The 56,125-nt window shown below is 69.5% G+C and carries 57 protein-coding genes and 1 other RNA gene (1 of these 58 only partly in view); 17 read left to right on the top strand and 41 right to left on the bottom strand.

Translation table 11 applies throughout. The annotated features are described in order from the left end of the window. The 4 genes in view from JCR33_RS07755 to JCR33_RS07740 are tightly spaced (at most 21 nt apart) and all read left to right on the top strand, a layout consistent with a single transcriptional unit that may run on beyond the window. A protein-coding gene (locus JCR33_RS07755) for a carboxymuconolactone decarboxylase family protein (protein WP_198881457.1) crosses the window boundary here: on the top strand, positions 1–347 show its 3' portion. 61 nt of this gene lie to the left of the window's left edge; 347 of the gene's 408 nt are visible here — the last part of the coding sequence; the start codon falls outside the window, past its left edge; its stop codon occupies positions 345–347. A 21-nt stretch (positions 348–368) separates the two neighbouring features. Continuing rightward, complete coding sequence (locus JCR33_RS07750; RefSeq protein ID WP_198881456.1) at positions 369–1,997, top strand: GMC family oxidoreductase; 1,629 nt, start codon at positions 369–371, stop codon at positions 1,995–1,997. Beyond that, entirely contained in the window at positions 1,994–2,425 is a 432-nt protein-coding gene (locus JCR33_RS07745; RefSeq protein WP_198881455.1) for a hypothetical protein, read from the top strand. Before JCR33_RS07750 ends, JCR33_RS07745 begins: the two co-directional genes overlap by 4 nt. Further along, on the top strand, positions 2,422–3,354 hold the full coding sequence (locus JCR33_RS07740; RefSeq protein WP_198881454.1) for a DMT family transporter: 933 nt from the start codon (positions 2,422–2,424) through the stop codon (positions 3,352–3,354). Before JCR33_RS07745 ends, JCR33_RS07740 begins: the two co-directional genes overlap by 4 nt. On the opposite strand, the gene JCR33_RS07735 is transcribed toward JCR33_RS07740, so the two are convergent. Next, positions 3,311–4,168, bottom strand: coding sequence for an alpha/beta hydrolase (locus tag JCR33_RS07735; protein WP_198881453.1), 858 nt, complete (start codon positions 4,166–4,168; stop codon positions 3,311–3,313). The two genes, JCR33_RS07740 and JCR33_RS07735, sit on opposite strands and share 44 nt — an antisense overlap. A gap of 32 nt (positions 4,169–4,200) precedes the next feature. Between JCR33_RS07735 and JCR33_RS07730 the strand changes: the two genes are divergently transcribed. Beyond that, complete coding sequence (locus tag JCR33_RS07730) at positions 4,201–4,977, top strand: acetoacetate decarboxylase family protein (protein WP_198881452.1); 777 nt, start codon at positions 4,201–4,203, stop codon at positions 4,975–4,977. 42 nt (positions 4,978–5,019) lie between these two features. On the opposite strand, the gene JCR33_RS07725 is transcribed toward JCR33_RS07730, so the two are convergent. The 6 genes from JCR33_RS07725 to JCR33_RS07700 all read right to left on the bottom strand — a co-directional run bounded on the left by JCR33_RS07725 (position 5,020) and on the right by JCR33_RS07700 (position 12,665). Then, complete coding sequence (locus JCR33_RS07725) at positions 5,020–6,594, bottom strand: GMC family oxidoreductase (RefSeq protein WP_198881451.1); 1,575 nt, start codon at positions 6,592–6,594, stop codon at positions 5,020–5,022. Between the two features lie 170 nt (positions 6,595–6,764). Next, positions 6,765–7,364 carry a hypothetical protein gene (locus JCR33_RS07720; RefSeq protein ID WP_198881450.1) on the bottom strand — a complete coding sequence of 200 codons (600 nt, stop codon included), beginning with the start codon at positions 7,362–7,364 and terminating at the stop codon, positions 6,765–6,767. Positions 7,365–7,373: 9 nt separating this feature from the next. Beyond that, entirely contained in the window at positions 7,374–7,961 is a 588-nt protein-coding gene (locus tag JCR33_RS07715) for a cysteine hydrolase (protein WP_198881449.1), read from the bottom strand. Continuing rightward, positions 7,961–10,033 (bottom strand): hydantoinase/oxoprolinase family protein, encoded by a 2,073-nt coding sequence (locus JCR33_RS07710; RefSeq protein WP_198881448.1) that lies wholly within the window; start codon positions 10,031–10,033, stop codon positions 7,961–7,963. The genes JCR33_RS07715 and JCR33_RS07710 overlap by 1 nt, the downstream gene beginning before the upstream one ends. Then, positions 10,030–11,769, bottom strand: a complete 1,740-nt coding sequence (locus tag JCR33_RS07705; RefSeq protein ID WP_198881447.1) for a hydantoinase B/oxoprolinase family protein — start codon at positions 11,767–11,769, stop codon at positions 10,030–10,032. The genes JCR33_RS07710 and JCR33_RS07705 overlap by 4 nt, the downstream gene beginning before the upstream one ends. Continuing rightward, positions 11,766–12,665 (bottom strand): isocitrate lyase/PEP mutase family protein, encoded by a 900-nt coding sequence (locus JCR33_RS07700; RefSeq protein WP_198881446.1) that lies wholly within the window; start codon positions 12,663–12,665, stop codon positions 11,766–11,768. The genes JCR33_RS07705 and JCR33_RS07700 overlap by 4 nt, the downstream gene beginning before the upstream one ends. Before the next feature lie 664 nt (positions 12,666–13,329). On the opposite strand from JCR33_RS07700, the gene JCR33_RS07695 reads away from it, so the two are divergent. The 4 genes from JCR33_RS07695 (at position 13,330) to leuD (ending at position 16,862) form a co-directional block, all read left to right on the top strand. After that, on the top strand, positions 13,330–14,325 hold the full coding sequence (locus JCR33_RS07695) for an NAD-dependent epimerase/dehydratase family protein (RefSeq protein WP_198881445.1): 996 nt from the start codon (positions 13,330–13,332) through the stop codon (positions 14,323–14,325). Then, the gene (locus tag JCR33_RS07690; protein WP_408628753.1) at positions 14,325–14,753 is read left to right on the top strand and encodes an organic hydroperoxide resistance protein; all 429 of its coding nucleotides are present in this window, start codon (positions 14,325–14,327) and stop codon (positions 14,751–14,753) included. Before JCR33_RS07695 ends, JCR33_RS07690 begins: the two co-directional genes overlap by 1 nt. Positions 14,754–14,838: 85 nt before the next feature. Further along, positions 14,839–16,251 carry a 3-isopropylmalate dehydratase large subunit gene (leuC, locus tag JCR33_RS07685; RefSeq protein ID WP_198881532.1) on the top strand — a complete coding sequence of 471 codons (1,413 nt, stop codon included), beginning with the start codon at positions 14,839–14,841 and terminating at the stop codon, positions 16,249–16,251. Next, positions 16,251–16,862, top strand: a complete 612-nt coding sequence (gene leuD, locus JCR33_RS07680; RefSeq protein ID WP_198881444.1) for a 3-isopropylmalate dehydratase small subunit — start codon at positions 16,251–16,253, stop codon at positions 16,860–16,862. Before leuC ends, leuD begins: the two co-directional genes overlap by 1 nt. 12 nt (positions 16,863–16,874) lie before the next feature. On the opposite strand, the gene JCR33_RS07675 is transcribed toward leuD, so the two are convergent. The 24 genes from JCR33_RS07675 to can form a co-directional block, all read right to left on the bottom strand. Beyond that, positions 16,875–18,212 carry an amidase gene (locus JCR33_RS07675; protein WP_198881443.1) on the bottom strand — a complete coding sequence of 446 codons (1,338 nt, stop codon included), beginning with the start codon at positions 18,210–18,212 and terminating at the stop codon, positions 16,875–16,877. Next, entirely contained in the window at positions 18,212–19,294 is a 1,083-nt protein-coding gene (gene rutA, locus JCR33_RS07670; RefSeq protein WP_198881442.1) for a pyrimidine utilization protein A, read from the bottom strand. The genes JCR33_RS07675 and rutA overlap by 1 nt, the downstream gene beginning before the upstream one ends. A gap of 26 nt (positions 19,295–19,320) precedes the next feature. Then, positions 19,321–20,076, bottom strand: coding sequence for an ABC transporter permease (locus tag JCR33_RS07665; protein ID WP_198881441.1), 756 nt, complete (start codon positions 20,074–20,076; stop codon positions 19,321–19,323). Beyond that, a complete protein-coding gene (locus JCR33_RS07660; protein WP_198881440.1) occupies positions 20,073–20,864 on the bottom strand; it encodes an ABC transporter permease in 792 nt (263 codons plus the stop codon). The genes JCR33_RS07665 and JCR33_RS07660 overlap by 4 nt, the downstream gene beginning before the upstream one ends. Continuing rightward, positions 20,861–21,625, bottom strand: a complete 765-nt coding sequence (locus JCR33_RS07655) for an ABC transporter ATP-binding protein (protein WP_198881439.1) — start codon at positions 21,623–21,625, stop codon at positions 20,861–20,863. Before JCR33_RS07655 ends, JCR33_RS07660 begins: the two co-directional genes overlap by 4 nt. A gap of 54 nt (positions 21,626–21,679) precedes the next feature. Next, entirely contained in the window at positions 21,680–22,654 is a 975-nt protein-coding gene (locus JCR33_RS07650; protein ID WP_198881438.1) for an ABC transporter substrate-binding protein, read from the bottom strand. Further along, positions 22,651–24,174 carry an amidohydrolase family protein gene (locus JCR33_RS07645; RefSeq protein ID WP_198881437.1) on the bottom strand — a complete coding sequence of 508 codons (1,524 nt, stop codon included), beginning with the start codon at positions 24,172–24,174 and terminating at the stop codon, positions 22,651–22,653. Before JCR33_RS07645 ends, JCR33_RS07650 begins: the two co-directional genes overlap by 4 nt. Before the next feature lie 146 nt (positions 24,175–24,320). Continuing rightward, positions 24,321–25,247 (bottom strand): LysR family transcriptional regulator, encoded by a 927-nt coding sequence (locus JCR33_RS07640; RefSeq protein WP_198881436.1) that lies wholly within the window; start codon positions 25,245–25,247, stop codon positions 24,321–24,323. Positions 25,248–25,473: 226 nt separating this feature from the next. Continuing rightward, positions 25,474–26,637 (bottom strand): lipid-A-disaccharide synthase, encoded by a 1,164-nt coding sequence (locus JCR33_RS07635; protein WP_198881435.1) that lies wholly within the window; start codon positions 26,635–26,637, stop codon positions 25,474–25,476. Continuing rightward, positions 26,634–27,461 (bottom strand): LpxI family protein, encoded by an 828-nt coding sequence (locus tag JCR33_RS25485; protein WP_198881434.1) that lies wholly within the window; start codon positions 27,459–27,461, stop codon positions 26,634–26,636. Before JCR33_RS25485 ends, JCR33_RS07635 begins: the two co-directional genes overlap by 4 nt. Beyond that, positions 27,458–28,297, bottom strand: coding sequence for an acyl-ACP--UDP-N-acetylglucosamine O-acyltransferase (gene lpxA / locus JCR33_RS07625; protein WP_332461139.1), 840 nt, complete (start codon positions 28,295–28,297; stop codon positions 27,458–27,460). Before lpxA ends, JCR33_RS25485 begins: the two co-directional genes overlap by 4 nt. A gap of 71 nt (positions 28,298–28,368) precedes the next feature. Further along, positions 28,369–28,845 carry a 3-hydroxyacyl-ACP dehydratase FabZ gene (gene fabZ, locus JCR33_RS07620; RefSeq protein WP_198881432.1) on the bottom strand — a complete coding sequence of 159 codons (477 nt, stop codon included), beginning with the start codon at positions 28,843–28,845 and terminating at the stop codon, positions 28,369–28,371. Between the two features lie 56 nt (positions 28,846–28,901). After that, a complete protein-coding gene (lpxD, locus tag JCR33_RS07615) occupies positions 28,902–29,954 on the bottom strand; it encodes a UDP-3-O-(3-hydroxymyristoyl)glucosamine N-acyltransferase (RefSeq protein ID WP_198881431.1) in 1,053 nt (350 codons plus the stop codon). Positions 29,955–30,091: 137 nt separating this feature from the next. Next, the gene (bamA, locus tag JCR33_RS07610) at positions 30,092–32,410 is read right to left on the bottom strand and encodes an outer membrane protein assembly factor BamA (protein ID WP_198881430.1); all 2,319 of its coding nucleotides are present in this window, start codon (positions 32,408–32,410) and stop codon (positions 30,092–30,094) included. A 169-nt stretch (positions 32,411–32,579) separates the two neighbouring features. Further along, entirely contained in the window at positions 32,580–33,713 is a 1,134-nt protein-coding gene (rseP, locus tag JCR33_RS07605; RefSeq protein ID WP_198881429.1) for an RIP metalloprotease RseP, read from the bottom strand. A 113-nt stretch (positions 33,714–33,826) separates the two neighbouring features. Then, the gene (gene dxr / locus JCR33_RS07600; RefSeq protein WP_198881428.1) at positions 33,827–34,999 is read right to left on the bottom strand and encodes a 1-deoxy-D-xylulose-5-phosphate reductoisomerase; all 1,173 of its coding nucleotides are present in this window, start codon (positions 34,997–34,999) and stop codon (positions 33,827–33,829) included. Next, positions 34,996–35,934 (bottom strand): phosphatidate cytidylyltransferase, encoded by a 939-nt coding sequence (locus tag JCR33_RS07595; RefSeq protein ID WP_198881427.1) that lies wholly within the window; start codon positions 35,932–35,934, stop codon positions 34,996–34,998. The genes dxr and JCR33_RS07595 overlap by 4 nt, the downstream gene beginning before the upstream one ends. After that, the gene (locus tag JCR33_RS07590) at positions 35,931–36,677 is read right to left on the bottom strand and encodes an isoprenyl transferase (protein WP_332461138.1); all 747 of its coding nucleotides are present in this window, start codon (positions 36,675–36,677) and stop codon (positions 35,931–35,933) included. Before JCR33_RS07590 ends, JCR33_RS07595 begins: the two co-directional genes overlap by 4 nt. 35 nt (positions 36,678–36,712) lie before the next feature. Then, the gene (gene frr, locus JCR33_RS07585; RefSeq protein WP_198881426.1) at positions 36,713–37,267 is read right to left on the bottom strand and encodes a ribosome recycling factor; all 555 of its coding nucleotides are present in this window, start codon (positions 37,265–37,267) and stop codon (positions 36,713–36,715) included. A gap of 149 nt (positions 37,268–37,416) precedes the next feature. After that, a complete protein-coding gene (pyrH, locus tag JCR33_RS07580; protein ID WP_198881425.1) occupies positions 37,417–38,151 on the bottom strand; it encodes a UMP kinase in 735 nt (244 codons plus the stop codon). 5 nt (positions 38,152–38,156) lie between these two features. Continuing rightward, a complete protein-coding gene (tsf, locus tag JCR33_RS07575; protein WP_198881424.1) occupies positions 38,157–39,080 on the bottom strand; it encodes a translation elongation factor Ts in 924 nt (307 codons plus the stop codon). 239 nt (positions 39,081–39,319) lie between these two features. After that, positions 39,320–39,955 (bottom strand): carbonic anhydrase, encoded by a 636-nt coding sequence (locus JCR33_RS07570; RefSeq protein ID WP_198881423.1) that lies wholly within the window; start codon positions 39,953–39,955, stop codon positions 39,320–39,322. Between the two features lie 148 nt (positions 39,956–40,103). Continuing rightward, entirely contained in the window at positions 40,104–41,132 is a 1,029-nt protein-coding gene (locus JCR33_RS07565) for a bestrophin family protein (protein WP_198881422.1), read from the bottom strand. A 6-nt stretch (positions 41,133–41,138) separates the two neighbouring features. Then, complete coding sequence (gene can / locus JCR33_RS07560; RefSeq protein ID WP_198881421.1) at positions 41,139–41,744, bottom strand: carbonate dehydratase; 606 nt, start codon at positions 41,742–41,744, stop codon at positions 41,139–41,141. A 261-nt stretch (positions 41,745–42,005) separates the two neighbouring features. Here can and rpsB point away from each other — a divergent pair, with 261 nt between their 5' ends. From rpsB to radC, 4 genes are all read left to right on the top strand, one after another. Beyond that, entirely contained in the window at positions 42,006–42,863 is an 858-nt protein-coding gene (rpsB, locus tag JCR33_RS07555; RefSeq protein ID WP_198881420.1) for a 30S ribosomal protein S2, read from the top strand. Positions 42,864–43,054: 191 nt separating this feature from the next. Then, positions 43,055–43,786: a DNA/RNA nuclease SfsA gene (sfsA, locus tag JCR33_RS07550; RefSeq protein WP_198881419.1), complete on the top strand. Its 732-nt coding sequence runs from the start codon at positions 43,055–43,057 to the stop codon at positions 43,784–43,786. Between the two features lie 198 nt (positions 43,787–43,984). Further along, entirely contained in the window at positions 43,985–44,800 is an 816-nt protein-coding gene (gene map / locus JCR33_RS07545; RefSeq protein WP_198881418.1) for a type I methionyl aminopeptidase, read from the top strand. Positions 44,801–45,423: 623 nt separating this feature from the next. After that, positions 45,424–46,206, top strand: a complete 783-nt coding sequence (gene radC, locus JCR33_RS24870; protein WP_332461137.1) for a RadC family protein — start codon at positions 45,424–45,426, stop codon at positions 46,204–46,206. A gap of 44 nt (positions 46,207–46,250) precedes the next feature. On the opposite strand, the gene JCR33_RS07535 is transcribed toward radC, so the two are convergent. The 9 genes from JCR33_RS07535 to JCR33_RS07495 all read right to left on the bottom strand — a co-directional run bounded on the left by JCR33_RS07535 (position 46,251) and on the right by JCR33_RS07495 (position 53,268). Then, positions 46,251–46,478, bottom strand: coding sequence for a hypothetical protein (locus JCR33_RS07535; protein ID WP_198881417.1), 228 nt, complete (start codon positions 46,476–46,478; stop codon positions 46,251–46,253). A gap of 140 nt (positions 46,479–46,618) precedes the next feature. Further along, positions 46,619–47,083: a secondary thiamine-phosphate synthase enzyme YjbQ gene (locus tag JCR33_RS07530; protein ID WP_332461136.1), complete on the bottom strand. Its 465-nt coding sequence runs from the start codon at positions 47,081–47,083 to the stop codon at positions 46,619–46,621. Continuing rightward, entirely contained in the window at positions 47,080–47,547 is a 468-nt protein-coding gene (locus tag JCR33_RS07525) for a hypothetical protein (protein WP_198881416.1), read from the bottom strand. Before JCR33_RS07525 ends, JCR33_RS07530 begins: the two co-directional genes overlap by 4 nt. A gap of 63 nt (positions 47,548–47,610) precedes the next feature. Beyond that, complete coding sequence (locus JCR33_RS07520; RefSeq protein ID WP_198881415.1) at positions 47,611–49,095, bottom strand: Do family serine endopeptidase; 1,485 nt, start codon at positions 49,093–49,095, stop codon at positions 47,611–47,613. Positions 49,096–49,118: 23 nt separating this feature from the next. After that, positions 49,119–49,307: a DUF2065 domain-containing protein gene (locus tag JCR33_RS07515; RefSeq protein ID WP_198881414.1), complete on the bottom strand. Its 189-nt coding sequence runs from the start codon at positions 49,305–49,307 to the stop codon at positions 49,119–49,121. Next, positions 49,304–50,653 carry a protease modulator HflC gene (gene hflC / locus JCR33_RS07510; protein ID WP_198881413.1) on the bottom strand — a complete coding sequence of 450 codons (1,350 nt, stop codon included), beginning with the start codon at positions 50,651–50,653 and terminating at the stop codon, positions 49,304–49,306. The genes JCR33_RS07515 and hflC overlap by 4 nt, the downstream gene beginning before the upstream one ends. Further along, entirely contained in the window at positions 50,653–51,846 is a 1,194-nt protein-coding gene (hflK, locus tag JCR33_RS07505) for an FtsH protease activity modulator HflK (protein WP_198881412.1), read from the bottom strand. Before hflK ends, hflC begins: the two co-directional genes overlap by 1 nt. A gap of 137 nt (positions 51,847–51,983) precedes the next feature. Next, positions 51,984–52,469, bottom strand: a complete 486-nt coding sequence (locus JCR33_RS07500; RefSeq protein WP_198881411.1) for a dihydrofolate reductase — start codon at positions 52,467–52,469, stop codon at positions 51,984–51,986. Positions 52,470–52,476: 7 nt separating this feature from the next. Further along, positions 52,477–53,268 (bottom strand): thymidylate synthase, encoded by a 792-nt coding sequence (locus JCR33_RS07495; protein ID WP_198881410.1) that lies wholly within the window; start codon positions 53,266–53,268, stop codon positions 52,477–52,479. A gap of 344 nt (positions 53,269–53,612) precedes the next feature. Between JCR33_RS07495 and ssrA the strand changes: the two genes are divergently transcribed. After that, positions 53,613–53,968, top strand: a transfer-messenger RNA (tmRNA) gene (ssrA, locus tag JCR33_RS07485). Here the strand turns inward: ssrA and JCR33_RS07480 are convergent. After that, the gene (locus JCR33_RS07480) at positions 53,968–54,522 is read right to left on the bottom strand and encodes a MarR family winged helix-turn-helix transcriptional regulator (RefSeq protein WP_198881408.1); all 555 of its coding nucleotides are present in this window, start codon (positions 54,520–54,522) and stop codon (positions 53,968–53,970) included. The genes ssrA and JCR33_RS07480 overlap by 1 nt on opposite strands. Positions 54,523–54,607: 85 nt before the next feature. Here JCR33_RS07480 and JCR33_RS07475 point away from each other — a divergent pair, with 85 nt between their 5' ends. From JCR33_RS07475 to JCR33_RS07465, 3 genes are all read left to right on the top strand, one after another. Next, positions 54,608–54,940 (top strand): antibiotic biosynthesis monooxygenase family protein, encoded by a 333-nt coding sequence (locus JCR33_RS07475; protein WP_198881407.1) that lies wholly within the window; start codon positions 54,608–54,610, stop codon positions 54,938–54,940. 164 nt (positions 54,941–55,104) lie between these two features. After that, a complete protein-coding gene (locus JCR33_RS07470; protein WP_198881406.1) occupies positions 55,105–55,641 on the top strand; it encodes an SspB family protein in 537 nt (178 codons plus the stop codon). Between the two features lies 1 nt (position 55,642). After that, positions 55,643–56,107: a methylglyoxal synthase gene (locus JCR33_RS07465; protein WP_211110137.1), complete on the top strand. Its 465-nt coding sequence runs from the start codon at positions 55,643–55,645 to the stop codon at positions 56,105–56,107. Positions 56,108–56,125 lie beyond the last annotated feature (18 nt).

Here is a 56,125-nt window from a genome sequence, read left to right as displayed (position 1 = left end):
CCCTTCCGGTCCACGACGCCCTCGCCGAAGTGAACCCCGAGTTCCTGAAGCGCTACGGCGCCCTCGCCTCCTACACGATCTTCGGCGAGGCCGAAGGCCGCCATCTCGACCTCAAGACCCGCTTCCTCGTGCTCGTCGGCGTGACCACCGCGGTGAAGGGCGACCGCGAGGGCGTCGAGTGGGCCGCCACCCGCGCCGTCCAGAACGGCGCCACCTGGGACGAGGTCTACGAGGCCGCCTTCATGGCCGCGCTGCCGGCCGGCATCCCCGCCTTCGAGGCCTTCTGCAAGGCGATGCTGGAGATGAAGGCCGGCAAGGGCTGGGTCGACCAAAAAGCCCCCGAGTAGAGGAAGGCGGCGGACGGCACCATGCAGGGCACGCAACGAACCGATGTCATCGTGATCGGCGCCGGCGCATCGGGCGCCGCGGTCGCGTGGCGCTTCGCCGAGGCTGGCGTCGATGTGACGGTGCTGGAGCGGGGCGGCTGGACGCCGCCCGCCGCGAGCCAATCCGCCAACTGGGAGTGGGTGCTGCAGACCGAGCGGCATCCCGATCCGGCGATCCGCAAGGCCGCGGCCGACTATCCCGTCACCACCGACGCCACGCCAATCCGACCCGCCCTCTTCTGCGGCGTCGGCGGCAGCACGCTGCGCTGGGGCGCCCACTTCCCGCGCTTCCACCCCTCCGACTTCCGCACCCGCAGCCTCGACGGCGTGGGGCGCGACTGGCCGGTCGGCTACGACGATCTCGCCCCCTACTACGATCTCAACGACACGATCATGGGCGTGTCGGGGCTCGCCGGCGACCCGGCCAACCCGCCACGCACGGCGCGGGCGATGCCGCCCTTGCCGCTCTGCCCCGCGACCACGCGGCTCGCCGGCGCCTTCGACCGGCTCGGCTGGCACTGGTGGCCGTCGGACTCGGCGATCAACTCCACCGCCCAGCCGCTCGGCAAGCGCGGTGCCTGCAACCATTGCGGACCCTGCGGCCTCGGCTGCCCCACGGGCGCGCGCGCCTCCACCGACCTCACCTACTGGCCGCTCGCCCTCAAGAAGGGTGTTCGGCTCGAGACCGGCGCCCAGGTCGCCGCCATCGAGACCGACCGGGACGGGCGGGCGATCGCCGTCACCTATCTCGACGCCGACATGGCGCTTCAGCACCTCGAAGCCGACCTCATCATCGTCGCCGCCAACGGGATGGGGACGCCGCGCCTCCTGCTCGCCTCCCGCTCGATGGCCCATCCCGAGGGGATCGGCAACGCCCGCGACCAGGTCGGGCGCCACCTGATGCACCATCCGACGGCGATCGTGACGGGCCTCTTCGACGAGCCCATCGGCATGCCCGTCGGTGCCTTCGCCTGCGCCCTCTACAGCCAGGAATTCTACGAGAGCGACGTCGCTGATCGCGACGCCGTGCGCGGCTATCAGCTCCAGGGGCTGCGCGGCCAGGGCCCGCTCGGCACCGCCCTCGGCGGCTACGCCCGCCGCATCCCCTGGGGCAGCCGCCATCACGCCGCCTTCGAGGCGAATTTCGGCCACGGCGCGAGCCTCACGGTGACGGTGGAGGACCTCCCCGACCCCGACAATCGCGTGAGCCTCGACGAGAGGACCGTCGACGCGGCCAGCGTGCCCGCCGCCGCCCTCTCCTACCGCCTCGGCACCAACGAGCGACGCCTGCTCGACCACGGCATCGGCCGCGCGCGCGAGGTGATGGACGAGGCCGGCGCCCGCGACATCGTGGTGACGCCGCTGTCGCGCCAGGCCGGCTTTCACTTCCTCGGCACTTGCGCGATGGGCGAGGATCCGGAGACCTCCGTGACCGACCGCTACGGCCGCGTCCACGGCGTTCCGGGTCTCGCGATCGTCGACGGGTCCACCTTCCCCTCCTCCGGCGGCGTCAACCCGACGCCGACGCTGCAGGCGAACGCCCTGCGCATCGCCGACCACCTTCTGGGCCGCATCGCGCTGAGCCCCACCACCGAAGACGAAACCCTATGAGCCTCGACCTCCTGCCCACCGTCCTCGACCGTCTGCTGCCGGGCGACGACGAGCTCGGCTGGCCCTCGGCCAGCGACATCGAACTGCCGCGCAAGGCGCTGAAGCTCGCCGCCGAGCGCGATGCGACGGGTGCGCTCGAAACCCTCCTCGCCAAGCTGCCGGGGGACTTCGCCACGCTGGAGGAAGCCGGCCAGGTCGCCGCCCTCGAGGCATTGGAGGGCGCGGATCCGGACGGCTTCGCAACGCTCATCCTCTACGCCTATGGGGCCTACTATACCGACGCCGGCGTGCGCTGCGTGGTGGAGGCGCGCACCGGCTACCCGGCGCGGCCACCGCAGCCGAAGGGCTATGCGCTGCCGCCGTTCGACGAGAGCCTCCTCGCCACCGTCCGCCAGCGTGCGCCGTTCTGGCGCAAGGTGGAGGGGTGAGCGCGGCGGTCGAGGCACCGCCCCGAACCGAAGTCACTCGGCGGCCGGCGATCGGCATCGCCGCCATGCTGGGCACCACGCTGGTGGTGCCGCTCACCGGCCTCTCGGTGAAGCTGCTGCACGACGTCGGCCTCGGCGCGATCATGACGATGGCGCTGCGCTCGGGCGGCGTCCTCGTGATCTTCCTGCCGCTGCTCCTCATCGAGCGGAACCGGCACGCGCTCGTCACCGCGCACAAGCGGGCTCACCTGTGGCACGCCTTCTTCGGCCTCTCCTCGATGGCCTGCTTCTACTACGGCCTCGGCTATCTGCCGCTCGTCGTGGTCACCTCCATCAACTTCACCACGCCGATCTTCGTCATGCTGATGGCGATCCCCCTCCTCAAGGAGACGCCGGACCGGTTCTCCTGGATCGCCGCCGGGGTGGGGTTCTGCGGCACCCTCCTGGTGCTGAACCCCACCGCCGCCGACTTCAACGCCGTCGGCCTCGTCATCCTGACCGGCGCCTTGCTGACGGGGTGCATGATCATCGTCATCCGCAAGATGCCGGCGAACAGCACCCACTTCGCGGTGCTCTTCTACTACGCCGCGCTCGGCGCACTGGTGTTCGGCATCATCGCCGTCCTCACCGCGACGCCCGAGGAGTGGGCGGCGCTGCGCCAGCCCGTCGCCTGGCTCTACCTCGCCGGCATCGCCTTCTTCGCCTGCACGCTGCAATTCCTCCTCACCCTCGCCTACCGCCTGTCGATGTCGTCGAGCATCGCCGCGCTCGACTATCTGCGGCTGATCTGGGCGGGCGGGCTCGGCTATCTCGTGTTCGGGGAGCTGCCGGGGCCGCTCGCGGTGGTGGGAATGGTCCTCATCATCGCGAGCGGCATCGCCTTGATCATCCGGCAGCGGGCACAGGCCCGTCGAGGTAGCGCGCGATGATCGCGGCGCTCTCGGCGGTGTCGGCGGGGCTTGCCGTGCCCGGCAGCTCGGCCACCGCCGCCGCCGGCATCAACGCCGACATCTCCGGCAGCATGCGGAAGATCATGTCGGTCTTCTGGGCGCAGATCAGCGCCGGATGGGTGAGCTGCGGCACCTTCTCGCTCATGTCGAAGCGGAACGCGGCGCGGTAGGAGCGATGGTAGGTCGTCACCGCCTTCATCACCTCCACCATCAGGTCGTGGAGGCTTTCCGCCGACGGCAGGTCGAGCGGCACGCGCTTGTCCATCTTCTTCTCGAACCAGGGGAACCAGATCCACTGGTCGCGGGAGAAGTGCCACGCCCACATCAGATACTGGCCGATCTGGTCGGGCTTCATCTCCGGCGCATAGGTGGCGAGGATCTCGGCGCGGCGGTCGGGGGTGTAGACGCCGAAGCCGTCGAGCACCAGGCGACGCACCCGCTCCGGGTAGCGCAGCGCGATCGAGGCGGCGAGCCGCGCGCCGGTGTGCGAGCCGTAGACGTCCACCGGCCCGTCGGGAAGCTGCGCGGTGACGCCGGCGAGGATCGCGTCGGCGAGCTCGTCGATCTCCGGCACCTCCTGCGGCAAGGGCTCGCTGTCGCCGTTGCCGGGGCAGTCGGGCGACACGACGAGGCGGCTCGCGCCGAGCGCGGCCGTCAGCGCCTCCACCTGCTTCGACGAGCCGGGCGAGGCGTGGAGCATCACGAGCGGCGTCGCCTCGCCGGCGACCCCGGCCGTGCGCATGTGGAGCTGCCCGTGCGGAAGATCCGCGAAGCGGCGGCGAACAGGTGTCATCAGATGTCCTCAATCAGCCAGAAGGAACCGTTATGAAGGGATTTTCCGCCCCGCTCTCGCCGGACGGAGGCGCCGCGGCCTACGGGCCGCCGCCGTGGAACTTCGCGGGTCGCTCGTTCACCATCCTCGCCGAGTGCGACCCGGCCGCGATCGCCGCGCTGGTGCCGGACGGGCTCGCCCCCGAAGGCGCGCCCGTGGTGCGCTTCTCGATCCACGATCTCATTTGCGATCTCGGCTTCGGCTGGGAGTTCGCCCAGCGCTACCCCGAGCGCTGCCAGTTCAAGGAGGCGGTGATCGGCCTCGCCGTCAGCGACGGCCAGTCCTTCGGCTTCTGGGACCCGTTCCTGTGGTGCGACGGCGAGGCCGAGATCGCCGTCGGCCGCGAGCTCTACGGCTGGCCGCAGCGCGAGGCGCGGCTCGACATGACGATGCCGCATCCGCAAAAGGGCTGGCAGCCCGGCGACCGGGTGACGGGCAAGGTCACGCGCTGGCACGAGCCGGCCCTCGTGATGGAGATGACCATCGAGCGCGAGGGCGACATCGACGTGCCGCAGCCCGCCTTCGTGACCTTCTACACCGAGCGCGTGATCCCCGATCCGCGCGACGCCTCGGTGGTGCGCGAGCTGTTCGCCTCGAACATGGAGAACTCCAACCCGGCCGACTTCTTCACCGGCACCGCGAGCCTCACGCTGATGGCGCCGGAACTGAAGCCGCTCACCCCCACCCGCATCATCGGCGGCCGGGTGAACACCATCTCGTGGACCAAGAACCGGTCCCGCCTGGTGCGCCGGCTCGAGACGAAGGGCTAGGGCGCGCCCGGGCGTGCGGGGCGCGGCAGGCGAGCCCGGCACCTAGGCGTCCCGCCGGGTGGCGGCGATCCGGTCCGCCGCCCGCAGCGCCAGCGCCTGCAGCGTATGCGTCGGGTTCACCGCCGCCGCGGTCACGAAGAGGCTGCCGTCGACGACATAGAGGTTCGCGACGTCGTGGGTTTCGCCCCACCGATCGGTGACGGAGCGCTCCGGATCGTCACCCATCACCGTGGTGCCCATGAGGTGGAAGCCCGCCTCGGCGATCAGCGGGACCTCGTGGAGCTCCGCCGCCCCCGCCTCGGTGAGGAGCTCGCGCCCCCGCGCCATGCCGAAATCGAGCGCGCGGCGTGAGTTCTCGCCGAGCCGATAATGCATCTTGGCGATCGGCAGGCCGTCCCCGTCGGTGCGATCGGAGAGGGTCACGCGGTTCACCTCCTCCGGCAGATCGTCGGCGCAGACCGAGACGCCGAGGGTGTGGTCGAACACCTCCTCGAAGCGCTGGTGATGGCCTCGCCCCCACGGCGAGCGGGGCATCGTGGAGCCGAGGGCGGCGAACAGCGGCCCGTGCGAGCGCATCAAGAGGAGCTTGACGCCCCGCTTGAAGTCGCGCGCGGGGTCGCTCTCGTAGAATTCGTGGCTCACGATGGCGCCGGCGGCGATGCCGCGATGGGCGTGGATCGGATCGTCGAAGCGACCGGTGACACGGGCGAAGGGGTGCAGCATCAGCCGCTTGCCGACGAGCCCGGAGCGGTTCGCGAGCTCCGACAGGAGGAGGAGACGCGGCGTGTTGATGCCGCTCGCCGCGACGATCACCACGCGGGCGCGGGTGAGGTGATCGGCACCCGAGCGGTCGCGCCACACGATGCCCTCGGCCCTGCCGTCCTTCGCCAGCACGCGCTGGACGCGGGCGCCGGTCACGAGCCGTGCGCCGCGGCCGAGCGCCGGCTCAACGTAGGCGACGTCGGCCGTGCCCTTGGCGCGATGGACGCAGCCGAGCTCGCAGGGCCCGCAGTTGGCGCAGGCGCCGCGACCGAGATAGGGGGCGGTGTTGATCGACATGTCGGCCGGCCACCAGGCCCAGCCGAGCCGGTCGAGCGTCTTCGCCACGTGCGCCTCGGCCGGGCCGATGGGTGGCGGCGGCGTGGGCCGCGCCGGCATCTTCGGATAGGCCGGGTCGCCGGCGAGACCGGCCATTCCCATCATCTCCTCGTTGAGGGCGTAGAACGGCGCAAGCTCGGTGTAGGTGAGCGGCCAGTCGTCGCCCACCCCGTCGAGGGAGCGCATGGCGAAGTCGGAGGGATGGAAGCGCGGCATGTGGCAGGACCACATGATGGTGCTGCCGCCGACGCCGTAGGTGAGGAGCGGCTTGATCGCGCTCTCGCTGGCGTCGATGGCGAGATCGTCCGGATGGCGGCGCAGCACGGGATTGGGGCTGTAGGGGCCGAGGCGCTGCCACTCCCAGTCGTCGCGCTGGGCGGGGCTCTCCTCCGGCGGCCACCAGCCGCCGCGCTCGAACAGCGCCACGTCGATGCCGTGGCCGGCAAGGCGCCAGGCCGTCGCCGCCCCACCCGCTCCGGCGCCGACGATGGCGACGTCGACCTCGGCCGGCGCACTCATCGCGGCCCCCACGAGGACCGATGGGGAGCGAGCGAAACCGTCACGAGGCGCCTCCAGATCCTATCGGTCCCAACGTCGAACCGATCACAGGAAAGAGCCTAACACCTGTATTTTAATTAGTACATCTCAAATGCAGCCCGATCCCGCGAGCCGCCGGGGCCAAGTGTCGCTCAGGGCCGCGCGGTGCAGGTGGTGTGGAGAACGGCACCGTTCGCGACCGGCGCGGGCTCGTTCAGCGAGAAGCCGACCCAGTCGTAACCGAGCGGGTTGCGCTCGGCCTTGGGAAGCAGCCAGTCCGCAGCGCGCGGCGCGCCGGCGAAGTGCTTCGACAGCGACCCCTCCACCGTCCACACCACGTCGATATCGTCGGGCGCCTCGCCATGGCCGAGGGCGAGCCAGCCCTCGTCGGCGGCAAGGCTCGCCCGCGAGCGGCGGCAGGTGGTCCAGTAGGAGTAGCGGATCATCGGGTGCGGCGCCTCGCCGTAGCCCCAGAGCCGCACCCACTCGGTGCGGAAGGCGTCGAGATCCTTGTTGAACCAGACGCTTTCGAGGCTGTCGTGATCGTCGAGGGCCATGAAGTCCAGCCAGCCGAAGATGCCGGGCGCGGTCATCTTCCAGTTGGCGTAGTGACGGATGCCGGGAATGGCGTTGAAGAAGGGATTGTCGGTCTCCCTCAGCCACGGCTCGTAGCCCGCATCGACCGCGTGATCGCCCACGTTGTAGACGATGAAGATCATCGGCGAGCCGACGGGCAGGCGATCACGCTCCATACGTCCTCCTCAACCGAGTTCGGCGATCATCTCCGCGACGGTGGCGACGCGGCCCACCGGGCGCAACGCGTCCACCGCGGTCTCGTGCGTCGTCACCGAGAAGGCGGCGCAGCCGTCCTCCAGAAGGATGGCGTCGAACTCGCGCACGTGCGCATCGCGGAAGGTGGTCGCGACGCCGCCGTTGGTGACGATGCCGGCGACGAGCAGCCGCTCGATGCCGGCCTTGCGCAGCACCCATTCCAGACGGCTCATGTAGAAGGCGGAATAGGCGACCTTCTCGACGCAGAAGTGCGCCGGCCCCAGCTCGTCGACGAGCTGGTTGCCCCAGCTGCCGGGGGCGAAGTCGCCCTTCGCCAGAAAGGGGCGGATCGCCTTGAGATGTGGCGCGATCATCGGCTCGCCGTCACGCCCCGGCACCAGCGTGAACTGGGTGGAGACGATAGTGCCGCCCTTGGCGCGTACCAGATCGGCGAGCGGTTTCAGGCGGGCCGGCAGCGCGGCAATCTCCGGGGCGGACTGGCCGGCCCGGCCATACGCCCCCTCGGGGTGGATGAAGTCGTTCTGGAGGTCGGCGAAGAGCAGCGCCGTCTTGTCCATCACTTGCGCTCCACGATGAGGTTGCCGAACGCGTCGATGCGCGCCTTGAGGTCGAGGTCGACGACGGTGGTGGCGTCGGGCTGCTCCAGGATCGCCGGTCCCTCCACCTCCGCCCCCACCGGCAGCTCCAGGCGGGCGTAGATGGCGGTGTCGTGGAAGGCCCCGCCGAACCAGACCGGGCGGGTGCCGGTGCGCGCCCCCTCCACCGTGCCGCCTTGCGGCGCGAGGGCGGCGAGATCGAACGACGGGCGCACGCCGATCACCGCCGTCCGGAGGTTGACGATGCGCATCGGCACGCCCTTGAGGAGGCGGCTGAAGGAGGCCTGGTAGGCACGCTCGAAGGCGTCGGCGATCATCGCCTCGGTGATCCCGGTGGAGCCTCCGATCCCGGTGGAGCCTTCGGTGACGGTGACGGGCAGCGGCACCGCGAGGGTGTGCGTCTGCCCCACATAGTGCATGTCGAGCTCGAACAGCACGTCGATGCGCTCCACCGCGAGGTGGGCGTTCTCCACCACGGCCTTCGCCTTTTCGGCCTCCTCCACCATGCGCCGGTCGAGGGCGGTGGCATCGATCCCGTCGAGGAAGAGGTTCAGCGTCTGCACCTGGTCGTGGCGGATGTCGGCGATGACGCAGCCGAGCGCGGAGGTGACGCCCGGATAGCGCGGCACCAGCGCCGCCTTCAGGCCGACGTCCTTGATGAGGGCACCGGCGTGCAGCGCCCCGCCGCCGCCGAACGGCACGGCGGCGAAGCGCGAGGGATCGTGGCCGCGCTCGATGGACATCAGGCGGATCGCGCCGGCCATCTTGGAATCGGCGATGCGCACGATCGCCTCGGCCGCCTGCATGGCGTCGAGGCCGAGCGGCTCGCCGACATGCTTCAGGATCGCGGCCTTGGCGGCCTCGACGTCGAGCCGGGCGAGCTTGCCGCCGATCGGCTTGTCGGCGTTGATGCGGCCGAGCACCACGTTGGCGTCGGTCAGCGTCGGGCGGTCGTTGCCGGCGCCGTAGCAGACCGGGCCGGGGCGCGAGCCGGCACTTTCCGGACCCACCTGCAGGAGGCCGCCCGCGTCCACATGGGCGATCGAGCCGCCGCCGGCGCCGATGGTGGTGATCTCGATCATCGGGTTGCGGATGACGAGGCCGAAATCGACCGTGGTCTGCGCCGCGAGCGCGGTCTTGCCGCCGACGATCAGGGAGACGTCGAAGGAGGTGCCGCCGAGGTCGCCGGTGATGACGTCGGGAAAGCCCGCCGCCTCCGAGATCGCGGCCGCGGCGATCACGCCCGCCGCGGGGCCGGACAGCGCGGTGCGGGCGGGAAGCCTGCGCGCCGTCTCGGTCGACATCACGCCGCCGTTCGACTGCACGATGTGGAAGCGGCCGGCGAAGGCCTCGCTGTCGAGCGCCGCCTCGAGCTTGGCGAGGTAGGAGCCCACCACCGGCTGCAGGTAGGCGTTGAGCGCGGTGGTGGAGGTGCGCTCGAACTCGCGGATCTCCGGCAGGATCGCCGAGGAGCAGCCGATATGGTCGTTCGGCCAGACCGTGCTCGCGGCGGCGAGCGCCACCTCCTCGTTGGCGGAGTTGGCGTAGGCGTTGACGAAGACGATCGCGAGCGCCTCGGCGCCCTTGGCGAGCAGCGCTTCGGCGGCCCGCTTCACCGCCTCGACGTCGACCGGGGTCAGGATGTCGCCGGACGCGAGCGTGCGCTCGGGAACCTCCACGCGGAAGTCGCGCTCCACCACCGGCACGAAGTCACCCGAGAGGCCCCAGGTGTGACGCCGGTCGCGGCGGCGCATCTCCAGAACGTCGCGGAACCCCTCGGTGGTGATGAGACCGACCTTCGCACCCTTGCGCTCCAGGAGCGCGTTGGTGCCGACGGTCGTGCCGTGGACGATGGAGTCGAGCGCCGAGAGGGCACCGAAGGTCTTCAAGCCGTCGAGGAAGCCGGCCGCCTCGTCGCCGCGGTTCGACGGCACCTTGGCGGTGCGGAACGCGCGGGCCGCCTCGTCGAAATAGAAGAGATCGGTGAACGTACCGCCGACGTCGACGCCGACGATGGTGCCAAGAGCGCTCACAGAGCCTCCTCGTTGCGCAGTCGTTCCGTCGCCGCCGCGTCGACGCTGCCGTCGGCGGCGAGGGCGACGGCATAGGTGTCACGGGCGACCCCTTCGCTGACGAAGCCGAGCCGCACGTCGCGGGCGACCCGTTGGGGATCGCGCCGGCGCGGATCGCCCCAGCCGCCGCCGCCGGGGGTCTCGAGGCGCACCCGGCCGCCCTTGGCGAGCCGCACGCCGGTGATCTTGGACACCATCGGCGGAGTGCCCTCGCCCGCCGCGCTCTTCCAGGAGAAGCGGTTCATCGCCGCCGCCTCCCCTCCGGCCACGCCGAAGGGGGCGGCCTTGCCGCGCTCGCCGAGCAGCGAAACGTCGGCATCGGTCATCGATTCCACCTCGTAGATGGCGCCGACGCCGCCGCGATAGGTGCCCGCCCCCGCCGAGTCGGGCCGCAGCGCCCACTGGCGGAAGATCACCGGATAGGCGGCCTCCAGGATCTCGATCGGCGGAATGGTCGCGGTCGAGATGGGGTTGTTGGCGTGGTTGAGGCCGTCGCTCTCGGGCGAGCCGCCGAGGCCACCGCCGAAGAAGGAGAACAGCACCCAGCGCGACCCGTCGGTGCGGTGGCCGGCGATGGAGAGCGCGTTGATGGTGCCGAACGGACCGCCGAGGGCGCGGTCGGGATCGGCCTTGGCGAGGGCGCCGAAGACGACGCCGATGAGGCGCAGGATCGTTTCGGTGTAGCCGGCGACGGGCTTCGGCGGCCCGGCGCCGAGAAGCGAGCCGTCGACGATCTCGAAGGAGATCGGCCGCAGGCACCCCGCGTTCGCCGGCACATCGGTGAAGATGTGCTTCAGCGCCACGTAGCAGGCGGCGATGGTGGTCGAGCGCGAGATGTTGATCGGCCCCTGGCACGCCCCGGAGGAGCGCGAGAAGTCGAGCCGCATCGTGTCGCCCGCGATGGTCGCGTCGAGGGCGACCGTCAGCATGTCGTCGGTGATGCCGTCGTTGTCGAGGACGTCCTCGAACGAATAGACCCCGTCGGGGATGGCGCGGATCGCGGCGCGCATCATCGCCTCGGCGCGGTCGGAGAAGGCCTCGAAGGCGGTCGCGATGGTGCCGTCGCCATAGTCTTCGAGCAGCGACACCAGGCGGCGCTCGCCGAGGTCGAGGGCGTTGAGCTGGGCGTTGAGATCACCCCAGTTCGACATCGGCAGCCGCGAGTTGGCGTCGAGGATACCGACGATGTCCTCGTTGAGCTTGCCGGCGGAGAAGAGCTTCACCGGCGGGATACGCACCCCCTCCTGGAAGCTCTCGACGGCCTTCGGGTTGTAGCCGCCCGGCACGTTGCCGCCGATATCGAGCCAGTGGCCGACCGAGGCCATCCAGCAGAACAGCGCGCCGCCCCGAAAGATCGGCCGCACGAGGCGGAAGTCGTTGAGATGGGTGCCACCGTCGTAGGGATCGTTGAAGACGAAGGTGTCGCCCTCCTGCAGCCCACCGTCCTTCGCCACCTTGTCGATCACCGCGCGCACGGCGAAGGCCATGGCGCCGACGAAGATCGGCAGGCCGCCCGAGCCCTGCACCAGCGTATCGCCGGTCTCGGGGTGGTAGATGCCGTGGCAGGCGTCCTTCGCCTCGGCGATCGTCGGGTTGAAGGCGGAGCGGTAGAGCGTCGCGTCCATCTCGTCGACGATCTGTTCGAGCCGCCCCTTGAGGACGGCGAGGGTCACGGGATCGAGGGTCGCCCCGCTCACGCGGCGTCCTCCGCCTTGGGATCGTCGGCGTCCTTCTCGGCGGCCTCGTAGGCCTTGCCGCGGGCGAGCATCTCGGGCGTGCCGATCACCTCGTTGAGGGCGCTGAAGTCGTACATCCGATCGCGGAACGGCGTGGTGGAGCCGTGGGTGAAGAGCGAGGCGTAATATTCGCTGGCGGTGCGGGCGAGCGCGCGGGCGATGCCGCCGGGGAAGATGACGATCTTGAAGCCCAGCTCGCCGAGATCGGCGGCGCTGTGGATCGGCGTCGCGCCGCCCTCCACCATGTTGGCGAGGAGCGGCCGCACGCCGCCGAGCGCCGCCGTGACTTCGGCGAGCTGGCGCTTGGAGGTGGGCGCCTCGACGAACAGCACGTCGGCACCCGCCTCGGCGTAGGAGAGCGCCCGGTCGATGGCCTTCTTCGCCCCTTCGGAGGCGATGGCGTCGGTGCGCGCGACGATCAGCGTCGCCTCCGAGGCGCGCGCGTCCACCGCCGCCTTGATCTTGCCGACCATCTCGCCCGTCGGGATCACCGACTTGTCCTTGAGGTGGCCGCAGCGCTTGGGCAGCGTCTGGTCCTCGATCTGGATGGCGGTGGCGCCCATCCGCTCGAAGAGGCGCACGGTGCGCTCCACGTTGAGGGCGTTGCCGTAGCCGGTGTCGGCGTCGACGATGAGCGGCGTCGGCACGCGGTCGCGCACCATGGCGATCACGTCGGCGACCTCGGCCATCGAGACGAGGCCGATGTCGGGGCGGCCGAGCCGCGTGTAGGCAATGGAGGCGCCGGAGAGGTAGAGCGCCTCGAAACCCGCCTCCGTGGCGATCGAGGCCGTCAGCGCATCGTAGACGCCGGGGGCGACGATCGGGCCGTCCTCGCGCAGGCGATCCCGCAATGTCATTGCTTGTTATCCTTTTGCATCTGGGCGCGGCGCCGCGTGTCGTCTGATCTCATTCGCATCGTGTCTCGCACCGGGTGGCCCGGTCCGCCCTCAGGGGCATGGCGGGCAGGGCCGGGCCCCGCTCGGGGCCGCCTGCGCGAGGCGCCGCGAGGAGGGAGCCGTCGGCGCGGTGGCGCGTCCCGGCCCGGCCGCGATCATAGCGCGGCGAGCCGAGGGCACCACGCCGCCCCGCGCATCCGCCCCACGCGTCCGGCGCGGGCGACCCGGCCGGCGGGCCCGAGCGCCGGCCCGTTGGCCAAAGCGGTCGCCGGAAGCTAGGCTGAACGTGACGCCCCACCCCACGAGACAGCCCGCCGGCCCGGCCGGTTTCCGGCAGCGGCGACGACGGCGTGACAAACTCTGCGCGCAAGACAATAGCCTCATGAATAACGCTGCAACCTGTTTGAAACAGATGACAGGATTGGTCAACGTCCCTATGGTGAATAGGTGCCTCCACCCGTTCTCCACGACACGCCGGAATGTTGGAAAAGCCACGCAATATCATGGATGAAGCCTCTCCCCTCCACCACCCCGCGTTCACGGCGGACGTGAACGCCACCGACGCGACACCGCGTGCACTCGCGCGCATGCGCATCGATTTCGGCGTTCGCTTCGGAGCGGATGCATGATCGTCGTGACCGGCGCCGGCGGCTTCGTGGGTCTCGCTCTCCTCGACCATCTCCTGGGCGAAGGCCATCCCGTCACCGCCTTCAACGACCGACCGCTACCGCGGCCGGCGCTCGATCGCTTCGCCGCCCTGCCCGGCGCACTCACCGTGATCGAGGGCGACGTGCGCGACGCCGCCGCGCTGCGCGCCGCCCTGCGCGGCGCCCGCGCCGTTGTGCACGGTGCGGCGATCACCCTCGGCCCCAAGGGCACCATCGCCCCCGCAGAGACGGTCGTCGACGTGAACAGCCTCTCCACCGCCAACCTCATCGAGGCGGCGCTCGCGGAGGGGGTCGGGCGCATCGTCTATCCGAGCTCCTCCGCCGTCTACGGCGCCGCTCCGTTCGAGGGCGAGCCGGTGGTCGAGGATCGCCCGCCGACGCCGGCCGGCCTCTACGGCTTCACCAAGCTGATGAGCGAGCGCCTCCTCCTCGATGCGCGCCGCCGCCACGGCCTCTCCACCGTGCGCGCCCGCATCACCGCGGTGTTCGGCCCCTACGAACGCGACACCGGCGTGCGCGAGACGCTGTCGCCGCCCTACCAGGTGGCGATGAAGGCGCTCGCCGGCGAGCCCGTGCGCCTTGCCGCCGGCGGAGCGCGCGACTGGACATCGAGCCGCGACGTCGCCCGGGCGCTCGCCCTCCTCGCCCTCGCCGACGAGCCGCCGCACGACCTCTACAACCTCTCGCTCGGCGAGACCTGGCATCCCTCGCGCCTCGCCGAGGCCTTCGCCGCCGACCTCCCCGGCTTCCGCTACGAGGTGGTGGACGGCGAGGAGGACGACGGCATCGCCTTCAACGACGATCTCGGTCGCCAGCGGCAGCCGATCAGCTCGGCACGCTTCGCGGCGGACTTCGGCTTCCGCTTCATGCCGCCGGCGGAGGCCGTGGCCGACTACGCCCGATGGGTGCTCGGCGACGGCCGCACCTATCTCGGATCCCTCAACGGAGCCTGATTGCCTTGAAGACCCTCTATACCGCCGAAGCCCTCGTGAAGGGCGGCCGCACCGGCACCGCCGTGTCCTCCGACGGGGCGCTCGACGTCACCCTCGTGAAGCCCAAGGAGATGGGCGGACCCGGCGTCGGCGGCACCAATCCCGAGCAGCTCTTCGCCGCCGGCTACGCCGCCTGCTTCCTGTCCGCCCTCGCCTTCCTCGCCGCTCAGGCCAAGCAGGAGACCGGCGACGTGGAGATCACCTCGCGCGTCGCGATCGGCCCCAACGAGGACAAGCCCGGCTTCGGCCTCGCCGTGGCGATGGCCGTGAAGGTGCCGGGCCTGCCCGCCGCGGAGGCCGACGCGCTGATCGCCAAGGCGCACGAGATCTGCCCCTACTCCAACGCCACCCGTGGCAACATCCCGGTCGAGATCACCCGCGTCGACTGACGACACCCTATATGCCGAGGGGGCGCCGTCCCCTCGGCCACCAACGACAATCCGAAAAGGGGGAGCCATGTCCTGCGACGCATCGATGTCCGCGAGCGGACCGCGGACGCTGTTCGACAAGGTTTGGGACGCGCACGTGGTGGCGACGCGCGAGGACGGGGCGAGCCTCTTGTGGATCGATCGCCACTTCGTCCACGAAGGCTCCCATCACGCCTACCGCAAGATCGCCGAGCGCGGCGCCAAGGTCGCGCGCCCGCACCTCACCTTCGGCGTCGCCGACCACTACGTGCCCACCCGCACCCGCGATCTCTCTGCCGTCGACGCGGAGATCGCCGGCATGGTGGCGCGGCTCAAGGAGAACTGCGCGGCCAACGACGTCCGCCTCTTCGGCCTCGACGATCCGCGCCAGGGCATCGTGCACGTCGTGGGGCCCGAGCAGGGGCTCACGCTGCCCGGCCTCACCATGGTGTGCGGCGACAGCCACACCTCCACCCATGGCGCCTTCGGGGCGATCGCCTTCGGCATCGGCGCCTCGGAGGTCGCGCACGTGCTGCTGACGCAGACGCTGTGGCAGCGGCGGCCGAAGCGGCTGCGGATCACCGTCGACGGCGAGATGGCGCCGGGCTCCAGCGCCAAGGATCTGGCGCTCACCATCATCGCCACCATCGGCGCCGATGGAGCGGCGGGCCACGCGATCGAGTTCGCCGGCTCCACCGTGCGCGGCCTCTCGATGGAGGGGCGGCTGACGCTGTGCAACCTCTCCATCGAGAGCGGCGGCAAGTGCGGCATGGTTGCGCCCGACGAGACCACCATCGACTATATCCGCGGCCGGCCGCTCGCGCCCTCGGGCGAGGCCTTCGAGCGCGCCGCCGACGCCTGGCGCGCCCTCCCCTCCGACGCGGGCGCCGCGTTCGACCGCGAGATCTCCCTCGAGGGCGGCGACGTGGTGCCCATCGTGACCTGGGGCATCAGCCCCGAAGATGCGCTGCCGGTGACGGAGCGCGTGCCCGATCCCGACCGCATCGACGACGCCGCCCGCGCCGCCCACGCCCGCGAGGCGATCGACTATATGGGGCTGAAGGCCGGCCAGCCGCTCGAGGAGGTGGCGGTGGATCGCGTCTTCATCGGCTCCTGCACCAACAGCCGGATCGAGGACCTGCGGGCCGCCGCGAGCGTGCTCGCCGGCCGCAAGGCGCGCGTGCCGGGTCTCGTCTCGCCCGGCTCCTCCCTCATCAAGAAGCAGGCCGAGGCGGAGGGGCTCGCCGAGATCTTCACCGCCGCCGGGCTCGAGTGGGTGGAAGCGGGCTGCTCCATGTGCGTCGGCATGAACGGCGACCTGGTGCCGCCCGGCGAGCGCTGCGCCTCCACCACCAACCGGAACTTCAAGGGCCGCCAGGGGCCGAAGTCGCGCACCCACCTGATGTCGCCGGCGATGGCCGCGGCCGCCGCCGTCACCGGCCACCTCGCCGACGTCCGCCCGCTCATGAGGCCGCTCTGATGCGCCCCTTCACCCGCCTCACCGCGCTCGCCTGCCCGCTCCCCTTCATGGGCATCGACACCGATCAGCTCATCCCCGCCCGCTTCATGAGCCGGCCGCGCTCGGAGGGCTACGGCGACTTCCTCCTCTACGACCGCCGACGCGGCGCCGACGGTGCGCTCGACGCCTCCTTCCCGCTCAACGATCCCGCCCGCGCCGGCGCCGAGATCCTCGTCGCGCAGCGCAATTTCGGCGGCGGCTCCTCCCGCGAGGCGGCGGTCTACGCCCTCGCCGACGCCGGCTTCCGCGTCGTCATCGCCCCGAGCTTCGGCGACATCTTCGCCTCCAACGCCGTCAACAACGGCGTCCTGCCGGCGAAGGTCGGCGAGGACGACGGAGAGGCGATCCTCGCCGCCCTCGCGAACGGCCTTTCAGAGCTGACCGTGGACCTCGAGCGTCAGGAGATCGTCGCGGGCAATCACACGATCGCATTCACCGTGGACTCCATCTGGCGCAAGAAGCTCCTCAACGGTTGGGACGACCTCGACCTCACCGAGAGCTTCGCCGACGACATCGCCCACTTCGCCGACGCCGACGCCGCGCTTCGCCCCTGGGCCCACTTCGCGCGCTGAGGGCGTCGAGGCTCACAGGGCGCCGAGCAGCCATCCCGCGGTCGACGACAGGGCCCGATCCTGATGGGGAAAGCCGAGGAGCTGCAGGCCGACGGGAAGCCCGTCGACCCGAAGGAGCGGCAGCGAGATCGCCGGAACGCGCAGCGCCGAGGCGGGCACGTTGAAGATCGAGTTGCCCGTCGTCGCAAGTCCGACGGGAGCCGGGCCGGTGTTGGAGAGGGTCAGGAAGCCGTCGACCTCGCCCGACAACGTCAGAAGCGCCGAGCGCATGGCCTCGCGTCTGTCGAGCAGGGCGATGTAGTCGTCCGGCGACATCGCCTCGGCGACGTCGACGCGGTGGCGCATCGATTCGCTCATCAGGCCGCGGTGCCGGAGCGCCATGTCGGAGAACGGCCAAAGGCCCTCGTAGCGGCAGATGTCGAGGGAGATCGTACGCGCGTCGGCGATGGTCTCCTCCAGCCGATCGAGCCGCGCGCAGTCCGCCCGGCGGACGATCTCCACGCCCTGCGCCGCGATCGCCTCGACGGCGCGCTCGAACGCCTCGCGGGCGCCAGGCTCGGCGACGGCCCAGCCCGCGGTCTCGACCACGGCGAGGCGGTCGGGCCGGCGCGCGTCGGCCGGCAGCGCGCCACCGCGGAATGGCGGGAACCCCGGATCGCCGCCGACGAACGACGCCACCGCGTGGCAGACCGCCCAGATGTCGGCGAGGTGGGCGGCGAGCAGGCCGAGCGTATGCTGGCTGTAGGCGTCGCTCGCCCCGCCCTTGTTGAGCGCGCCGTAGGTCGGCTTGAACCCGAGGACGCCGCAGAAGCCGGCCGGGCGCAGCACCGAGCCGATGACCTGTGTGCCGACGGCGATCGGCAGCATCCCCGCCGCGACCGCCGCCGCCGACCCGCTCGACGAGCCGCCGGGCGTGCGGCTCGCATCGTGGGGATTGCGGGTGTCGTGAAAGGGGTGGCTGGAGGCGAACTCGGTGCTCGTCGTCTTGCCGAGAACGACCGCGCCGGCCTTGCGCAGAGCGAACGCGATCGCGCTGTCGCGCTCCGGTCGGTAGCCGGCGAAGATCGGACTGCCGAAAGTCGTCGGCATGTCGAGCGTTTCGAGATTGTCCTTGACCCCGATCACCAGCCCGTCGATCCCCGACAGGGGTCGCCCGGCGCGGTAGCGGGCAGTCGACGCGTCGGCGGCCTGCCGCGCCCCCTCCACGTTGAGCGCGGAGAACGCTCTCACCTCGGTCTCGCGCGCCTCGATCACGCCGAGATAATGCTCGAGCCGATCCCGCGGCGACTGCGTTCCGGCGAGCCAGTCGGGCCGCGCGAGGTCGATCGGGCCGGTCGCCACCGCGCCCATCACGCCGCGCCGACGATCGAGGCGCGGCTCTTCATCCGCGGCTGGATCTCGGTGCCGAACGCCTCCATGCCGTTCGGAAAATCGTCGAAGCTCAGCATGATGCCGGCGATGCCCTCGATCTCGGCGAGCTCGTCGAGGAGGCCCGCCACGCGCTCGTAGGAGCCGATCATGATCCCCTGCCCCGTGTTCGGATGCTCGGCCTGGGAGCGCCGCCAGCGCGCGGCCGTCGCGTTCACGTCCTTGTTCGGGTCGAGGCTGCTCTGGGTCTCGCGGAACTCCATGGCGTCGACATCGGCACCGTCCCTGTAGCTTTGCCAGCGCGCCTCGGCCTCGGCGTCGGTCGCCGCGGCGACCACCATCGTGAGCACCAGCGCCTTGCACGGGCTGCCGATCGCCTCCGCCGCGGCCACCAGCTTCGCCACCTTGGGCGCCACGCTCTGCGGCGCGTTGACGCCGGAGGTGGAGCAGAAGTTGTAGTCGCAGCACTCCGCCGCGAAGGCGGTGCCGGCATCGCTCTGCCCGGCGCCGACGATCGGGATCGAGGCTTGCGGCATCGGCTCCATGCGGCAGTCGTTCATCTCGAAGAACTCGCCTCGGAAATCGGAGCGCCCGGTGGTCCAGAGCTCGCGCAGGATCGACACATACTCGGCGCAATAGGCGTAGCGGCGCTCATAGTGCGACGCGCCGGGCCACAGCCCCATCTGATCGTACTCGGCCTTCTGCCAGCCGGACACGATGTTGATGCCGCACCGGCCGTGCGAGATCGAATCGATGGTGGTCGCCATGCGCGCCGTGATGGCGGGCGGAATGGCGAGGACCGGGACCGAGCCGATCAGCTCGATGCGCTCGGTGACCGACGCGAGGCCCGCCATCAGGGTGAGCGACTCCAGGCTGAAGTCCCAGAAGCGCGTCTGCCCGCCGAAGCCGCGCAGCTTGATCATCGACAGCGCGAAGTCGAAGCCGAACCGCTCGGCCGACTGCACGATGGACTTGTTGAGGTCGAACGTCGGCAGGAACTGGGGAGCGTTCGTGCTGATCATCCAGCCGTTGTTCGCGATGGGAAGAAAGACACCTAGCTGCACGGGGGATCCTCGGATTGAGATGCGTCTCAAGTGCGCCAGCGATCGCTCATGGCGCTGACGGCGGCCATGGCCCGGGTGAGGACCAGACCGCAGACGATGACGAGAAGGATGAAGACCATCATCTTGGTGGTGCGCATATATTGCGCGTTGTAGGCGATGGAGAAGCCGAGCCCGGCGTTGGCGCCGAAGAGCTCGGCCACGAGAACGCCCGCCAGCGCACGGCCGACGCCGAGCTGCATGCCGCCGACGATCAGGGGCACCGAGGCAGGCAACGCGATGCGGACGAAGAGATCCATCGGCCGCGCCCCGAAGGAGTGCGCCATGCGCATCAGCTGAGGGCTGACATTCTTCACCCCCGTCAGCGTGTTGGCGTAGATCGGCGTCAGCGCGAACATGACCGCGGTCGCGACGCTCGTCGGACGGCCGAAGCCCAGCCACGCGACGAACAGCGGATAGAGGGCGATCGCCGGCGTGGAGTAGAGGAACCAGACGAACGGATCGAGCGTGCGCTCGACGGTGCGGAACATCCCGGCGGCCATCCCGAGGGCGACGCCGGCCGAGGTGGCGATCGCGAAGGCGATGAGGAAGGAGATCGCCGAGGCGGTGAAATGGCGCTGGATCGTCCCCTCGCGCAGCATGGCGACGAACGCCTCTCCCACCGCGATCGGCGAGGACACGTAGTAGGCGCCGATCAGTCCGGCCGACACCGCCGCCTGCCAGATGGCGAGCAGTCCGACGAAGGAGACGAGGCCCAACGCCCAGGAGGATCGGCGCAGCGTCATGACACGCTCCGCGCCCCCCAGCGCTCTTCGAGGAGGCCGATCACGCGGCTCATCGTGTAGCCGATGATGCTCACGGTCAGCGCGTAGACGAGCAGCCTGTCGATCCGCAGGCTGTTGCCGAACATCTGGATCCGGTAGCCGATCCCCGCGCTCGAGACGAAGATCTCGGCGGCGATGACGGAGAGCAGCCCCCGCCCCACGGCGAGCCGCAGGCCGACGAGGAGATGCGGCATCGTCGCCGGCAGATGGATCGTCGAGAAGAGCTGAAGCCGGGACGCCCCGAAGACGTGCCCGACGCGCACCAAACGCCCGTCGATCTCGTCCATCCCCGCCAAAAGATTGATGACGATCGGAAAATAGCTGGCGATGAAGACGACGGCGATCTTGGAGGCGAGGCCCACCCCGAGCCACAGGATCAGAAGCGGCAACAGGATCATGCTCGGCGCGATGTAGAGCGCCATCATCGGCGTCATCGCGATGCCGCGGGCGATCGGCGAGGCGCCGATGAGAAGCCCCATCGGGATCGCCACGACGACCGCGAGGCCGAACCCCACCGCGAACTCCTGCATGGTGAGGGCGAGGTCGCTCCAATATTGCGCCGAGGCGAGAACCTCCACCGCCGCGACGGCGAGGAGCGAGGGTCGGCTGGTGAAGAACTCGTTCACCACCCCGAGGCGCGGCAGGATCTCCCAGAGCGCCAGGAAGACGAGGACGGCGATCACGCCGGCCCAGCGTTCGAGGCCGTGCGCGGCGGGGCGGCCCGAGCGCGCGCGGACCGGCGCCCTCATGCGAGGTCCTCGGCGAGGTAGGCGCGCAGGCGGCGCTTGAGGTCGAGGAAGGCGGGCTCCTCCTGCATCTCGACGGTGCGACGGCGCGGCAGGTCGATCCGGATGACGTCCTTGATGCGGCCGGGATTGCGGCCCATCACGACGACGCGGTCGGCGAGGAAGATCGCCTCCTCGATGTCGTGCGTGACGAAGATCGCGGTCTTGCGCTCGGCCTCCCAGATGCGCAGCAGCTCGCCGCCCATGATCTCGCGGGTCTGCGCGTCGAGCGCGCCGAACGGCTCGTCCATCAACAGGACCTGGGGATCGGCGGCGAGCGCGCGGGCGATGTTGACGCGCTGGCGCATGCCGCCGGAGAGCTGCCCCGGATAATAGCGGGCGAAGGCGTTGAGCCCCACCATCTCGATGAAATGCTCGGCCCGCTCGCGGATGAACTTGCGTGGCTTGCGCTGCATTTCGAGGCCGAACCGCACGTTGCCGTGCACCGTCCGCCAGGGCAGCAGCGAGGCGTCCTGAAACACGATCGCCCGGTCGGGACCTGGGCCGGTGACCGCGGCCCCGTTGATCGTCAGGCGCCCATCATAAGGAACGAGGCCGGCGATCGCCGAGAGGAGCGTGCTCTTGCCACAGCCGCTCGGGCCGACGATGGTCACGAACTCTCCGGGCTCGATGGCGAGGTTGGCCCCGACGACGGCCTTGAAGGTCGTCTTCGCGTCGGGCGAGCCGTAGGAGATCGATACGTCCTCGATCTGGATCTGTGGCAAGAGGGACTCCGATGCGAGCGTTGGGGCCGCCGCGGCGGCCCAACCCAGTGTCGATTATTGTGCCGTGGCGTGCTCGTCGATGAAGGTGGGGTCGAGCCACTCCGACGTCGGCAGCACCTCGGCGAACTCGCCGCTCATGATCGTGACGTCCCAGAACGCCTTCATGCCCGCCTCCGTCGGCAGCCGACCGTCGGCGTAGAGCTGCTTGACGATCTCGTCATAGGCGAGCGTCGCATACTTGGTCTCGACGCCGGTGCGCGCCTCGATTTCCTTGATCGCGCGGTCGCCGTCGGACTTCGCGAGCTCGACGCCCTTGGCGATCCCGTCGATCAGCGCGGCGACCGTGTTGGGGTTTTCGGCGATGAAGCTCTCGGAGGCGTAGAGCACCTCGTAGGGATAGTCGGGCGCGATGTCGCTCTGCGACAGGATCTTGTTGTAGCCCTTCTCGGCCGCGACGAACTTCGCCGGCGGGATCAGCAGGTTGACGTCGAGCTGGCCGGCCTCCATCGCCGCGAGGCGCGCCGAGGAGCTGCCGCCCGGGATGATCTGCACGTCGGTCTCGGGGTTGAGGCCGTTCTTCTCGAGCGCGTAGCGCGTCACGAAGTCGGTCAGCGAGCCGTATGAGGAGATCCCGTAGCGCGCGCCCTTGGAATCGGCGATCGAGGAGATCGAGGGGATGGCGTACCAATCCATGACGCTGTTGTTCATGCCGCCCCAGAAGACCTTGTAGGGCTGGCCCTGCTGGATCGGCACGAGCGCCTCAATCAGCGCCCCCGCGGCGACGTCGACGGCACCGGAGACGACGGCACGGGCGAGATCGGAGCCGCTGCGGAAGGCGACGAGCTCGACGTCGAGACCGTCGTAGAGACCCTCGGCATCGGCGAGGTAGAGCCCGAGGAAGGCGGGGGTCTGCGCGGCGAGACCGACCTTGACGGAGGTCTTCTCCGGCGACTGGGCGAACGCGGTCGCCGTCAATCCGGTGACAAGCATCGCCCCTGCGATGAGCGACTTCATTCCCGTTGGGATCATTGGCTTCTTTCCCGTTGCTGGTACGTGGCGTCGAAAGGAAGGCGAGACAGGTCGAAGTGACAGTCGAGGCGCTGGTCGATCCGGCTGAACACGTCGCTCATCGTCGCGGCGCGCGCGCTGAGCGCGGCGAGATCGGTCCGCACGCCGGGCATGAGGCGGGCGAGCTGGTCGGCGATCTCGGCCTCGATCTCGGGGGCGCAGCGGCCGGCCCACACGCGCGGCTGCCCCGCCACCCAGACGTGGCGAATGGCCCGCCCGGTCTCGGCGAAAACGAGCTGACGCGCGACGCTGTTCAGCGGCTGCCAGGCGATGTCGGAGAGATCGTAAGCCACCATGTCGGCGGCCATGCCCGGTGCGAGGGTACCGATCCGCCCCTGAAGTCCCGCGGTGCGGGCGCCGGCCGTGGTGGCGAGGCCGATCGCCTCGGCCGCCTCGGGTCCGCCGGTCTCGCCCGCGACGCCGCTCAGGAGGCAATAGAGCTTCATCACCTGCAGCATGCTCTGCACGTCGCTGCAGCTGCAGTTGTCGCAGCCGAGGGAGAGCGGGATGCCCGCCTCGCGCAGGGCGCGGATCGGCGCGATGCCGCTGCGCAGCTTGAGATTGGAGAGCATGTTGAGGATGACGCCCGCGCCGGCGTCGGCGAGCTGACGCACCTCCTCAGGGCGGATCCAGATGCAGTGGGCGAAGCTCACGCCGCCGTCGAGGAGGCCGGCCTCTTGCATCATCGTGACGGCGGAGCCGCCGAAGCGGGCGAGCTCCTGGTCGGCGAACAGGCGCTGCAGGCGGGTTTCGTAGAGGTGGGTGTAGACGGGCAACCTGCGCTCGCGACGGAAGCGGTCGATCGCCTGGAGAAATTCGAAGCTGCACCGCTGCGGCGCGGACGGGCTGACCGCCCAGCGGATGAGCCCACCCCGGTCCCCGATCCGGTCCATCGCCTCGCCGATGACGGCGAGCTGGGTCGGCCCGTCCGGCGCCGTCCGGCCGACGACGCGGGCCTCCTCGTCCGAGGCGAGCTCGTTGATCCATAAGATGGAGTCGGCCTGCGACAGATCCCGCACGGTGGGCGACAGGATCACCCTCACCCCGGCGCTGGCGTAGGCGTTCGCCACGACGTCGATCAACGGCGTCAGCGGATTGAGCGTGGCGAAGTCCTGGACCGTGGTGATCCCGTTCTTGAGGCACTCGACGGCGCCGAGGAGCGTGCGCAGACGCACCTCCGCCTCCGATCGGCCGGCGCCGATCGCCCCCGACACCAGCGCCCAGCGCTCCAGGGTGAGCCGCTCGAAGCTCCCCTTCGCCAGGACGTCGTGGGAGTGATAGTGGGCGTTGACGAAGCCCGGTGCCAGAAGATGACCGGCGAGGTCGACCCGCGTCACATCCTCCACCGCGTGGAGATCGCCGATCTTCCGGATCAGACCGTCCTCGACCAGGACGTCGGCCACCGGCGGCATGTCGACGTCGGCATCCTGGGCGAGAACACGTGCGCCCGTGACGAGAAAGCGGTTGGCGGCAGGGGGCATAGGGCTCGCGAATAGTGAAGGACGGACGCCGTTGCTGCGGCGCACAAGAAGAGTAGCGAGTTCAAGCCGTCGAAATGATTGAAAGTTATTTATGAGCCTATGAGCGTCCCTCATGGGCGGCCCGAGCGATGCCGGAGGCGCCGGGATCAGCGCTTGCGGGCGAAGATCCCGCGCTCGTTCAGGATGTCCGCATAGTTGTGCAGGATGGAGCGGACCTTCTCCACGAACGCCCGTTCGAGCTTGGAGTGGGGACGCTGGAGCGAGTGGACCGCCGACACCGTGAGCGAAAAGGAGGGCACGAAGGGACGCACGGCAATTCCCTCGGCCGGATAGTCGCACAGCGGCAAGGGATCGATCACCGCGACGCCGACGCCGCGCCGCACCATCTCGGCGGCCGTGAAGGCGTTGTTGGTCTCCACCGTGATGGCGCGGCGATGGTCGTTGCCGTCGGGGCGGAAGGCGATGCCGGGCGGATTGACCGTGCCGATGGCGATGATCGTCTCGTGGTCGAGGTCTTCGTTACGCACGAACTCGCGCGTCGTGAGCGGGTGGCCCTCGGGCAGGAAGCAGCAGAAGTCGGTCTCCATGAGCGGCTCCAACGAGACGCCGGCCTCCTGGACCGGTCGCGCCACGAAGCCGAGATGGGCCCGCTCGGTGACCACCTGCTTGATGACGTCGTCCGTCGTCATGCTGCGGATGGCGATGCTGCTGAACGGCATCTCGGCCTTGAGGAGGCCCACGGCGGCCGGCATCGTCGCGAGCGACAGGACCGGGATCGCGGCGACGTCGATGTTGCCGCCCGCCTGCGTCCGCAACTCTTCGGCGTGGATCGCAAAGCCCGCGGCGGCTCCGAGCACGCGGTCGGCGTCCTCGCGCAGCGCCAGCGCCTCGGCCGTCGGCCGGATCCTGCCGGCGGAGCGCACGAAGAGCGTCAGCCCCAGCTGCGCCTCCAGCTCGCGCAGGGCGTGGCTGACGGCCGGCTGGGAGACGTTCAGCTCCTTCGCCGTCTGCGTGATGCTGCCCGTCTCGACGGCCGTCTTCAGGAACTGGATGTGCCGGAACGTTGCACGCATCCCGCGCGACCTCTGGGCGGTGGACGACGCCTGCCCCACGGTGCGGCGGACCGGCCCGATCCTCGCGCGGCTCCCCTCGCTGAGGGCGGGCAGCACGGACTTGCGAGAAGGGGGCGGCTCGCGTCGCTAAGGCCGACGAACAATCACAGATAGCCGATGAGATGCATACTGCGTGCCGGACGGTATGCAGGTGCGAGCGACCGTCGCGGCGAGTGCCGCCCCTGCGTCATGCCCCCGTGGCGCCGCTCCCGCTGTCCTCGGCGGCGGACGGGGGCAGGACGGACAGCACCGCATCGGCCGCCTGCTCGGCCGGGGAGGTCGCGACGGCCATCTCGGCGGCGAAGTCGTCGAACGCGCGCATCTGTAGCGCGCGGGCCTCGCTCTCCGGCTTAAGAAGCGGGGCGAGCGCGGCGGCGAGCGCCTCCGGATTGGCGTCTTCCTCCAGGAAGGCCGGAATGTCGTTGCGGCCGATCGCGATGTTGGCGAGCACCATCGACGGCGCCTTCACGATGGGCAGGAGCCAGTGGAGCCGCTTGACCTGCCGGTAGGCGAAGTCGAGCTTGTAGGCGACCACCATCGGCACCCGCGCCGCGGCGAGCTCCAGCGTCACGGTGCCCGAGGCGGCGAGCGCGGCCCGCGCCTTGGCGAAGGCTTGCGCCTTCGCGCCGGGGCCGGAGACGATGGCGGGCTGCACCGGCCAGTCCGCCAGATGCGCCTCGATGCGCTTGCGCTGCCAGGGAACGGCGAGCAGCTCCACCGGCAGTGCCGGCGCGAGGCGGCCGATCGCGGCGCCGAAGACGGGCATCAGACGGTCGATCTCGCCGCGCCGGCTGCCGGGCAGGACGAGCAGCGTCTCGCCCGGCGGCACCGTTGCGGCCGTCGCCTCGTAGAGCGGGTGGCCGACATAGACACAGCGCGGACCGCCGAGGCGGGCATGGGCCTCCGGCTCGAACGGAAAGAGGGCGAGGACGAGATCCACATAGGGGCGCATCGCCTTCGCCCGCCCCGGACGCCAGGCCCATATCGTCGGGCTCACATAGTTGACGATCGGCACGCCCGGCAGCGCCTTGCGCACCCGCTTCGCGACGCGGTGGTTGAACTCCGGTGCATCGATGATCACGACGACGTCGGGCGCGAACGCCACGACCCGCTCCGCCGCCTCCCGGATGCGCGACAGAAGCTGCGGCAGGCGGCGGACGATGGCGTCGATCCCCATCACCGAGATCTCGTCGAGCGGGAAGATGGGATCGAGACCCGCCGCCATCATGTCCTCGCCGCCGACCCCCATCCACTCCACTGCGCGGCGCGCGGCGATGGCGTGCATCAGCGCGCCGCCGAGATGGTCGCCGGAGGCCTCGCCGGCGAGGATCGCGACGCGCAGCCGCCTCATCGGGCGATCACGAAGGCGCGGGCCTTGTCCGCCATCCGGATCATCTCGGCGCGCTCGGCGATGATCGTGCGCCCGGCCTCGACGGCGATGCCGCCGAAGCCGGCGTCGAGCACCCGCCGGAGCGTCGCCGCCCCCACGACGGGAACGTCGGCGCGCATGTCCTGCCCGCGCTTCGCCCGCTTGACGAGAACGCCGGCGCCGCGGCGGGCGCGGAAGCGCTTCTCCGCCCGCAAGGCGGCGCAGCGCTCGAGCATCCGGTCGGTGCCCTCCGCCCCCTCCACCGCGACGATGCGCGTTTCGGCCACCACCACCGCCTGGCCGACGTCGAAGGGCGCGGTCGCATCGAGAAAGCCGGCGCCGAGGGCGATGTCGCTCTCGTGTGCCGCGTCGGGAGCGTGGCGACCGAGCTGCCCCACGGGCGCCAGAAGCTCCGGCACGGCGTCGGCCACCGACACGATGCGGAAGCCCTCCGCCTCGAAAAGGGCGAGCACGTTGCGCACGATGCTGTCGTCGCCACCGACGGCGGCGCGAACGATCTTCGGCACCAGCTTCAGCGTTTCGATGTCGCCGAGGATGCGGGTGTAGTCGGGGCGGGAGCGGATCGCGCCGAGGAAGAGGAGATCGCGGCAGCCGCGCGCCTCCATCGTCTTCACGAGCCGGCCGATCTGGCCGTAGCCGAGGCGATGGGTCTCGATGTCGGCAGGGCCGGCATCGGCTTCCTTGTCGATCGCGAAGACGATCACCGGGCGGCGTGGGGCGATCGCCTGCGCCGCCTCCCAGGGCAGCGCCCCGGCGCCGGCGATGATGGCGAGAGGCTCGCTCACACCCCGGCTTCGAGAAGATCGGGATCGTCGGCGATGTGATCGTGCTTGCCGAGCGGCTGAAGCAGCGGCCGATTGCGGCCGGCGTCGATGAAGGCGAGGATCTCCTTCACCAGCGCCTCTTCGCCCATCTCCGCCCTGAGGCGGTCGAGGCGGTCGCGGAACAGCCCCTCCTCGGCGAACAGGATGGCGTAGGCGTCGAGCAGGGTGCGGATCTGCGTACGGTCGAAGCCGCGCCGCTTGAGGCCGACGAGGTTGAGGCTGTCGAGCCGCCCCCGATGGCCGATGACGTAGGCGAAGGGCACCACGTCCTTCGTCACTCCCGAAAGGCCGCTGATGAAGGCGTAGGCGCCGATCCGCACGCGCTGGACGATGGCCGCGCCGCCGCCGATCAGCACATAGTCGCCGAGGCTCGTGTGGCCGGCGAGGAGCACGTTGTTCGACAAGGTCACGCTGTTGCCGACGATGCAGTCGTGGCCGACATGGACGCCGACCATGAAGAAGCAGTCGTTGCCGACGACGGTGCGGGCGTGCCCGCGCGCGGTTCCGGCGTGGACGGTCACGTGCTCGCGCAGGATGCAGCGCTCACCGATCTCCACCGAGACGTCCTCGCCGCGATAGGAGAAGTCCTGCGGCGGCTCGCCCACGACGACGCCCGGATGGAGCCTGGAGCCGGCACCGATGGTGGTGCGCCCCGTCAGGACCACGTTGGGGCCGACGCTCACGTGATCGCCGAGCGTGACGGTCTCGCCGATCACGGCATAGGGGCCGATCTCCACCCCCTCGCCCAACCGGGCGCCCGGGGCGACGATCGCGGTCGGATGAATGCTCAAGAGCACCCCACCGGAGACAGGGAGGCGCCGCCGGCGGGCGGGGCCTCGTGGTACGCCTTACACATCGAACGTCTCGCTCAGTCGCGCACGATCATCGCGCTCACGTCGGCCTCCGCAACCACCTGGTCGCGCACGATGGCCTTGCCGTGGAAGCGCCAGATGTTGCCGCGCTGACGCTCCTTGGTCATGTGGTACTCCACAACGTCGCCGGGCACGACGGGCTTTCTGAACTTCGCCTTGTCGATGGTCATGAAATAGACCAGCGACGGGCTTTCCAACCCCTGGGCGATGACGCACAGGACGCCCGCCGTCTGTGCCATGCCCTCGATGAGGAGAACCCCCGGCATCACCGGGGCAGCCGGGAAATGGCCCTGGAACTGCGGCTCGTTGATCGTCACATTCTTGATCCCGATCCCGAATCGGTCTTGATCGATGTTCGTGACACGGTCGATCATCAGGAACGGATAGCGGTGGGGGAGATACGTCAGAACGTCCCGGATCTCGGCCGATTCAACCGTTGTCTTGACCTCCGTGAGGTCTGCTCCTCCATCCATTTCGTCGACTTTCGTACCCTATTGATCGCCAAGAATGCACACCATAAGCGGCGCACTCAGGAATTTGAAGCGCCGCCTTTTTTGCGCATCAGGCGGCCGATGGCCATCCGTTCGGCGAGGTAGCGGCGGGCGTCGGTGGCGGGTAGACCGGCATAGGTGGCGCCGGCCGGGACGTCCTCGCCCACGCCCGACTTGCCGGCGACCGAGGAGCCGGAGCCGAGCGTGATGCCGTCGCGCAGGCCGACATGGCCGCCGAGGGTCACATAGTCGCCCATGGTGACGGAGCCGGAGATGCCGACGCAGCCGGCGATGACGCAGTGGCACCCCATGACCACGTTGTGGCCGATCTGCACCTGGTTGTCGATCTTGGTGCCCTTGCCGATCACCGTGTCGCGCCGGGAGCCGCGGTCGATGGTGGTGTTGGCGCCGATCTCCACATCGTCCTGGATCACCACCGAGCCCACCTGCGGCACCTTGCGGTAGCCATCGGGCGTGCGGGCGAGGCCGAAGCCGTCCTGACCGATGCGCACACCGGGATGGATGATCACCCGATCGCCGATGTGGGCGCACTGGATCGTGGAGTTGGCGCCGATCACCGCGTTGCGGCCGATGGTGCAGCCCGGCCCGATGACCACGTTGGGGCCGATGACGGTGCCGCGGCCGATCTCGACGCCGCGCGCGATGACGGCGAAGGCCTCGACGATCACGTTGGCCTCGAGCCCCTCCGGCTCCTCGATGATGGCAGTCGTGGCGATCTCGCCGCCGGCGCGTGCCGTCAGCGGCCGCGGCCGCATGGCGGAGGGATGGAAGAGGCCGGCGGCGAGGCCGAAGGCGTTGTCCGGATAGGGAGTCACGAGGGCGATGCTGCCCTCGGGCATCTCGGCGGCGAAGCGCGCCTCGCAGAAGACGGCGCCGGCCTTGGTGGTGGCGAGGGCGGCGCGGTGCTTGGCGTCGCGCAGGAAGGACACGTGCTCGGGTCCTGCCGTGTCGAGGGGCATCACGTCGGTCATGATGCGCTCGCGGGCGGCCTCGTCCACCTTGGCGCCGACGGCGTCGGCCACGGTTCCGAGGGTCTGCGGTTCGGCGGGGGGAAAGAAGCGGCTCGTCATCGCGATCGTGCAGGCTCCGAGGTGGATGCGGGCCGGGAGCGCCCCGGCGGCCCCTCAGTGGTCCGTCGCGGCGACGCTGTCAAATGAGAACGCCGCCCGAGGGGCGGCGTTCAACTGGTTCGTCGCGGTGGGTGCGATCAGAACTGGGTGCCGCCGGAGAGACGGAACACCTGGGTCTCGTCGACGTCCTCCTTGATGAAGGGCACGGCGAAGTCGGCGCGGATCGGGCCGAAGGGCGAGCGCCACAGCACACCGAGACCACCGGAGGCACGCAGGTGGAAGTCGTTCGACACCACCGAGTTCGAGCCGCCGTTGCGCGACATGATGTCGGGATCGACGCCCCACAGCGAGCCGGCGTCGGCGAAGACGGCACCCGACAGGCCCGCCTCGGGCGGCAGGAAGGGGATCGGGAACGTCGCCTCGGCGGTGGCCGTGAAGTAGTAGCGGCCGCCGAGGGCTTCGCCGGTCGCCCGGTCGCGCGGACCGATACCGGAGGAGTCGAAGCCGCGCAGCTTGCTGCCACCCACGAAGAACTGGTCCTGGATGCGCAGGTCGTCGTTGAGCGCCTGCATCGCACCGCCCTCGATGCCGAGGAGGCCGACCACACCGAAGGCCGGGACGACCTCGTGATAGTAGCGGGCCTTGGCGGTGTTGCGCCAGAAGTAGGTGTCGCCACCGAGGCCGGCGAACTCCGTGGTCGCCTTGGCGTAGATGCCTTCGGACGGATTATACTGGTCGTCGAGGGTGTTGTAGACCAGCGACACGCCGATCAGCGAGGTGATCCGGCCTCCCGCGGAGTCGCAGACGGCGAGCGACAGATTGCCGGCGGCGCAGTCGCTCTCGTCCACGCTCACGTCGCGGTTGAACAGGTTGTAGAAGACCTGCACCGACGTCTCTTCCGTGATCGGCAGACCGAAGCGCAGCCCGCCACCGGTCTCGTTCATGTCGTAGGCCTGGGTGTCGTGCTCCTCGCTGATGCGGGTGTAGAGGTCGAAGCCCGCGGAGATGCGACGGCCGAAGAGGTAGGGCTCGGTGAACGAGAACTCCGCCTCCTGGGTGTTCGCGCCACCGCCGATCGACGCCTTCACGTACTGGCCGCGACCGAGGAAGTTGGCCTCCTCGACCGAGAGGTCGCCGACGACGCCGTCGGAGGTCGAGTAGCCGATACCGAAGGAGACCTTACCCGTCGCCTTCTCCTGCACCGTCACGGTGACGATCACGCGGTCGGGCTCGGAGCCCTGCGAGGTGGTGATGCGCACGTTCTCGAAGAAGCCGAGGGCGCGCAGCCGGCGCTCGGCGCGGTCGAGGAGGACGCGGTTGTAGGCGTCGCCCTCCGACACGTCGAACTCGCGGCGGATCACGTAGTCGCGTGTCGTCGTGTTGCCCACGATGTCGATGCGCTCGATGTAAGCCTGCTGGCCCTGGTCGACGCGGTAGACGACGTCGATGGTGCCTTCCTCGAAGTTGCGCTCACCCGTCGGCACCACCGAGGCGAAGGGGTAGCCCTGGCGGTTGGCGGCAAGCGTCAGGTCTTCCATCGACTTCTCGATCTGCTCGGCCGAGTAGCGGCGGCCGGGGCGGCTGTCGACCTTGCGCTCGAGCTGCTCCGGATCGAGGTCGGCGAGCGTCGTGTCGACCCGCACGGAGCCGAACTTGTACTGCTCGCCCTCGTCGAGGGTGAAGGTGATGAAGAAGGCGTTCCGCTCGCGGTCATAGTCGGCCGTCGCCGACAGGATGCGGAAATCGGCGAAGCCGCGATTGAAATAGAACCGCCGCAGCAGATCCTGATCGGCCTGCAGGCGCTCCGGATCGTAGGTGTCCGACGAGCGCAGCCAGCCGAGCCAGCCGCTCTCCTTGGTCTGGATCACGTCGCGCAGGCGCGCATCGGAGAAGGAGCCGTTGCCGATGAAGGTGATGCGGGCGACCTTCGTCTTGTCGCCCTCGTTGATGTTGAAGATCAGGTCGACGCGGTTCTCGCCCCGGTTGATGGTCTGCGGCTCGACGGTCGCGAGGTAGCTGCCGCGGCGGCGGTAGACCTCGAGAATGCGCTGCACGTCGGCCTGCACCTGGGTGCGCGAGAACATCGAACGGGACCGGCTCTGCACGGTCCCCTCCAAGATCTCGTCCGAAACGCGGCGGTTTCCCTCGAACGACACCCGGCTGATGACTGGGTTCTCGACCACCCGCACCACCAGCGAGCCGCCTTGCTGATTGATCGTCACGTCCTGGAACAGGCCGGTCGCGAAGAGCGTGTCGATGCTCTCGTCGATCTGCCTGGGTCCGAAGGACTCGCCGGGGCGTATGGTGAGGTAGGCTTCGACCGTCGCATCGTCGACGCGGCTGTTGCCCTCCACGACGATCCGACTGACGACGGCGGCAAGCGCCGGAGCGGCGACGGTGACGACGCAGGTGCCGACTATGGCAACCAGCGCCAACGCGCGGAGGAGATTTCGCATCATGGGGCCCGGACGAAGGAACATGGACGGGACGGTGCCTCGCTTCAACGGAGCCGCCGGTAACTTGGCGACCCGACCAAGCTATGCTCGCACCAGGCTGTCAGAACAAGGCGTAGAGCCCTCGGAGAGCCTTGTTTGCTAAGGGACCGTTGCGCCAGAGCAACGCTCCCTAGGACGTGAGGTGAACAATGTCGTTAAAGGTTGCGAAACCCATAAGCAGCAGCACCAGGGCGAGGCCGATGCGGAAGCCGACGTCCTGAGCCCGCTCCGACAGCGGCCGGCCGCGCACCCCTTCGATGAGATAGAAGAGGAGATGGCCGCCATCGAGCATCGGCACCGGCAGGAGATTGATCAGGCCGATGGAGACCGACAGCATCGCCGCGAGGCTGAAGAGAGCGGCGATGCCGAGGCCGGCGACCTCCCCCGACAGCTGGGCGACGCGGATCGGCCCGCCGAGCTGCGAGGCGGACTGGGTGCCGCTGAAGATGCCGGTCACCACGTCCACCGTGCGGGTGGTGATGTACCAGGTCTCGGCCGCGCCGGCGCCGATGGCGCCGATGGGCCCGAGCCGCTCGCGCGGGATGCCCTCGGCCCCCACCTCGCGCCGGACGCCCAGAACGCCGGACGAATAGGGATTGCCGAACGGGTCGGTGAGCTCGCGCAGCTCCGGTGTGGCGACGAGCTCGAGCCGTTCGCCGCCCCGCTCCACAGTGAAGGTGAGTGGCGACCCGGCGGCGCTCGCCACGGTCCGCTGCACTGTGGAAAAGGAGCGCACCTTGTCGCCGTCGATGGCGACGATCACGTCGCCGGGCTCGAAGCCGGCCGCCGCGGCGGGGCTGTCGGGCTCCACGGCCGAGACCACGGCGTCGGCCACCGGCCGCCCGGAGATCATGAAGAAGATCGAGAAGATGGCGATGGCGAGGATGAAGTTGGCGACGGGTCCGGCCGCCACGATCGCCGCACGCTGCCACAGCGGCTTCAGGAAGAAGCTGGTGCGGCGCTCCTCCTCGTTCATCGCGGCGAGCACCGCGCGGTCCGGGACACTCGCGGCGTTCTCGTCGCCGGCGAACTTCACGTAGCCGCCGAGCGGGATGGCGGAGAGCTTCCAGCGCGTGCCGTGCCGGTCGACCCAGCCGAGAAGCTCGGGCCCGAAGCCGATCGAGAAGGCGTCCACCGCCACACCGCACCAGCGGGCGACGAGGAAGTGCCCCATCTCATGCACGAAGATGATGATGCCGAGCACGAAGAGGAACGGCAGGATGTAGCTTGCCGCATTCGCACCGAAGGATGTGATCCAGTCCATCGTGTTCGTCTTCCTTCAACCGTTCCGCCAGCGTCGCCGATTCGATCGGCACGGGCAGCGGTGCGTTGGCCTCTACGGCGACGATCCACGATCGCGCCGTCTCTATGTCTTTCTCAGGTCGGCGCCGCGGCGGCCAGTGACAAGCTGGCGAGGCGTCGCGCCTCCGCATCGGTCGCCTCGACCTCGTCGAGAGTACTGACCGCAAGCCCTCGCCCCACGCTCGCCTCCAGAGTCTCCTCCACCACGCGGGCGATGTCGAGAAAGCCGATCCGCTCCTCGAGAAACGCCGCGACGGCCACCTCGTTGGCCGCATTGAGCACATTGGTGGCGACCCCGCCTTGCGCAAGCGCCTCGCGGGCGAGACGCAGCGCCGGGAAGCGGATCTCGTCGGGCGCCTCGAAGGTGCAGCTGCCGATGGCGACGAGGTCGAGCGGAGCGACGGGCGCGCTGCCCCGCCCCGGATAATGGAGGGCGTGGGCGATGGGCGTCACCATCGTGGGGTTGGACAGATGGGCGAGGCAGGAGCCGTCGCGATAGTGCACCATGCCGTGCACGATCGACTGGGGATGCACCACCACCCCGATCCGCTCCGGCCCGACGGGGAAGAGGTGGTGAGCCTCGATCACCTCGAGGCCCTTGTTCATCATGGTCGCCGAATCGATCGAGATCTTGGCGCCCATCGACCAGTTGGGATGGCGCAGCGCGTCGCTCGGCCGGGCGGCGGCCATCGCCTCGCGCGAGGCGGTGCGGAAGGGGCCGCCGGAGGCCGTCAAGACGATGCGCTCGATGGCGTCGAGCGCATCGTCGCGAAACACCTGGAAGATGGCGTTGTGTTCTGAATCGATGGGGAGGATCGTCGCCCCCGCGGCCCGCGCCCGCGTGCGCACCAGTTCGCCGGCGGCGACGAGGCACTCCTTGTTGGCAAGGCACACCACCCGCCCGGCGCCAACCGCCGCGAGCGCGGGGCGCAGCGCGGCAAATCCCGGCACCGCCAGCACCACGGCGTCGGCCTCCATGGCGGCGAGGTCGGCGAGCGCCGCGCCGCCGGCCGCCGAGGCGAGGCCGAGCGGTGCGAGGCGGTCGGAAAGGCCGGCCGCCGCCCGCTCGTCGGCCACCACGGTCAGCTCCGGGCGATGCTTCTCGGCGATGGCGGCGAGGGCCGCGACGTCGCGGTTGGCGGCGACGCCGACGAGGGAGAAGCCCCCCGCCTCGATGGCCGCCAGCGCCGAAGTGCCCACCGAGCCGGTGGCCCCGAGGAGAACGACGCGCTTGCCCGCCCCGCTCACAGCCGCCCCATCAGCGACAGGAGACCGGATGCCGGTGTCTCTGCCGCCGCCACCGCGCCGAGGAGCGCGGTCACGAGGCTCGCCGTCACGAGCCCGTCCACCCGGTCCATCACCCCGCCATGGCCGGGGATGAGGCTGCCGGCGTCCTTCACCGCGAAGCGCCGCTTCGCCGCCGATTCCAGGAGGTCGCCCGCCTGCGCCGACACCGCCACGACGGCGGCCGCGAGGATCGTCGCGACGCCGATGTTGGCGCCGAGCCAGGACGCCACCAGCGCCCCGAACACGGTGCCGGCGAGCAGCCCGCCGACGGCGCCCGACCAGGTCTTCGACGGCGAGATGCGGCGCCACAGGCGCGGCCCGCCGATCTGGCGGCCCACGAAGAAGGCGGCGGTGTCGGTGGCCCAGGCGATCAGAAACACGAAGACGACGGCGCCGAACCCGTCCGCCCCCTTGCGCAGCTCGATGAGGGCGATCATCGCCGCGCCGGAATAAAGAAGCCCCGCGACCACCCAGCGCACGGCGATGTCGAAGCGATGCCGCGAGGCGACCAGCGCCGACACCGCCACCGTGACGAGCAGCGCCGCGAGCGCGGTCTCGACCGGCCGGGTAAAAGCGAGCACCGCCACCGCGGCGAGGCCGAGCCAGCCGATCCAGCGCAATAGCAAGAGGTGGCCACCGCCGATCATCCGGATCCACTCGTGATAGACAAGCACACCGATGAGCAGGACGACGCCGGCGAAAGAGGCCTCGTCGTACCAGGTGAGGACGAGCACCGCCGGCACCAGCACCGCGGCCGAGATCATCCGCAGCCGCAGCTCGCGGTGGAACACGAAGCGCCGCCGCAGCGCCCGAACCCTCTCGCGGATGCGGGTGGGCGGGCGCCGCGCGAGCCGCTCGCGCAGCCGTACCCGGCCGGACCAGCGCCGCTCGCTCACGGCCGGGCGATCGACACCGGGACCGCCCCGAAGCGCCGGTCGCGGTTGGCAAAGTCCGCCAAGGCTTCGTCGAAGAGGGCTTCGTCGAAGTCGGGCCAGAGCACGCTCGGGAAGGCATACTCGGCATAGGCCGACTGCCAGAGGAGAAAGTTCGACACGCGCAGCTCGCCGCTGGTGCGGATCACGAGATCCGGATCAGGAAAATTTGCCGTATCGAGGAAGGATGAAAACGCGCTCTCGTCAAGCGCCGCGGGATCGAGATCGCCCCGTGCCGCGGCCTCGGCGATCCGGCGAGCCGCCCGCACGATCTCGTCCCGCCCGCCATAATTGAAGGCGAGGAGAAGCTGCATGCGGTCGTTGCCGGCGGTCCGCGCCTCGGCCTCCGCGATCAGGTCGAGGAGATCGTCGGACAGATCGTCGCGTGAGCCGATCACGTTGACGGCGACGCCGTTGCCGGCGAGCTCGGCGAGATCGTTGCGGATGAAGAAGCGCAGCAGGGAGAGAAGCTCAGCGATCTCGCGGGCGGGCCGGCTCCAGTTCTCGCGCGAGAAGGCGAAGAGGGTCAGCACCTCGACGCCGCGGTTGCCGGCGTGGCGGACGATGCGGCGCACCGCCTCCACCCCTTTGCGATGGCCGAGGGTGCGGGGCAGCCCCCGCCGCGCCGCCCATCGGCCGTTGCCGTCCATGATGATCGCGACGTGACGCGGCAGCCCTCCGGATCCGCCGGCCGAACCCAGGGCCACGGGCGGCCCGGATGGGAGGGCGTCCTGGCTCACTGTCAGATCTGCGAGATTTCTTGCTCTTTGTGGTCGACGATGGCGTCGATCTCGGCGACCTTCTCGTCGGTCAGCTTCTGGATCCGGTCGGAGAGGTTGCGCATCTCGTCCTGGCTGAGACCGTCCTTTTCCGCCTTCTTCACCTCTTCCATCCCGTCGCGACGGACGTGACGGACGGCGATGCGCGCCTGCTCGGCGTACTTGTGCGCCACCTTCACGAGCTCCTGGCGCCGCTCGGCGTTGAGCTCGGGGATGGGGATGCGCATCAGCTGGCCTTCGACCACCGGGTTGAGGCCGAGGCTCGACTCGCGGATCGCCTTCTCCACCGCCTGCGCCATCGAGCGGTCCCACACCTGCACCGAGATGAGGCGCGGCTCGGGCACCGACACGGTGGCCACCTGGTTCAGCGGCATCGTGGCGCCGTAGGCTTCGACGGTGATCGGCTCCAGCATCGACGCGCTGGCGCGGCCGGTCCTGAGCCCCGAAAGCTCGTGCTTGAGGACCTGCAGCGCACCGTCCATCCGCCGTCTGAGGTCGTCAAGATCCACCGCGCTCATCTCGTTCATCCTTCCCGTCTTGGTCACGGCCCTCTGCGGGCGCGACCGCCGTTCGTATCAAGCACCGGGGGCATTCGGCAACGTTTGCACGCCGCGTGCCCACCGGCTGTTGGCCATCGCCGCACCGCGGCGACGGCACCTCGCCCCGTTCAGTCGGCCACGATGGTGCAGAGCCCCTCGCCGCGCGCCACCTTGGGCAGCATTCCCACCGACTGGATGGAGAACACCACGATCGGCAGGGCGTTGTCGCGGGCGAGCGCGATGGAAGTCGCGTCCATCACCCCGAGATCCTTGGCCAGGGCCTCGTGGTGGGAGAGTGTCTCGTAGCGCTTCGCGTTGGGATCGCGGTTGGGATCGGCCGTGTAGACCCCGTCAACCTGGGTGCCCTTGAGAAGCGCGTCGCAACCCATCTCCACCGCCCGCAGCGCCGCGGCGGTGTCGGTGGTGAAGAAGGGATGGCCGGTGCCCGCCGCAAACAGCACGACGCGGCCTTCCGACATGTGCTTCAGCGCGCCGCGGTGGGTGAAGCGGTCGCAGATCACCGGCACGTCGATGGCGGAGAGCACCACCGCCTCGGTGCCGAGGGCGCGCAGCTGGGCGGCGACCGCCACCGCGTTCATCACGGTGGCGAGCATGCCCATCTGATCGCCGGCGACGCGGTCCACCGCGGTGAGCGCGTTGTTGGCGCCCCGCAGGAAGTTGCCGCCGCCGATGACGAGGCCGACCTCGCGCCCGAGCCGCACGACCTCGACGATCTCCGAGGCGACACGCTGCAGCGTCGGCTGGGAAATGCCGAAGTCGCCGTCGCCCATCAGCGCCTCGCCGGAGACCTTGATGAGAAGCCGGCGCCACTCGGACGCCGGCTTGGATTTGGACGAGGCCATCAGGCTCAGACGCCGGCGGCGGCAGCGACTTCAGCAGCGAAGTCGGACTCTTCCTTCTCGATGCCCTCGCCGAGCATGAAGCGCACGAAGGCGACCAGCGTGATGGGCGCACCCACGTCCGCCTCGGCCTCCTTCACCGCCTGCTCCACGGTGTGGTCGGGGTTGACGACGAAGGTCTGCTTCACGAGCACGACCTCCTCGTAGAACTTGCGCATGCGGCCCTCGACCATCTTCTCGATGATCTGCTCCGGCTTGCCGGAGGCGCGCGCCTGCTCGGCGTAGACCGCGCGCTCGCGCTCCACCGCCTCGGCCGGGACCTCTTCGGTCGACAGCGAGATCGGGTTCACCGCGGCGACGTGCATCGCGATCTTGCGGCCGAGCTCCATGAGCTTGTCCTTGTCGCCGGACGAGCGCAGCGCCACGAGCACGCCGAGCTTGCCGAGGCCGGGCGCCACCGCGTTGTGGAGGTAGGTCGCCACCACGCCCTCGTCGACCGACAGGAAGGCGGTGCGCCGCAACGTGATGTTCTCGCCGATGGTCGCGACGCTCTCGGTCACCTCTTCGGCCACCGTCCGGCTGGTGCCGGGGAAGGGCTTCGCCTTCAGCGCGTCGAGATCGCCGCCCGCCGACAGAGCCTCGCCGGCGATGGTCGACACGAGTTCCTGGAACTTGTCGTTGCGCGCCACGAAGTCGGTCTCGGAGTTGATCTCCACGAGAGCGGCGGACGTGCCGTCGCCGGCGGCACCGACGAGGCCTTCGGCGGCCACGCGGTCGGCCTTCTTGGCCGCCTTCGACAGGCCCTTCTTACGCAGCCAGTCGACGGCTGCTTCCATGTCGCCACCGGTTTCGTTCAGCGCCGTCTTGCAGTCCATCATGCCGACGCCGGTTTTCTCGCGGAGCGCCTTTACCTGCTGCGCCGTGATCGTCATTGTCTTGTTGTCCCGGATGCTTTGAAATTCGCAATGAAGCCGCTCCCTCTTCACCGATTGAGCGGCGGCTGTCGAGCCCTGCACAGCAGTTCGTGCCGCCGAGCGGGGTGCCCGGCGGCTGAACTACCGCACACGATGGCGTGGAGATATGCCAAAGCGAGGGAGATTTAAACCTCTGATGTCACGCAAACCACGCATGCGCGCCATCGGGGTCCCACTTCGCCTCGGCCTGCCCCGTCTCAGCTCGCGGGATAGCGCGGATCGTCCAGCACGTCCTTGTGGGTCACGATGCGGCGCAGGATGCCGTCCTTCAGCCCGTAGACGACGCCGTGGATCGACAGCTTCTGCCCGCGCGCCCAGGCGTTGCGCACCACCGTGGTGCTGATGATGTTGCGCACCTGCTCCACCACGTTGAGCTCGCACAGGCGGTCGACGGCCTCCTCGCCCTCGAGCCCCGCCATCTCTTCGGCGTGGAGGCGGTGCACCAGGCGCAGATGGTTCAGCCAGTTGTCGATGAGGCCGTTGTCCTCGCCCGACAGCGCGGCGCGCACGCCGCCGCAGCCGTAGTGGCCGGTGATCAGGATGTGCTTCACCTGCAGCACCTCCACCGCGAACTGGAGGACCGACAGCATGTTGAGATCCGACGGCACCACCACGTTGGCGATGTTGCGGTGGACGAACACCTCGCCCGGCGGCAGATCCATGATCTGGTTGGCCGGCACGCGACTGTCCGAGCAGCCGATCCAGAAATAGTCCGGCGCCTGCTGCTGCGACAGCTTCAGGAAATAGTCCGGCGTGCCGTCCTTGATGCGGTCCGCCCACTGCCGGTTGCGCTCGAAAATATCGTCGATCCCACAATCATCATCCTGGCACATGGTCGTTCCGTAGACATGGACGCGCGGCGGCACACCCGGGGGCGGCGCCACGGTCCTCAACTTTGCATGGTCGTGACCTAGAGCGGGCGACCCGACGCGGCAATCGCCGAGGCCGCGCACGGCTGCCCTGCATCTGCGTGAGGACGGCTCAGTAGAGCACCCCGTCGATCGGCTGCAGCTGCTGCGGAACGTCGGGCTCGTCGAGCATCTGCATGAGGTCGATCTCGATGGTGCGCGTCAACGCCGAGATCGGCACGTCGGTGGTGCCCCACTCGAACGGGTCCTCGCAGCTCTCGCTGATCTTCTCGACGAGGTAGAAGAGCCACGAGATCACCATGCTGAACGGCACCATCACGAACATATATTCGTGCGCCGCGAACAGGGTGAGATCATGCTCGGACAGCGTGCGCTCGAAGGTCTCGATCAGGGCGAGCGGCATCAGCGCCATGAAGATGTAGGTGAAGATGCGCCCGAAATGGGTGATCTGGCGCGGAAACGGCGCGTTCTTGATCCGCTCGCAGCGCCCTTGGCTGTCGTAGAAGCGGCCGAGCACCTCCGCCATCTGCACGATGCGGTTGTCGTCGATCGCGCCGTCGCGCAGGAGGCGCTGCAGGTGGGCGCCCTGCTTGCGCACGATGTGGACGGCGGGATTGGCGTAGCGGTTGAGGTCGTCCGCCTCCTCCGCCGAGAGGTAGCGCCGGTAGCACTCGCGTGTCGACGTGTCGAAGGCGCTGACGTCCTGCAGCCGGCGGTCGAAGACGTGCTGCTTCTGGGCGGGCTTCAGCCGCGAGTTCTTGCGCAGCTGAAAGGCCAGCGCGTTGACGAAGGCGAGATGGCGGTAGATCAGCGTATGGGCGGCCTGCCGCGCGTCTGCCCCCGGCACGTCCGTCACCAGCGTCAGCGAGTGGTTCGCCCAGATACGGCTGTCGTTGACGATCGCGCCCCAGATGGTGCGCGCCTCCCACCAGCGGTTGTAGGCCGAGTTGCTCTTGAAGCCGAGATAGAGCGACACGACGATGCCGATCGTCGTCACCGGCGCGATGGGAATGCCGATGAAGCGGACACCTCCGACGTCATAGATCGCCACCACCACCAGCGCCCACAGCGCCGAAATCACCATCACGCGCCAGGAATCGCGGAAGATGTGGCGCAGATCGATCCGTTCGCGAACGTACATGGCGCCTCAACCGTTCGGCATGTCGGCGTCGCGGGTGAGGAGCTCGCGCAGGATGCCGTCCTTCAGGCTGTAGACCACGCCGTGGATCGACAGCTCCTGCCCCCGCTTCCAGGCGTTGCGCACGATGGTGGTGGCGGCGACGTTCTTCACCTGCTCCACCACGTTGAGCTCGCACAGCCGGTCCACCTTCGCCTCGCCGTCGAGCGCATCGAGCTCGTCGGCGTGGAGGCGGTGGACGAGGCGGATGTGGTTCAGCCAGTTGTCGATGAGACCGTGGTCCTCGTCGGACAAGGCCGCCCGGATGCCGCCGCAGCCGAGGTGGCCGCACAACAGGATGCGCCGCACCTTCAGCACCTCGACGGCGTATTGCAGCACCGACAGGCAGTTGAGATCGGAGGGCACCACCACGTTGGCGATGTTGCGGTGGACGAACACCTCGCCCGGCGGCAGGTCGATGATCTGGTTCGCCGGAACGCGGCTGTCGGCGCACCCGATCCAGAGGAATTCCGGGGTCTGAAGCTGGGACAGACGCTCGAAATATTCCGGGTTGATCTCCTTGATCCGATCGGACCAGAACTTGTTGCGCTGGAAGAGTCGGTCGATCTGGCTCATCGGTCGGGTCGGCCTCCGTCAGCGCACGCGGGGCCGCGTGCCGGCGATGCAGCCTACGGTAGCGCCGCCGAAGCGCGCAACCGCGAGGCCGGCACCGCCCCCGGAAAACGCGGCCGATTTCCGAGCCTGCGCGGCGATCGGCACGAGAGGTTGCGCGCGGCCGGCGTCTGACGTATATGCGCGCCATCTCTCACACGAGCAGTTCAACTTCTGGTGCCCAGCAGGGCAAGGCTCGTGGCGGCTCAACCGGATAGGATAGACATGGCCCTTCCCGATTTCACGATGCGTCAGCTCCTCGAAGCTGGCGTGCACTTCGGCCACCAGACGCACCGCTGGAACCCGAAGATGCAGGACTACATTTTCGGCGCGCGCAACAACGTCCACATCATCGACCTGGCGCAGACCGTGCCCCTCCTCCACCAGGCGCTGAAGGCGGTGTCCGACACCGTCGCCAAGGGCGGCCGTCTGCTGATGGTCGGCACCAAGCGTCAGGCCCAGGAGGCCGTGGCCCACTCCGCCACCGAGTGCGCGCAATACTACGTCAACGCCCGCTGGCTCGGCGGCATGCTGACCAACTGGAAGACCATCTCCCAGTCGATCAAGCGCCTCAACGGCCTCGAGGAGATGATGTCGGGCGAGGCGGCGGGCCTCACCAAGAAGGAGCGGCTCAACCTCGACCGCGAGCGTGAGAAGCTCGAGCGCAACCTCGGCGGCATCAAGTCGATGGGCGGCGTTCCGGACATCGTGTTCGTGATCGACACCAATCGCGAGGCGATCGCGATCCAGGAAGCACGCCGCCTCAACATCCCCATCGTGGCGATCCTCGACACCAACTGCGACCCCGAGGGGATCACCTTCCCGATCCCGGGCAACGACGACGCGGCCCGCGCGATCACCCTCTATTGCGACCTGATCTCGCGTGCCGCGCTCGACGGCCTGCTGCGCTCGCAGGGTGATTCCGGCTACGATCTCGGCGAGGCCGAAGAGCTCGCCCTGGAACCCGTCCTCGACGAGGAGAGCACGGAGGAGGCTCCCGCCGAGGAGCCCGTCTCCAGCGAGGCTCTGATGGAGCCGACGCCGGGCGACGTCGAGGCCGAGGAAGTGACCCAGTCCGCCTGAGGCTCGCCTCGGGCAATCTCGCGCCGCCGGCCGCCCCGCGGTCGGCACGCCACCCTTTCGAAACGGCGGGCCACCCCCGCCGTTTTTCTTTTGGCGCGGCGCCGGGCACGGGCGACGGGCACGGGCGAAAAGCTGTGCGCGCCGCGCGCCGCCGGCTTCCGCTCTCGCGCTCGTCGGGCCATCCTTGCGGGATGATCACGCATTCCTTCGGCCCCCTCATCGAGGCGACGTGGGTGGAACGGCGCAAGCGCTTCATGCTCGACGTCGTGCTACCGGACGGCAGCGCCGTCACCGCCCACTGCCCCAACACGGGCGCGATGACCGGCATCGGCGGGGCCGGCCATCGTGTGCTCCTGTCGGTCTCCGACAATCCCAAGCGGCGCTATGCCCACACCCTCGAGGCGGTGGACTGCGGCGGAGTGTGGGTGGGCGTCAACACGCAGAACCCGAACCGCATCGCCGCGGCGATGGCGCGGGCGGGCCTTCCCCCCTTCCCCGCCACGGGCGAGGTGCGCCCGGAGGTGCGATACGGCCGAGCCGAGCGCATCGACCTTCTCGTCACCGCCGAGGACGGCGGCCGCACTTATGTGGAGATCAAGAACGTCCACCTCGTGGAGCGGCCGGGCGAAGCCTCCTTCCCCGACTGCGTGACGGCGCGCGGTGCCAAGCATCTCGACGCCCTCGCCGACGTGGTCCGCGCCGGCGACCGGGCGCTGATGGTGTTCCTTATCCAACGCCACGACGTCGACCACTTTCGCCTCGCCCGGCACATCGACCCCGCCTACGGCGCCGCCTTCGACCGGGCCGTCGCCGCCGGCGTGGAGATGGCGGCGCTGCGCTGCCGGCTCGACGGCGACGGCATCACGGCCGACGGCCTCATTCCCATCATGGACCTGCCGACCGCCGCGAGCGCCGCCGCCTAGTGGACGCCGGCGGGCTGCGGTTTAGCAGCTCGAATGGCTCGACAGGTCGATCCACTCGACGGGGAACCGAGGGGTTCGATCCGTTTGGATCGAACCCCCAGCTCGGCCATGCCGCCGAGCTGGTCGGGGCGACACCGTTAGATCTTGCCACGGCGCGTCAGATTTCCGACATAGGACGGGTGAGGAGCGACATCACCCATGGTTGAATTCATCGATGCGGACGCTGCGCCCACCCGCAACACGGGTCAGGTGCGGCTGTACGGCCCGGACGCCTTTGTAGCGATGCGACAGGCCGGCGGCCTCGCCGCCAAGTGTCTCGACGAGCTCGAGACACTCGTGGAGCCTGGCACCACCACAAAGGCGATCGACGACTTCGTGATGGCCTTCGCCGAGCGCCACAACGTGCTGCCGGCGACCATCTACTACCGCGGCTACCGCCATGCGACGTGCACGTCGGTGAACCACGTGGTGTGCCACGGCATCCCCTCGCAGAAGGCACTGAAGGAAGGCGACGTGCTCAACGTCGACGTGACCTTCGTCCTCGACGGGTGGCACGGCGACTCGAGCCGGATGTACCGCGTGGGCCAGATCCGCCGGGCCGCCGAACGCCTGCTCAACGTCACGCTGAAGGCCCTCGACATCGGCGTGAAGGTGGTGAAGCCAGGCGCCACCACCGGCGACATCGGCGCCGCGATCCAGACCTACGTGGAGGGTGAGCGCTGCTCCGTGGTCCGCGAATTCTGCGGCCACGGCGTGGGGCGGGTGTTCCACGACATGCCCAACATCCTGCACTACGGCCGCCCCGGCGACGGCGTGCGGCTGCAACCGGGCATGATCTTCACCATCGAGCCGATGGTGAACCTCGGCCGCCCGCATGTGAAGGTGCTGTCCGACGGCTGGACGGCCGTCACCCGCGACCGCTCCCTCTCGGCCCAATACGAGCACTCCGTCGGCGTGACCGAGGACGGTTGCGAGGTGTTCACCGCATCGCCCTATATGGTGCCGCAAGAGTAGCGCTCGCCGACCCGGCGAGCGGCGCGGCCGGAGGGCGGCACGCGCGCCGTCGGTCGGGTACCGGCGAAGCGGCGGCGGCCCCCCCCCTCTCGAGGCCGGGAGCCTCTCCGGCGATCGCTCGCGACATCAACGATCTAAATTTTAGATTGCAATTCGACGCGTATCCCGCAATCCTTCCGCTAGGCTCGGGGGATGCGATGACGGTCGAGAAGGACGTTCTGGACGCGTTGCGATTGGCGGCCGGCGCGCGGGGGCACGCGCCCGAGAATGGCCGGATGCCGCCCGCCGCCCCGGCCACGTCCGAGGCTGCGTCCGCCGAACGCGGGCGCAGCGGCTCCAAGCACCGCGGGGCGCCGTGCTCACAGGCGGCCGGAACCGCCTCGGCGGGCACCGCCGACGCGGCGCGCGGGTCGCCCACGCACTCCCCTCCCCCCGCGGCGTCGGACGATCCTTCCGCGGACCATCGCGACGCGCCGGCTCCTCGCCGCACGGCCCGCCGTCGCGCCCCCCAGCCGCCGGCCGGCCCGTTGTTCGATCCGTCCCCGGGCCGGAGCCATAGCGGCCGCCGCACGCATCGGCGAACGCCGACTTCGACGTCAGCGCCGGCCTCGACGCCAGCGCCGGTGTCGACGGCACCGCCGGGCGACGCGGTCGGCGAGGCGGCGTCGCCCCAACCCGCCCTCGCGGCCGAAGAGCAGGGCCTCTTCGGCCCCGCCCCGCGCACGAGACAGCGGCCGACGGCGAAGGTCACGGACGGGCACCGCGAGCGGCTGAGGGCGCGGTTCGATCGCGGCGAGACGCTCGCCGACTACGAGCTCCTGGAGCTCCTCCTCTTCCGCTCCGTGCCGCGGCGCGACACCAAGCCCATGGCGCACGCGATGATCGCGACCTTCGGATCGTTCGCCGCAACCCTCGCCGCCCCCGCCTCCCGCCTCAGGGAGATCGAAGGGGTGGGCGACAAGGTGGCCTCCGACTTCCGCATGGTGCGGGCGGCCGCCGAACGCTTCGCCCACGCCGCCCTCACGACACGCGAGACGCTGAGCTCCACCGACGCGGTCGCCGACTACTACCGCGCCCGCCTGCGCACCGCCGCGCGGGAGGAATTCCACGTCCTCTACCTCGACAAGAAGAACCGCTTCCTCGCCACCGAGTGCTCGCAGACGGGAACGGTGGACCACACCCCGGTCTATCCGCGCGAGGTGATGAAGCGGGCGCTGGAGCACGGCGCGAGCGCCATCGTGCTCGTCCACAACCACCCCTCGGGGGACCCGACGCCGTCGCGGGCCGACGTGGCGATGACGGCGCGCATCATCGACGCGGGCACTCCGCTCGGCGTGACCGTGCACGACCACCTCATCATCGGCGGCGACGGCTACGTCTCGCTCCGCGGTGAAGGCTTGATCTGACTGGAAATTGCCGGCGTCGCCGAGGACACCGGAGGGCCGGCGCGCTACATGCGGCGGCGGATCGCCGAGTTGACGAAATCGAGGATGGTTTCGACACCGCCCAACCCGCATATGGCGATCTTGTATTCGATCGCGGCCTCGAGCTCGCGATCGACGGCGAGCGCGACATCGATCGCAGCGTCGCCGGGCGTATCGTCCCTCAACGCCGAGGTCTCCTGATCCATCGCCAAATCCGTGGCCGATCCATGCATGGCCCACTTCCAATCATACATAGATTAAACACTACCGACACAACCACAGGGTAGCACGCTTTGATTGGGTCAAAAACCGTTTTTCCGCCATGGTTGAGGCGGACGGCCAACGTCTTACCGCTACCGGCGAACCAGGTACCGACGAACCGGGTGCGGGCGGATCAGGTGCCGATGAAGGTGAGCGCCACCGTCCGCTCCCGCCCGCGCGCGCGGTGCTCGATCAGATAGATCGCCTGCCAGATGCCGAGCTGGGCACGCCCGTCGGCCACCGGCACCGTTACCGACGTGTCGGACAGCATCGCCTTGATGTGGCCAGGCATGTCGTCGGCGCCCTCGAGGTGATGGCGATAGTCCGCCGCTTCGGGCGCGAGCTTGTCGAGACTCGTCAGAAGATCGAGCTGCACGTCGTCGTCGGCGTTCTCCTGAACCGTCAGCGAGCACGTCGTATGGGTCACGAACAGCGTCGCGAGCCCGTGCTGGACGCGGTTCTCGGCAAGAAAACGGCGAAACGCCTCGCTGAGGTCGACGAAGCCCTGCCCCGTCGTGCGCACCAGGATGCGGCCATGCACGATCCGCGTGACCGCGCTCCCGCCCGTGGTCTCGACGGCGATCGAGGGGAGGTTCACTGGCTCTCTTCGTCTCCCTGGAGCGAGCGGTAGAGATCGGAGAAGCGCTTCAGCGCGTATCCGGTGACGTCCACGGCCTGGTCGATCCCCCGGCGCGCGTCCTCGCTGAACGTCGTTTCGGCGGCCCTCTCGCTCGCCGGAAGCCCGTCGGTGGCGAGCGCCGCGATGGTCTTGAGGCGCCGCTCCAGCGCCACGACCCGGCGCTTCAGCTGGCGGTTCTCGGCCGCGAGCGCCCGGCTCGCGTCGGCCGGCTCGAGGTTCGGCGCGACCACCTCCTCGCAGCTCCAGCCATCCGCCTTCGCATCCTCCACGCTGGTGCAGAGCTCGATGGCGCCGCTGTCGCGATCGAGCCGCAGCGCCCCGTTGTGGACCGGCTCGATCTGAAACCGTCCGTCGAAGGTCTGCGCCACCGCCGGCCCGGCCAGCGGCAGCATGAGCGCGGCGATCACCATGGACTTGGCCATCACGATCCTCCCCTCGATCCTGTCCCGTCGAGGACGAGACGCCTCGAAACCGCTGCCGGTTCCCTATTTGTCGAGCCGCAGCGCCGTGAAGCGGAGCTGGCCCGCCTTGTTGGAGAGCGTCAGGATCGCCGTGTTGCGGCCATCCTCGCGCAGCTTGTCGAGACGCTCCAGCACGTCCTCGGGCGCGCTCACCTGGCGCTGCCCGACCTCCAGGATCACGTCACCCGCGGTCACCCGCTTCTCCGCCGCGCGGCTATCGTCCTCGACCTCCAGCACCAGCACGCCGTCGATGTCGTCGGCGATCTCGAACACCTGGCGCTGCTCGTCGGTGAGCGGCGAGAGGATCATGCCGAGAACGCTGGTCTTCTCCGGCGCCGGGGTGGCGGGAGCGGGCTCCGGCGTCGCCTCCTCCACCGGGGTCGCCCGCGCCTCGCTCTCCTCGAGCTGGCCGATCTCCACAGCGATCTCGACCTCGTTGCCGTCGCGCATCACCGTCACCGGCACGGTCTTGCCGATGGTGGTCTCGGCGACGATGCGGGGGAGGTCGCGCATCTCGTTGACGTCCCGCCCGTCGAACCGGGTCACCACGTCGCCGGCCTGGATGCCCGCCTTCTCCGCCGGTCCCTCGGCCGTCACGCCGGCGATCAGCGCGCCCTTCGGCGCCGCCATGCCGAGGCTCTCGGCGATCTCGTCCGACACGCTCTGGATTCGCACGCCCATCCAGCCGCGGCGAGTCTCGCCATATTGCTGGAGCTGGGTGATGACCGACACCGCGATCTCCGACGGAATCGCGAAGCCGATGCCGATGGAACCGCCGCTCGGCGAGATGATCGCCGTGTTGATGCCGATCACGTGGCCGTTCATGTCGAACAGCGGGCCGCCGGAGTTGCCCCGGTTGATGGCCGCATCGGTCTGGATGAAGTCGTCGTAGGGGCCCGACTGCAGGTTGCGGTTGCGGGCCGAGATGATGCCGACGGTCACCGTGCCGCCGAGGCCGAAGGGATTGCCGATCGCCATCACCCAGTCGCCGACCCGCAGGTCCTCCGAAGCGGCGAACTCCAGCGGCTTCAGCGGCTTGGGCGGATCCACCTTGAGCACGGCGAGGTCGGTCTTCGGATCGACGCCGAGGATCTTCGCCTCGAGCTTGCTGCCGTCGGCGAAGTTCACCACCACCTCGTCGGCGTCCTTGACGACGTGGTTGTTGGTGACGACGACGCCGTCGGCCGAGATCACGAAGCCCGAGCCGAGGCTCTGCACCCGGCGCGGATCGGGCACCGCGTCGTCCTGGTCGAAGAACTCGTCGAAGAATTCCTGAAAGGGGGTGTCCTCGTCGGGCGTGTCGGGCATCGGCACCGAGCGCTCCGCGTCCACCCGCTGCGAGGTCGAAATGTTGACCACGGAGCCGAGCAGCCCCTCGGCGAGGTCGGCGACGGAGCGCGGGCCCACCTCCTGGGCGACGGCCGCGCCGACCCCGATCGGCGCCAGCGGTAGAACAACGAGAGCCGCACCCGCCAACGCGGCACGGACATGACGGGATATTGCGGTCATCAGCTACCTCCCCGGCGGCCGTGTCACACGGCTCGCACCAGCCACACCAACCCGACACCCACGACGGTCGCGGCAAGGCCTGCCGCGCGCAGGGTGTCGGGAGGGGTCGTCACAAGCCGCGCCATCATGCCACGCATAGCTTGCGGCGCCAGCGCATAAAGCGCTCCCTCCAGAGCAAGCACCAGCCCGATGGCGACGAGCAGATCGCTCACTGCGCCGGTTCGACGGGCCGCTCATCGGTCGACGCCGGGGCGGCCTCCGTATCGGCGGAGGTCTCGGCGGGCGTGCCGGCGGAAGCGGCGTCGGGCGAGGCTGGAGAGACCTCCTCCGAAGCCGGCGCCGCGTCCGTCGCGGCAGCGGACTCGCCCGTCTCCTGCGCGGCGGACTCCTCCGCCTCCTCGGCCTCGAGGCGCGCCGCCTCCGCTTCGCTCGCCACCGCCGGCGAGGGCTCGCCGGCATCGACGGCCGCCTCCTCGTCGAGCGCCGCGTCCTCCTCCGCGTCGATGTCGGCGCTCGTGTCGGACATCGACGGGACGTCCTCCTCGGCCCCCGGAACCGGCGCGATCTCGGGCAGCAGATCCTTGGTGTCGGCGTTGCGGTCGAGCGCCGGCGGCACCTCGGCGGCAATGTCGGGCAACGGCCCCTGGTTCGGCTGCGGCGCCTCGGCCACCTCCGCCGGCGGCAACTCGGCGGTCCGGCCGAGCGGATCGTTGAAGTAGCGGAAGAAGTCCGCGTCCGGCGACAGGATCAGCCGCGTGTCGCTCGCCTTGAGGCCGGTCTCGTAGGCCTGCATCGCCCGATAGAAGGCGAAGAATTGCGGATCGACCGTGTAGGCGCGGGCGAAGATGGCGTTCTTGCGCGCGTCGCCCTCACCGCGGATCTGCTCGGCCTCGCGATCGGCCTCGGCGCGCAGCACCGTCGCGGTGCGGTCGGCCGCCGCCTCGACACGCGCCGCCGCCTCGCGACCGCGGGCGCGGATCTCCGTCGCCTCCTGCTCGCGCTCGGTGCGCATGCGGCGATAGATCGCCTCCGAGTTCGCCTCCGGCAGGTCGGCGCGGCGGATCCGCACGTCGACGATCTCGACGCCGATGTCCTGCGCCCGGCGGGCGACGTCCTCGGCGATGCGCTGGGTCAGCGCCTGGCGATCGTCGCGCACGATGGCCTGGAAGGTCGCGTCGGCGAGAACGGCACGCAGCGAGGCCTGCACGAAGGTGGACAGGCGCGCGGCACCTTCGCGGACGTTGTTCACCGTCTGGTAGAAGCGCACCGGATTGGCGACGCGGTAGCGCATGAAGGCGTCAACCACGAGACGCTTCTGGTCGGCGGCGATGATCTCCTGCGTCGGCACGTTGAGATCGAGAATCCGCTTGTCGAGGAAGAGCACGTCCTGGATCAGCGGGATCTTGACGTTGAGCCCCGGCTGCCGAATCGCCTGGCGCACCTCGCCGAACTGAAGGACGAGCGCCTGCTGCGTCGGCGTGGTGACGAAGAGCGAGTTGAGCGCCACCACCACGACGACGGCGATGACGATCAAGATACCGATGAGGCCGGCGCGCATCAGCGGGCTCCCTGGGTCGAGGACTGCGGCGCCGGTCGAGCGAGGCGGTCGAGGGGAAGGTAGGGGATCACGCCGCTGCCGGCCGACTGGTCGATGATGACCTTGTCGGTGTCGGCGAACACGCGCTCCAGCGTTTCGAGATAGATGCGCTGGCGCGTCACTTCGGGCGCCTTGCGATACTCTTCATAGACGGAGAGGAAGCGGTCGGCCTGACCGGTCGCCTCGGCCACCACCTGGTCGCGGTAGGCGGTGGCGCGCTCCACGATCTGCGCCGCCTCACCGCGGGCCTCCGGCACCACGCGGTTGGCGTAGGCGTCGGCCTCGTTCTGGAAGCGCTCCTGGTCGGCGCGGGCGGCCTGCACGTCGCGGAAGGCGTCGATGACCTGCTCGGGCGGGTCCACCTTCTGCATCTGCACCTGGCTCACCTCCACGCCTGCGCCGTAGTTGTTGAGCGTCGTCTGCATCAACGCCTGCACGTCCTGCTCGATCTGCTGGCGCTCCTGGGTGAGGATCGGCTGGATGTTCTTGCGGCCCACCACCTCGCGCATCGCGCTCTCGGCCACCTGCTTCACGGTGCCTTCGGGGTCTTCCACGTTGAACAGGAAGTTGGCCGGGTCGGAGATGCGCCACTGCACCTTGAAGTCCACGTCGACGATGTTCTCGTCACCGGTGAGCATCAGGCTCTCCTCGGGCACGTCGTTGCCCCGGCCGCTGCCGCGGCTGCCGATATTCACCTCGCGGATGCGCAGCACGTCGGGGGTGTAGACCTCGCCGATCGGATAGGGCCAGTTGTAGTTGAGGCCCGGCTGGGTGGTGCCCTGGTAGCGTCCGAGCACCAGCTCCACGCCGAGCTCGCCCGGGCCGACGCGGTAGAAGCCGGTGAGGCCGTAGATGATCACCACCGCGATGAGGGCGAGCGCGATGCCGCGCCCGCCGAGGGTGCCGAGCGAGGGACCGCCGCCACCGCCCCCACCCCCGCCGCCACGGCGGGGAAAGACGCGCTTCAGCTTGTCCTGGCTGCGGCGCAGAAGCTCTTCGAGGTCGGGCGGGTTGTTGGGGTCGTTGCCCCCGCCGCCGCGCTGCGGGCCGCCGTTCCCCCAAGGGTTCGGACGATTGGGTCCACCACCCCAAGGGCCGTCACCGCCACCCCAGGGTCCGCCCCCTTTGCCGCCCGACTGGTTGTTCCAGGGCATCCCGCTCCCCTTACCCAAATCAAGATTTCTATCCGGCCGACGGACCGGTGACCGCGACATAACCATTCCCGGTCCACGCGCAAACGCGGCGAAACGCGCCATGCGGGCACACTTATAGGCTGGGGCCGTCGCGCCTTTCAATCAACCGCCGTTCCGATCCGGACATAAGTCTCGAAGCTGAAGGGATGATCGTCCCTCGGGCCTTGCGTACCGGGCTCGCGAGACTGCAGCGCGAAGACGGTGGGGTCGATGGGTGGAAACGTCACGTCCCCCTCGGGCGCGGCGTGGACGCGGGTGAGATGGATGGTGTCGGCGATCCCCATCCCCTCGTCATAGATGCCGGCGCCGCCGGCGAGGAACACCGGCGTTTCGGCGCGCGCCACGGCCGCCGCGAGGCTCGGCGCCACCTCCATGTCGGCGACCGCGCCGCGCGAGACGACGATGGTGCGCCGTCCCGGCAGCGCCTTGCCGATGGATTCGTGCGTCCGGCGGCCGACGACGATGGTGTTGCCGAGGGTGAGGCGCTTGAAGTGGGCAAGGTCCGACGGCAAGCGCCAGGGCAGCGCCCCGCCCTGCCCGATCACGCCGTTTTCGGCCGCCGCGACGATGAGCGCGATCGGCATTCCCTTCTCAGACGGCAACGGGAGCCTTGATGGTCGGATGCGGGTCGTAGCCCTCGACGCGCAGGTGGTCGGCGGTGATCGCGAAGAGATCGCGCGGCGCCGCCGACAGGTCGAGCCGCGGCAGCGGACGCGGCGCGCGCGTGAGCTGGAGCCGCGCTTGATCGAGGTGGTTGAGATAAAGGTGCGCGTCGCCGAGGGTGTGGACGAGATCGCCCACCGCGAGGTCCGTCGCGTGAGCCACCATGTGGGTGAGGATCGCGTAGGAGGCGATGTTGAACGGCACCCCCAGAAACGCGTCGGCGGAGCGCTGATAGACCTGGCACGAGAGCCGGCCCGCCGCGACGTGGAACTGGAAGAGGAGGTGGCACGGCGGCAGCGCCATCTTGTCGAGATCGCCCAGGTTCCAGGCCGAGACGATGTGGCGCCGCGAGGCGGGATCGCTGCGGATCGCCTCCACCACCCGGGCGAGCTGATCGACGGGACCGCTCGCCGTCGGCCAGGCGCGCCACTGGCGGCCGTAGATCGGGCCGAGCTCGCCGTCGGCGTCGGCCCACTCGTCCCAGATGGTGGCGCCGCGGGCGTTGAGGGCGCGGGCGTTGGTCTCGCCGGCGACGAACCACAACAGCTCGGCGATCACCGACTTCAGATGGACGCGCTTGGTGGTGACGACGGGCAGCCCCTCGGACAGGCGATAGCGCGTCTGATGGCCGAACACCGATAGCGTCCCGACGCCGGTGCGATCGGCCTGACGCACACCCTCGTCGAGGATGCGTTGGAGAAGCTCGTGATAGGCGCGCATCGTCCCTCCGGCTAACGGTTGCAGCCGATCTCGCGCATGATGGCGACGACCTGCGCCCGCGATCGGCACACATTCTCACAGGGGATGCCGTCCCCGTCGCCGTCGGCCCTCGGGTGGGCCCCCCGGCACCACGCGACCACCGCCTGACGACAGCTGGCATAGTCCGTACATCGCGCCGCCTCTGCCGCCTCTATCGCGACGAGGCTGAAGACGAGGGCAACAACGACGGTGCGGTACCCTATGACCAACTCCCCGTTCCTTTCTGGCGTAGGCGATCGTAGGCCGTCGCGGAACTGGAGAACGAATCAAATCCTCACTTTTCTCGCCCCATCGGGCGACCTCTCCCCCTTCTCCTCGGCGCTCTTTGCCCCTATATTCACCCCGTCGGCGACGGTCGACTATGGCGATAAACGGATTGCGTAATAAGCTCTTCGGACCCGGGGGCAGTACCCGGCGCCTCCACCCAAGCGACCCGCGGAGCGGGCCGTTTCGGCGGGGGCGAACCAGGATCGACGAGGGTGTAAAGGCTCTTCTTTCGCTCGGTATGGTACCACCGTTATCGGACCAAACTTGTAGTTGCGAATGACAACTATGCCGAGGCCCGTCTCGCTGCGTAATGCGGTGTGACACCTCAATTTAAGTCCTCCTACCGCAAGTAGGAGGCGGGGTTTGGAGGCACCTGGCAACAGAAGCCTTCGCTTACCCTTCCTCCCCACCCTCATCACGCGTCCCGCCTTCGTCTCGCGCCTTGTCCTGGCCGCGCGCCTCGCCTTCGGCTCGCGCGCCCTCCCGATCTGGCTCCTCGCTTTCGTCTCGCGCGTTGTCGGGACTGCGCATGTTGGCGATCGCACGCGCCATGAGGGACAGGAACGTCGCCCGCTCCGCCTCGCTGAAGCCGGTGAGCGCCGCCGCATTCTGCGCGCTGGCCGCGGCCGTCGCCGGGCCCTCCAGCGCCTTCGCCCGGTCGGTCAGCACCACACAGCGCGCCCTTCGGTCGTGCGGATGGGGCACGCGCCGCACCAGCCCATCCCGCTCCATGCGCGACAAGGTGTTGGCGATGGTCGCCTGCTCCACGTCGAGCCGCTCCACGAGGGCGGCCTGGGTCAGCCCGTCCTCCGCCCAAAGCTCCAAGAGAATGGGAAACTGCCCGATGACGAGCCCATAGGGCCGGATCCGGTCGCCGAGCCCGCGCGCGAGCAGGCGCGCCATGTGGTTCGCCAGATAGCCGGCCGACCTCTCCTTCTCGAAATCCATCCCGTCGGAATCCATCGCAATCCCATTGAATAGCATGCTATGTAAATTTATATAGCTTGCTATCCTCTAACGGAGATAGCGCACCATGTCACCCGTTCCATCCACCGCCGACGGACCCGTCACCCTCATCAACGTGTTCGAGGTGCCCGACGGCCGCCTCGCCGAAACCGTGGACGCCTGGCACGCCGCCCGCGACTTTCTTGTCGAACAGCCCGGTTATATCAGTACGGAGCTACATGAAGCGCTCGGCGCCGACGCTCGCTTCAGCCTCGTCAACGTGGCACGCTGGCAATCGACCGGCTGCTTCCGGGCGGCGATGGAGAAAATGCAGGCCGCAGGCGTCTTCCGACCCGCAGAGGGCCTGAGATTTACCCCCGCCCTCTACCGCACCCGCTTCACCGACGCGGCGCCGCGCTGACGCGTCCCGCCCCCTCCGTCCGCCCCGCCGGTGCGGCACAGGGATTGCTTGTGCGATGAAGCGAAGTCGCCACACAATGCGGGATCGGGATCCAACACGCTCGCTCCCCCGTTGGATTGGCGGAAGGCTTGCGCTACGTAACGCGCACCAGAGGAGGCGTGGTCGTGGCTGACGATCTCATCCGTTATGACGTCCTTGTTCAGGATGCATTGCGTGGCGTTGTGCGCAAGGTGATGCGCGAGGTGGCCGACGGGGGTTTGCCCGGCGAGCACCATTTCTACATCGCGTTCGACACATCGGCGCCAGGGGTGCGGATGTCGTCCCGGCTCCGCCAGCAGCATCCGGAGGAGATGACCATCGTCCTCCAGCATCAGTTCTGGGACCTCGCGGTGTCCGATCACGGCTTCGAGGTGGGCCTTTCCTTCGGCGGCGTGCCGGAGCGGCTGCTCGTGCCCTTCGCGGCGGTGAAGGGCTTCTTCGACCCGAGCGTCCAGTTCGGCCTGCAGTTCGACCCGGCCGCCACCGGTGAGGGCGAAGAGGGCGAGACGAAGGCCGAGCCCAGCGAGGATGCGCCGGCGAGCGTCCCCGCCCTCTCCACCCAGCCGAAAGGCGAACAGGACGACGCCGGCGAGGCGCCCGCCGCAACGCCGGCCGAAGGCGCGGAAGTCGTCTCCCTCGACGCGTTCCGCAAGAAGACCTGAGATGGGTATGGACGGGCAGAAGCGGATCGCCCTCTCCGCGCACGACGCCGCCAAGCCGACCCTCGCCGCCTGGGCCTTCGCCAACGAGCGTGCCCTGACCGCGCACCGGCTGACCGCCACCGGCAACACCGGCCGGCTGCTGCTCGCCCAGACCAATCTCAAGGCGGACTGCCTGCGCTCCGGCGCCCTCGGCGGCGACATGGAGCTCGGGGCGATGATCGCCGAAGGGCGCATCGACCTTCTGATCCTGTTCACCGACCCGCTGACGCCCAAGCCGCACGACCTCGATCCGGCGCCGCTGGTGCGCGTCGCCGCCATCTCGCAGACGGTGATCGCGCTCAACGAGGCGACGGCCGACTTCATCCTGCGTTCCGAGCTGATGGCGCGGCCCTATCCCCGCCCCCACGCGCCGCCGGCGCTGCCCGCCGTCACCCAGCGGATCGACGCCCGCAAGGGCCTCGCCTGAGAGGCACGCCCATCGGCC

Origin of the sequence: Acuticoccus mangrovi (assembly GCF_016411865.1) — a bacterium.
GTDB classification, from domain to species: Bacteria; Pseudomonadota; Alphaproteobacteria; order Rhizobiales; family Amorphaceae; genus Acuticoccus; species Acuticoccus mangrovi.
This window is presented reverse-complemented; position numbering and strand designations above follow the sequence as displayed.

Coding starts and splice junctions, on each gene's coding strand:
- bamA (WP_198881430.1), bottom strand. CDS start 32,410: ATGCGAAATCTCCTCCGCGCGTTGGCGCTGGTTGCCATAGTCGGCACC.
- map (WP_198881418.1), top strand. CDS start 43,985: ATGGTTGAATTCATCGATGCGGACGCTGCGCCCACCCGCAACACGGGT.
- JCR33_RS07645 (WP_198881437.1), bottom strand. CDS start 24,174: ATGCCCCCTGCCGCCAACCGCTTTCTCGTCACGGGCGCACGTGTTCTC.
- JCR33_RS07695 (WP_198881445.1), top strand. CDS start 13,330: ATGATCGTCGTGACCGGCGCCGGCGGCTTCGTGGGTCTCGCTCTCCTC.
- JCR33_RS07495 (WP_198881410.1), bottom strand. CDS start 53,268: ATGCGCGCCTATCACGAGCTTCTCCAACGCATCCTCGACGAGGGTGTG.
- JCR33_RS07700 (WP_198881446.1), bottom strand. CDS start 12,665: ATGACATTGCGGGATCGCCTGCGCGAGGACGGCCCGATCGTCGCCCCC.
- fabZ (WP_198881432.1), bottom strand. CDS start 28,845: ATGGATGGAGGAGCAGACCTCACGGAGGTCAAGACAACGGTTGAATCG.
- can (WP_198881421.1), bottom strand. CDS start 41,744: ATGAGCCAGATCGACCGACTCTTCCAGCGCAACAAGTTCTGGTCCGAT.
- sfsA (WP_198881419.1), top strand. CDS start 43,055: ATGATCACGCATTCCTTCGGCCCCCTCATCGAGGCGACGTGGGTGGAA.
- hflC (WP_198881413.1), bottom strand. CDS start 50,653: ATGCGCGCCGGCCTCATCGGTATCTTGATCGTCATCGCCGTCGTCGTG.
- JCR33_RS07535 (WP_198881417.1), bottom strand. CDS start 46,478: ATGTATGATTGGAAGTGGGCCATGCATGGATCGGCCACGGATTTGGCG.
- leuC (WP_198881532.1), top strand. CDS start 14,839: ATGTCCGCGAGCGGACCGCGGACGCTGTTCGACAAGGTTTGGGACGCG.
- rpsB (WP_198881420.1), top strand. CDS start 42,006: ATGGCCCTTCCCGATTTCACGATGCGTCAGCTCCTCGAAGCTGGCGTG.
- JCR33_RS07720 (WP_198881450.1), bottom strand. CDS start 7,364: ATGGAGCGTGATCGCCTGCCCGTCGGCTCGCCGATGATCTTCATCGTC.
- JCR33_RS07750 (WP_198881456.1), top strand. CDS start 369: ATGCAGGGCACGCAACGAACCGATGTCATCGTGATCGGCGCCGGCGCA.
- JCR33_RS07465 (WP_211110137.1), top strand. CDS start 55,643: ATGGGTATGGACGGGCAGAAGCGGATCGCCCTCTCCGCGCACGACGCC.
- JCR33_RS07660 (WP_198881440.1), bottom strand. CDS start 20,864: ATGAGGGCGCCGGTCCGCGCGCGCTCGGGCCGCCCCGCCGCGCACGGC.
- rseP (WP_198881429.1), bottom strand. CDS start 33,713: ATGGACTGGATCACATCCTTCGGTGCGAATGCGGCAAGCTACATCCTG.
- JCR33_RS07565 (WP_198881422.1), bottom strand. CDS start 41,132: ATGTACGTTCGCGAACGGATCGATCTGCGCCACATCTTCCGCGATTCC.
- JCR33_RS07730 (WP_198881452.1), top strand. CDS start 4,201: ATGAAGGGATTTTCCGCCCCGCTCTCGCCGGACGGAGGCGCCGCGGCC.
- JCR33_RS07725 (WP_198881451.1), bottom strand. CDS start 6,594: ATGAGTGCGCCGGCCGAGGTCGACGTCGCCATCGTCGGCGCCGGAGCG.
- tsf (WP_198881424.1), bottom strand. CDS start 39,080: ATGACGATCACGGCGCAGCAGGTAAAGGCGCTCCGCGAGAAAACCGGC.
- JCR33_RS07635 (WP_198881435.1), bottom strand. CDS start 26,637: ATGAGGCGGCTGCGCGTCGCGATCCTCGCCGGCGAGGCCTCCGGCGAC.
- pyrH (WP_198881425.1), bottom strand. CDS start 38,151: ATGGCCTCGTCCAAATCCAAGCCGGCGTCCGAGTGGCGCCGGCTTCTC.
- JCR33_RS07500 (WP_198881411.1), bottom strand. CDS start 52,469: ATGCCGATCGCGCTCATCGTCGCGGCGGCCGAAAACGGCGTGATCGGG.
- JCR33_RS07570 (WP_198881423.1), bottom strand. CDS start 39,955: ATGTGCCAGGATGATGATTGTGGGATCGACGATATTTTCGAGCGCAAC.
- lpxD (WP_198881431.1), bottom strand. CDS start 29,954: ATGACGAGCCGCTTCTTTCCCCCCGCCGAACCGCAGACCCTCGGAACC.
- JCR33_RS07525 (WP_198881416.1), bottom strand. CDS start 47,547: ATGGCCAAGTCCATGGTGATCGCCGCGCTCATGCTGCCGCTGGCCGGG.
- JCR33_RS07745 (WP_198881455.1), top strand. CDS start 1,994: ATGAGCCTCGACCTCCTGCCCACCGTCCTCGACCGTCTGCTGCCGGGC.
- JCR33_RS07650 (WP_198881438.1), bottom strand. CDS start 22,654: ATGATCCCAACGGGAATGAAGTCGCTCATCGCAGGGGCGATGCTTGTC.
- JCR33_RS07475 (WP_198881407.1), top strand. CDS start 54,608: ATGTCACCCGTTCCATCCACCGCCGACGGACCCGTCACCCTCATCAAC.
- hflK (WP_198881412.1), bottom strand. CDS start 51,846: ATGCCCTGGAACAACCAGTCGGGCGGCAAAGGGGGCGGACCCTGGGGT.
- JCR33_RS07640 (WP_198881436.1), bottom strand. CDS start 25,247: ATGCGTGCAACGTTCCGGCACATCCAGTTCCTGAAGACGGCCGTCGAG.
- JCR33_RS07480 (WP_198881408.1), bottom strand. CDS start 54,522: ATGGATTTCGAGAAGGAGAGGTCGGCCGGCTATCTGGCGAACCACATG.
- JCR33_RS07665 (WP_198881441.1), bottom strand. CDS start 20,076: ATGACGCTGCGCCGATCCTCCTGGGCGTTGGGCCTCGTCTCCTTCGTC.
- JCR33_RS07715 (WP_198881449.1), bottom strand. CDS start 7,961: ATGGACAAGACGGCGCTGCTCTTCGCCGACCTCCAGAACGACTTCATC.
- JCR33_RS07735 (WP_198881453.1), bottom strand. CDS start 4,168: ATGACACCTGTTCGCCGCCGCTTCGCGGATCTTCCGCACGGGCAGCTC.
- JCR33_RS07520 (WP_198881415.1), bottom strand. CDS start 49,095: ATGACCGCAATATCCCGTCATGTCCGTGCCGCGTTGGCGGGTGCGGCT.
- JCR33_RS07675 (WP_198881443.1), bottom strand. CDS start 18,212: ATGGGCGCGGTGGCGACCGGCCCGATCGACCTCGCGCGGCCCGACTGG.
- frr (WP_198881426.1), bottom strand. CDS start 37,267: ATGAGCGCGGTGGATCTTGACGACCTCAGACGGCGGATGGACGGTGCG.
- leuD (WP_198881444.1), top strand. CDS start 16,251: ATGCGCCCCTTCACCCGCCTCACCGCGCTCGCCTGCCCGCTCCCCTTC.